We start from the raw sequence: 57,671 nt of genomic DNA, 5'->3' as shown, positions 1-57,671 counted from the left end.
TTGACACATGACGGATCGGGCGTTGCAAAAGTGGAAGGGTATCCACTCTTCATCCCAGGAGCATTACCTGGAGAAGATGTTGAAGTCCAAGTCGGAAAGACGTTGAAGAATTATGGATTCGCACGTCTGCTTGATGTGAAAAAGCCATCTCCTGATCGCATCACACCACCTTGCCACGTCTTCTGGGAATGCGGCGGTTGCCAGCTGCAGCATTTGTCATATGAAGCACAGCTCATCCAAAAGCAAAAACAAGTCCGAGACGTCATCGACCGAATCGCAAAATTGCCAGACGTTCCTGTCCATCCCGTTAAAGGAATGGAAGATCCATGGCGCTATCGCAATAAATCTCAAATCCCCTTTGCCGAGCGCGATGGGAAGGTTGTATCAGGATTTTACAAATCCAAAACACATCACATCGTTGATACCGATGTTTGTATCATTCAAAGCGCAGAAGCCGATGAACTGATGTCAACGTTGAAGCATAAAATGCACGAAATTGGACTGGATGCGTATAACGAAAAAACACATCGCGGCATGCTTCGACATTTAATTGTCCGGAAAGGGAAAGCGACTGGGGAAATCATGGTTGTCCTTGTGACCCTTAAAAAGAAATTTCCTCAAAAAGAGGCAGTCGTTGAACTGATCAAAAGCGTTGTACCAGAAGTGACGTCCATCATGCAAAACGTCAATGGCGAAAAAACGAACGTCATTTTCGGAAATGAAACGATTTGCTTGTACGGCAAGTCATTTATCATCGACACGATTGGCGACATCCAGTTTGAAATATCGGCACGTTCCTTCTACCAAGTGAACCCCGCTCAAACTGAAGTGCTCTACAAACAAGCACTTGACTATGCCCAGTTGACAGGTGGGGAAATGGTAATCGATGCATACTGCGGAATCGGTACGATTTCATTGTTCCTTGCGCAAAAGGCGAAGGAAGTGTACGGTGTAGAAATTGTGCCACAAGCAATCGAGGACGCTAAAAGAAACGCAGAATTGAACGGCATTACAAATGCCTATTTCGAATCGGGTGCTGCTGAAGACGTTATTCCGAGATGGTATGCGGAAGGGAAAAGATTTGACGTTTTAGTCGTCGACCCACCACGTAAAGGCTGTGATGAAAAATTGCTTCAAACGATCCTAAAATATAAACCAAAACGGGTTGTGTATGTATCCTGCAATCCAGGAACACTGGCACGCGACTTGCGAATCTTGGAAGATGGTGGCTATCAGACGAAAGAAGTGCAGCCAGTGGACATGTTTCCGCAGTCAAGCCACGTCGAGTGCGTGGCATTGCTGACATTAAAAGAATAAACAACAAAGATAAAAATAACTAAAACAGGAGGAGAAAAACACGTCATTTTTCTCCTCCTGTTTTTATCTTCGTTATTTATTTGGTGAAACGAGCGCATATCTTTCCCATCGTCTACTTTTCCATCGGAAGTACATAATGGTAGCGCGTACCCATTCATCTGCCGCAATGGCTAGCCATACGCCAACAAGTCCAAGATTCAATTGGAAAACTAACAAATAACCTAATGGCAAACTCATGGCGACCATCGAAAAAGCACCGATGATGACGGGGTATTTCGCATCCCCGGACGCACGTAATGAATTGATAATGACAATATTCATCGTCCGTCCCGTTTCAAGGACAATGCTTAGCAATAAGACGGTGGCACCTATTTCAATAACAGCCGGATTATCCGTAAATAGTTTTAATAAAGGATAGCGGAAAATCATGACGAGTGCGACCATACATAATGTGAACAACAATGCCCACTTCACACTCGTCCAGACGCTTTTGTATGCATCATCCTTTTTATCACCGCCGACCAGACGTCCTACAATAATGGCAGTACCCATTCCAATTGCAATTGCAAATAAATACGTAAACATGGAGATATTCACGGCATACTGCCTAGCTGCCAACGATTCCGCCCCTAAATAAGTGACGTAATACAAAAAGACAATTTGACAGCCTTGGTACATAATTTGTTCGAACGCGGATGGGATGCCAATCTGCAATATTTTCCCTATATATTCTTTTGAAAGCGTAATATAATAGCGGAATTCCACGCGGTACTCCATCACCCGATAAAGCAACCAGAAAAACACAATCATCGCAAGTAAACGGCTAACGACTGAAGAAATTGCAGCCCCTTGAACACCTAATTCAGGAAAACCGAACTTCCCAAAAATGAGCAAATAATTCCCTACGACGTGAAAAATATTCATACCCAACGAAACAAGCATCGTCTGTTTCGTAAAGCCATGCACCCGAATGATTGCTGCCAATGAATTGATAATGGCTTGCAGGAAAATAGCCCCTCCTACAATGACCAAATATCTGGTGGCGTAGTCCAATACATCTCCTTGTAAATTCATTGCAATCATAATATTTCTGGAAAACAGAACGAATAATACACTCATAATCAGTCCAACAATCAGGTTCAACGTAATCGCCAGTGCTGAAATTTTGGATGCCTCTAAGTATCTCTTCGATCCAAGATATTGGGAGACGAGAATCGCGGCTCCATTTCCGACAACTTCAAGCACGAGAATGGCAATATGAATATACTGATTAGCAGCCCCCACGCCCGACACTGCATTATCTGACAATGCGCTCAACATAAACGTATATGAAAGCAGTTACACTATAAATGTAACCACAACCTATAGGGTGGTCTCAAAAGCTAGATTGGACCGAAATTTTAAGGAAAGTAGTAAAACAATTTTGGAGGGCGATAGTATGAGAGGTTGGCTATTTTCAGGTACAAATAAACCACTAAAATTAATTGAAAAAGAAGATCCAAAAGCGATTCCTGGTCAAGTTGTGATAGACGTAAAAGCTGCTGGTCTATGCCATTCAGACGTTGCAGCATTACAAGATCCAGGTTGGATGCCACTATTCCCAAATGGTCCTGTTATTATGGGGCATGAGTTTGCTGGGGTTGTTATTGAAGTGGGTGAAGGCGTTGAAAACATTAAAGTTGGAGACCGAGTCGGGGCTAACCCAATGAATCGAGAAACGAAAGTAACTGCGGGGTACACTTATGACGGCGGTTATGCAGAAAAAGTGCGCGTTCCTGCGGATCAATGTGTAATTATTCCCGAAAGCGTAACCTTTGCAGAAGGGGCGGCTTCAACAGATGCAGGAATTACAGCTTATCGTGCGCTTTTCAGTATTGGACAAGCAAAAGAAGGTACGAAATTAGGAATTATCGGTATCGGTGGACTTGGTCAATTTGCTTTGCAAATGGCACAGATTAAAGGTTGCGAAGTGTACGCTACAGATGTTTCTCCTGAAGCTCGAAAACTTGCTGAAGAATTAGGTGCTCATAAAGTTTACGACTCAATTTTAGATATGAAAGAAGCAGAGTGTGACGTCATTGTTGACTTTGCTGGTTTTGGCCAAACAACTTCTGATGCACTGGAAGCTGTAAGACGAGAAGGAACAGTTGTAATTGTTGGTATGGGTAAATTAGAATCCAATATCAATACGTATTTAATGATTACAAAAGAAATTAAGCTATTAGGAAGTAATGGCGGATCTGTAGAAGACTTACAAGGTGTATATGATTGCTTCGCTACTGGTAAAATGAATCCAACTCTTGTTACCATTCCGTTTGAAGAAGTCGACAAAGGCTTAGAAAAACTCAAAAATCATGAAGTAAAAGGGCGCTTAGTAGCTATATTTGAATAAATTGCCACATACACACTGCACATGTTGAGGCTGTAACGTGGTTGGAATTGGTGTGAAGTTTAAAAAAGAGCGAATCCCGACTTAAACTTGGGATTCGCTTTTTCATTTTACTTCCGCTTCGTTAATGAATGTCTTGAATGACTTTTTCTAGGAATTCACCCATTCGTTTGACAGTTGGCTCTGAAAAATCAAAACTGACCCCAGTTTCTTTATATATAGCTGCGATGGATTGATTGTAGTCCACACTTGCACCTTTTTTAAAGGATTCGACAGCTAACTCTGGGTCTTTCTGATAATTCTCAAGTAATTGAAGAGCCCCTAACATCGAGATGGAGTATTCAATAGTATAGAAAGGATATTGAATAAAATGAAGGGTGCCTACCCAGCTCATTCCAATTTCCTCCTCAAACCCAGAAGTATCGACAGGGTTTAAGCCATAACGTTTTGAGATTTCAAAGAATTTTTCATCACGCTCTTTGGGGGTGTGTTTAGGATTCGTATACATCCAATGTTGGAAGAGATCCCCTGATAATGGTCCGAATAGCATTGTAAAAGCCCTTCTTAGCTCCTCACGCTGAGCGTTCTTAAATTCTTCTTCTGAGTAAAACTGATTTAGTTTATCCAATAAGAGCAATTCCATCCCATGGGAATACAGTTCAGCGATTTCCGCTCGCCATTGGTATTCTTCAAGAGGACCCTGCTCTGAAAACTGGAGATATCCATTCACCGCATGACCCATTTCATGAATTAATGCGATAAGAGAGAAGAAGGATGGGCTCATGTTTGCAAAAACAAAGTTATTTCCTGAAACAGGTAAGTCGATACAGAAACCACCTGGGCTTTTTCCTTTTCGATCTCCAAGATCGAGTAATCCATGCTCTCTCATGTAATCGAAACGGTCTGCGAAATATGGGTCGGTTTTCCCTAACATCTCACCAACGCCATCCATAAGAGTGGACACCTCGGTATATGGTGGGTTTTTCAAGAGTTTAGCGGTGTTATCCCAGGGGCGATAAGTATCGACACTTAGCTTAGACTTAAAAACATCTGCAAGTCTGTTCCAAGCAGGGATAATATGTTTTTCTACATTTTCATGAAAATCATAACAATCCTGAACACTATACTCACGATTTTTGGTCACAAATATATAATCACAATAATTTTCAAAGCCTGCATTTAATGCAATTTGATGGCGTAGTTGAACGAGCTCATCCATGATGGCATCCATATCGGGCTTAATCTGTCGATAGGCTGACCTTATTAAGAGATAAGCTTTTTTTCGCACGGCTCTGTCTAAATTATCAAGTTGGGATTCGACAAACGGTAAAGGCTTTTCCTCCCCCTCCCATTCAACTGTTAGCCCTCCCATAATTTCACTATACTTCGTAGAGAGTTCTTGTTCTTTTACCATTAATGGAATGTTTTCTTCTCTGAACAATTTAACTTTGGACTCGCGAACGCGACGCATTAAACCGTAACGGTTTTCATCTATTTGATTGAAATATGGAGAATCACAGAATTTCTCATTCAGTTTTGCCTCATATTTCATTAAAAGTGGTTGGATGACTTGCTGATCATGAAGAAACGTTGACTTGATGTCAGCATCCTCTGTGTTTCGGAAGAAATCGACTTGGTGACCTATCATCGCCTCCATAATTTTAATCATTAAATCCTTTTCATCCTTTAACCACTTTTCTAGGTCAGAAATGGATTCAATTGGAACTTCAAGTAAAATTCGAAATTGAGCCTCGACACCTTCTACATCTTGTAAATCAATTAATTCTTTATAATAATTTTGAGCTATATCTTGCGTCATGGATAAATCTCCCTCCCCTTTAGAAAATTTTTAATAACCCCAATATTAATAATATGCTTTTAATAGGTATCAAATCCAGCTTTTTCAAAAGAATTAACAAACAATTTTTTGTGGGGGAAAAAAAGGGATACATAGTCGATTATCATAGGCATATAAAGCAGTAACATTCCCCACCCCCAGTTCATAAATTGGTATAGAGTGTGTAAATGGACTTTTGACTATTGTGTTTCCCCTTTCACGTTCATAGCACATCTTGATAATATAATTGGAGGTGCAAGAATGAATGATTTCCATAACGAACTCCAGATGCTGAATCTTGGCGAGTTCAATACGAGTCAGGCAGTTAATTGGGACCAAAACAATCCTCTTTCAAATCAAACTGCGCAGCTCGGTGGCATTGGCGGTTGCTTTGGCGGAGGCTTTGGCATTGGCGGTTGCTTTGGCGGTGGCTTTTTCCGTTGCGGCTTTAGCTGCTTTGGCTGCTTTAGTTGTTTCCGCTGCTCTAATTGTTTCCGTTGCCATAATTGTTTTCGCTGTAGTAGTTGCGGCGGCCGTTGCCACGGTTAATAGTAACAAAAAACATGATTGCCAAGGTCCCTGCAGTTGTTGCAGGGACTTTTCTATATAAGGTTAAACATATGAAACAAGTTATGGTACATAGGATTGGAGTGTTAGTAATAATTTTGATTTAGAAATAGCTATTGTTAAGGAGGAATGGAATGTCGAATTTGACTCCTATGATGCGCCTGAAAGTGAAAAGGGACACATTTTTTCTCCCCGATTCAAATGGTGGTGTGTATTTTAGGAATAATAAAAGTTCTTTTCGTGTGGAAGGAACTGGGATCATTCAGTGGGTTGAAAAACTGGTACCGATGTTCAACGGTAAGTATACGTTAGGGGATTTGACAGAAGGATTGCCTGTTCCATATCGGAATCGTGTCTATGAAATTGCGGAGGTACTGTTCCGAAATGAGTATGCTCGGGATGTGAGCCAGGACCTTCCTCATCAATTGACCGATCAAGTTCTTACCAAGTATGCTTCCCAAATTGAATTTCTGGACAGTTTCGGAGATTCGAGTGCGTCCCGATTTCAAACTTATCGTCAGTCAAGCGTGTTGGCAGTTGGTGCTGGTCATTTTTTTGTTTCATTGGTTTCTTCATTACTTGAATCTGGATTGCCCAAGTTCCATATGCTCATCACGGACTCGGAGTCGACCAATAGACAGCGGTTGATGGAACTCGTGGCACATGCCCGTGAAACAGACACAGAGGTAACGGTAGAAGAGATCAGCTTGCAGAAGGAGGGGGAACGTTGTTGGCATGAAATTGTTCAACCGTTTGATTCGATTTTGTATGTGTCCCAGGAGGGCGATATAGAGGAACTCCGAGTGCTTCAAAAGGTTTGTAGGGTAGAGAAGAAGGTGTTTCTTCCTGCTATATGTCACCAGCATGTGGGCCTTGCGGGTCCGCTCGTGCATCCAGACTCTAAAATATGTTGGGAGTCTGCATGGAGGCGCATGCATCGAGCTGTACTTTCCGAAGAGCAGCAGTTCACCGCTTTCTCTGCCACTGCAGGGGCAATGTTAGCCAATGTAATCACATTTGAATTGTTTAAAGAGATTACGGGAGTGACCGAATCTGAACCGAGGAACCTATTCTATCTGCTTGATTTAGAGACGTTGGAAGGAAACTGGCATTCATTTTTGCCTCATCCGTTGGTGGATGGACGCGTGTATAGTGAATGGGTAACAGATTTGGATGTGCGTCTTGAACGAAACGAAAGCAAAGATGAACCGAATGGATTGTTACTTTACTTTAGCCAGTTGACATCGGATGTATCAGGGGTTTTTCATATTTGGGAGGAAGGAGATCTCAAGCAGCTACCTTTAGCTCAGTGCCGTGTTCAGGCGGTTGATATGTTATCAAAGGGACCTGCTGACCTTTTACCAGACATTGTTTGTGCAGACTTGACGCATGAGGAAGCGCGGAGGAAAGCGGGATTGGCTGGAATAGAATCATATGTGTCACAAGCGGTTGAGCTGCTCGTTGCGACCCTACCTTCAAGCCAGGAAAATGGGGAGAACGGGGTAGAAAAAAAGGAGTTCATTGGAGTTGGAGCGGGAGAAACGGTTGCGGAAGGTATATGCCGGGGATTACAAAAGTGTTTGGACAAAGAGCTAAGCATGCAGCTCATAAATAAAAAAATCCATGTTACTCCGTTGCAAGTGGATACGGTAGAAGATGAACATTGCCGGTTTTATTTAGAGGCACTGACCACGATGCATGGCGCACCGGCGATTGGCTTGGGGGAGGAAGTAAACGGTTTCCCTGCCATCTGGGTCGGAACGAATGACGGCTGGTATAGTGGTGTAGAATTGAATAGTACATTGGCGTTGCGAAAAGCGCTACAACAGGCGCTTATGACTTCACACCCGGTGCAATCGCAGGAAATTATTCTACTGGAAGAAAAAGCACCACTCAGCCTTGTTATCTCCGCTTATGATGAGAAGAGACAGGCCGAGATTTTGCATTCCGCTATACAAATCTTAGAACGGAATCACAAACGGCTATTAGTATTTGATTTAGCATTTGAACCATTTTTGAAAGAGGGGATCGCGGGGCTGTTTGGTGTGTCGTTACGAGAGGAGGAGGGATACCGGTGACTGCCGTCGTAATGGTTGTTGGAGAAGGATTATTGGCTGACCGTGTGTGCGGGGATTTATCCACTCAATACGAAGTAATACGCCGGTACGATTTCGAAGAGGGAGTACCAGAAACGACTGAACTGGTTATGGTCTTGCACGATACCTTGAATCCTTCCATTCAAAAAAGAGCGGAAGAGGTATTGCGGCCAACCGGCATACCTTGGCTGCGAGGCATTGTTTCATATGGAGAAGGAGTGATTGGGCCACTCGTACGTCCGGAAATACCGGGCTGCTCCCAATGTGCAGACAAGCGACGTCTCATGGCCGGACGAGACCGTAAAGAGATGTGGGAGATGGAACAGAGACGTAAGGAACTTGGTGGAGCTCCGAGTGATGCTTGGGCATCTCGTACGGGATTATTGCAAATGGCGCACCTTCTCGAATCAGAGGTACAGAGCATACTAGATGGAAATCAGGCTCGTTCGGAAGGTCGTTTATGTTTAATTAATCTGAAATCGCTAAAGAGTTCATGGCATTCGTTTCTTCCTGACCCGTTGTGTCCGGTCTGTAGTCAAATACCCGATGATTCAGCAGCCGCGGCCCGAATTACACTGCAATCTAGTCTGAAAATCAGTACCGACAGTTACCGCAGTCGTTCCATAGATGACCTGCAAAATATTTTAGGCAAGGATTACTTAGATGATCGGACTGGTTTGGTAAATAGTAAAATGTATCACCTCATGCTGCCATTTGCCGATGCAAGTGTTAATCTGCCGTTGTTTGCCGGAGACGAGGGGGTGGCAGGCCGGACTCATTCATACAAGGTTAGTGAGTCCACGGCTATTTTGGAGGGGTTGGAGCGGTACTGTGGATTGTCTCCAAGTGGAAAACGAACAGTGGTTCATGATAGCTTCCGCAACCTAAAAGACCGAGCGCTTAATCCTCTCAAGGTAGGTGTGCATTCAAAGGAACAGTATGCGCTGCCAAATTTTCCGTTCAAACCGTTCAATCCTGATCGCTCCATCGATTGGGTTTGGGGTTATTCATTTTTGGAAGAACGTCCTATTCTGATTCCAGAGTTGCTTGCTTATTACAGTTTGGGCGGAGAGGGAATTGTCTATGAAACTTCCAATGGATGTGCGTTAGGCGGTAGCTTAGAGGAGGCCATTTTCTACGGTATTATGGAAGTTGTAGAGCGTGATTCGTTCTTGATGACTTGGTACGCAGAGCTGTCACTACCACGTCTTGACCCTTGTTCAACTAATGATCAGGAATTACAGTTGATGATTGATCGTGTGCGGGCGGTTTGTGGTTATGATCTTCATTTTTATAATTCGACGATGGAGAATGGAATTCCAAGTGTTTTGGTACTAGCGAAAAACAGGAAAAAAACGGGGTTGAATATCATTGCTGCGGCCGGCGCTCATCTGGATCCAATACGAGCGGCTAAAAGCGCGATTCATGAGTTGGCTGGCATGATGCTAATACTTGACGAGAATTTGGAGACTAACCGGGAGGAATATGTGCGGATGTTGAAAGACTCTTCCTTGGTACGGAAGATGGATGATCATGGGATGTTGTATGGGTTGCCGGAAGCGCAAGAACGCCTACAGTTTTTGTTAGATGATAACCGGCCATTACGAACGTTTGATGAGGAATTCAAATGGGAGGCAGTGCATGCAGACCTCACGGATGATCTGCGGGATATTCTCCAGGTGTTTAGGGGGTTGAACCTCGATGTGATCGTAGTGGACCAAACTACACCTGAAGTAAAACAAAACGGACTGTTCTGCGTAAAAGTCCTGATTCCAGGGATGCTGCCGATGACATTCGGTCAACATCTTACCCGAGTAACAGGGCTTGAGAGGGTGCTCAGGTTGCCAATGGAACTCGGATATAAGGAAGAACTGTTAACACTTGAACAGCTCAATCCATATCCGCATCCGTTCCCATAACCAGTCGTTAGGAGGTAGGAGGATGAATCTTGAGGCATTACTGCACAATCTCCATTTTGAAATTGACAAGGTAAGCCCGCCAGACTGGGAAGTGGATTGGGAAGACGCGCCACTTCCGTATAAGCTCTACCGTGGCTTACCGGTGTTTCCACTTTCTTTAGAAGTGCCGTTGACGCTTAACAGGGTGGAAGGAACTGCAAAACCTGACCTAAGCAAACTCGGTCATTTTCTCTGGTATGTATTTGGTCTAACGCAATTTAGCGAATCCATGATGAACTTGGGTTCCAGCGATCAAGCCTTGGACCTCATGCAGTCGAAACGGCGGTTTGTCCCTTCCGGTGGGGCGCTGTATCCAAACGAATTGTATGTTTATTTGAAGATAGAGGATTTGCCTGCCGGTGTTTACCATTATGATGTGGCGCATCATCGCCTATTGTTGCTGCGCGAAGGAAATTTCGATTCATATATATCCCGTGCACTTGGTAATCGCTGTGAGGTATCCGAGTGTTTTGGTACTGTCTTTATATCAACAATGTTTTGGAAGAACTTCTTTAAATACAATAACTTCGCTTACCGTCTTCAAGGTTTGGATGCTGGTGTGTTGATTGGACAATTACTGGAAGTTGCAAAATGTTTTGGCTTCGCCCCTTGCGTATACTTTCAGTTCCTTGATCGGGCCATCAACCACCTGATTGGGCTTTCCGAACAAGAGGAGAGCGTGTATGCGGTGATTCCGCTAACAGCTGATTCAACAAATTGCTTCAATAGATGCACCAAAGGTGTGGATGAATCTGCCACTGATTTATGCCGAGAATTGACGGCAATTCAGTCTACTCATTACGTCCAATCGCGAAGGGTTTTAGAGTACCCGATTGTAACGAAGATGAATGAAGCATCCATGATGGAATCAACGAGATCGTTTCGGAAAATCAAAGAGGAGCAACTAAATTACGAAGGTCAAACGGTGGCTTTGCCATATGTGAAGCGATTATCGTATGATTTGGCATCGGTCTGCCGAAAGCGGTTTTCACCAGACAGAGATTTCATTTTGGGGAATGTTAGTCAACTCCAGCTTGCCAAGTTGCTTAAATGCGCGATGGATTCCTTCTCGTATCAAAATGATTTGGATGGAGATCAAAAAAAACAGAAGTCCCGTGTCTCACTTTACGGATGTTTGTATAATGTCGAAGGCATTCCGAATGGTGCATATCATTATGACAGCTCTGCCCATGCGTTACGCAAAGTACAACTCGGAGATCAGCGATTACGGTTACAGCACGGATTGTCCTTAGACAATGTAAATCTGTTCCAAGTACCACTTTGTCTACATGTCGTAGGGGACAAAAATCATTTCAAAACGGAATTGGGGTACCGAGGATACCGTATCCAACAAATGGAGGCGGGAATGTTGGTGCAAAGATTGCTGTTAGTCGCGTCATCTCTCGAATTCGGAGGGCACCCACTCCTCGGGTTTGATGTGAACGTAAGTGACGAGATTTACAAGCTGAGTCCACTAAAAACAAGCCTCATCCAAATCCCGACAGGTCCACACCGACACCGTTCTTGGTTAAGTGGAGGTCTGCATAGTTAAGTAAGTGGAAACGACATATGAGAAGTGCCACGTAATCATTGTCTCTACATTCTTTGGGTATTGGTACTTCTCATTGCGTTAATAAGCGATTTCGAAAAGGGAGAAATCCAATGAAGAAATCGGTAAAAGACAATCTGTATGAAACGAGAAGTAAGTTAGTACAGGTGATTACTTTATTAACTGATACTCAATTTAACAGTAAGAGTAATGAAGTCTGGAGTATCGCGCAAGTATGTCATGCTGCATTGGTACCTCTCGCATGTTAACATCTAATCTATTTTACCCGATTTGTTAACTCTTAAACTACACAGCGAAATAAGTGAAAATAAATTTGAATTGCCTATTTCCGGTTGCCAAATTCGGCACAAACGTGGAGTCCGCTGCATACTTTAGGTCAAAGGGATTCCTAACAGACAACCACCCCCGCAACGTGGGAGTCGCGGAGGCAGTCGTTATTGCAGAGTGTAGTTTCCTACTTATTCTCTTAGCCTTAGAGAATATCCAATTGGACGATTACCGCTACGAGGATTTGTAGCAATAGCTGCAAGGAAATCGCTACGTCGATATCTTCCGTTATCACCTCGACATCACGGGAGTTAACGATGATCAATTTTTGACGGTTGGTCTGCTTGATCTGTGATTTTTCAAGTAATTCAATTGTCACTCGTTCCGCCCTTACAGCATCATCAATAGAGATATTGACAACGACTGCGATGGCGACTTGGAGCGCTGCTTGCAAAGAAGCGGCAATTTGCGTATCAGTTGTTTTAACTCTGACTTTGCAAGAATCACGGATGACAATCAGTTCTTGGGAAAGCTGATCGATATCAGAAGTCACCTTTGCTTCTACAGCCGCTTCTTCTTCTTCTCTTCCACAACTACAAAGAGACATTGGGTGCTTTGCATTACTGTTCAAAGCAGACCATCTTTCTTTTTGACGAGAATTATATTTATAGCCCATTTTTCTTCCCTCCTCTCTCTATCTATTACATGTAATGAGAAGCCGTTGAGTTGGACAAATTATCTATTCGTATTGTTTTTATTATTTCGCTTCATTTGTTTTCTTTGCAGAATGGCTTCCCGTAACGGATTTGTCGCCGCCTGTCCCTCTGTTTTACCTTCCGATTCTTCAACTTTGAGAACGGTTCTGGATTCCAAAAAGTCCTCTACTTGAGCTTTTAGCTGTTCCACAGTCTGCCTCAAGTTCTCACGCTGGTCATCTGTTATACGTGCTTTTACTTTTTCGATATCGACTTTGTTTTTGGTGAATAAATCTGATACAAACAAATCCATTAACTGGCCTGATAACTCGTTCAATTGTTCACGGCTATTATTGTCTTCCACTCAAATCACCCCCTTTATCACTTACATTTATGTATACTCGTGAAAATTAGCTATCATCGGGCATCTATACGTGCAGAACAAAATTATGCAAAAAAATCCCCAAATTGCCTGGCAATTTGGGGATTGAGTATGCACATTAATATTTGGATATAGGGTAAACTCTATTTTGAAGCAAATTCAGTTTCATCCATAAAACATTCAACATGTATAATAGGGATTTTTATGATTGAAAATACTTTTATGTCTTAGAATTCAGAATTTGTAAAGAGGATTTACAAAACATTTACAAGAAACCCGATTTAAATTTACAATTCGACGCTAATATTTACATTGGGTTAACAAATCATGCTGGAGGTATAATATGAACTTCATGAGGAATGCAGCAAAAGGATTATTTATTGTCTTTCTGACGGTCGTAATGACTGGATGTGGCAATAAAGCTGATGGAGGTACTAAATCGTCAAAAGAAGGTTTACCGACAATTGCTATTTCTGGGTCGACTTCCGTAGGGCCGTTGGCAGAAAAGTTAGCGTTTAAATATGAAGAAAACAACGATGTCAAAATAGAGATTAACCAGATCGGATCATCAGCTGGAATAACAAATGCGATAAATGGTGTATCCGAAATCGGAATGTCCTCCCGTGATTTAAAACAGGAAGAGATTGACAAAGGGTTGAAAGATACAGTTATTGCTTACGACGGTATCGTTGTCGTAACGCATCCAACGAACAAAGTGAAAAATCTCACGTTGGAACAAGTAAAGAAAATATTCACAGGCGAAGTGACAAATTGGAAAGAGCTTGGCGGTGATGACTTGGAGATAGTAGTCGTTTCTCGTGAGGATGGTTCAGGTTCACGGGATGCATTCCAAGAAATCGTTGACTACTCATCAGGTGAGTTAGTGAGAAGTGCCATCATAGCAAGTGGAAACGGGAATATTAAAACGACTGTCGCGATGAATAAGCATGCGGTAGGTTTCATTTCCTTCGAATATATCGATGAGTCCATTTCAACGATTGACATTGATGGCGTACAGGCGACTGCGGAAAACGTACTAAAGCAACAATATAAACTTGCCCGTCCATTCTTGTTCGTTCATATGGACGGAGGTCTAACGGATGCGGGACAGAAATTCATTGATTTTATTTTAAGTCCGGATGGACAGGTTATTGTATCTGAAACCGGGGCTATACCAGTTAACGAATCATGAATCGAATCTACATCTGCCTTATTAAAGGTAATCTTGGAGGAATGCAGCCATGACAAGCCCACCTATTGAGAAACACAACATAGGTAACGGTAAATCAAATAAAAGAAAATACATGTTGGAAAGTTTATCATCAAAACTTTTCTTACTCTGTGCACTTTTATCAGTACTCAGTTTGTTGTTAATCGTCGGTTTTGTATTTTATAGAGGATCTCATCCGTTTCTCGCAGAGGGTTACAGCTTTTTCGAGTTTCTTTTCGGCGTAGATTGGGTGCCGGGGGAGGATAAATTTGGGATATTCCCAATGATTGTCGCATCCTTTTACGCGACAATTGGTTCCTTAATCATCGGTGTACCGATTGGATTATTTACAGCCATTTTCTTATCTGAAATCGCACCAAAACGAGTTGCGAAAATTATTTCACCAGCTGTACAATTGCTTGCTGGTATCCCGTCTGTTCTCTATGGTGTTTTCGGACTTGCGATTATCGTGCCGTTTTTGCAAAACTATTTAGGTTTAGCGAAGGGGCAAAGCTTATTGGCAGTCATTGTCGTATTAGCGATCATGATGCTTCCAACAATTGTGACGGTAGCTGAAACTTCGATTCGTGCAGTTCCCAAAACGTATCGGGAAGGTTCTTTGGCACTAGGCGCTTCTGAAATTGGCACTATTTTTAAAGTGGTTGTACCGGCGGCTAAGTCCGGTATTATGGCAGCGATTGTTTTAGGTTTAGGTAGAGCGATCGGGGAAACGATGGCAGTTATTTTGATAGCAGGAAACAGTTTGATCGTTCCTACAAGCCTGACAGACAGTGTCCGCCCGTTGACAACCAATATTGCCTTGGAAATGGGTTATGCTGCAGGGGTACATCAAGAAATGTTATTTGCAACAGGAATTGTATTGTTCTCCTTTATCTTGATTTTGAATTTCGTATTAGCAAAAATCAGCGCAAGGGGTGCGAACTAAGATGAGGACTTTTAAGGATAACTTATTGCGCGGCCTTCTATGGTTTTCAGCTTTCGTGACGGTTGGTATTCTGTTACTTATTGTAGGTTACATTTTTTATAAAGGATTCCGTCTCATCAATCTTGATTTTATCTTCGGAAGTTATTCACCTACTGGTGGCGGTGGCATTTGGCCAATGATCGTTACAACCGTGTACACAATCGTCATTTCACTCGTTATTGCAACACCTATCGGGATTTTAGCAGCTGTGTACCTCCAAGAGTACGCGAAGCAAGGCAGACTTGTCAGAACAATCCGTTTTGCGACAGAAAGCTTAACAGGGATTCCGTCCATCATCTATGGATTATTCGGTGCAGTATTCTTTGTGACGACGCTAAAGCTCGGTATGTCGATCATCTCTGCGTCATTGACGTTGACGATTATCGTATTGCCTGTCGTTATCCGAACAACAGAAGAAGCATTGAAAACAGTACCCGGGGCGTATCGAGAAGGTTCTTTGGCATTAGGAACAACGAAACTTCAGACACTCATGAAAGTCATCTTGCCAAGCTCAATGCCTGGAATCCTATCAGGAATCATTCTTTCTATGGGACGGATTATCGGTGAGTCGGCTGCGATATTTTTAACCGCTGGAACTGTGGCAGCGATGCCATCAAGCATTTTCTCTTCTGCAAGGACATTAACGGTTCACGCCTTTTTAGTTACACAGGAGGCGGGAGATATTGAGCTTGCGGCTGCAATTGGAATTGTGTTAATCGTTATCATCTTGATTTTGAACTTCTCAGCTACGTTCATATCCAAGAAGTTAAGTAAAGCAGATTATTAATGAAGCAAGAAGCGAAGGAGGAAATGTAGCGCTTATGAAGAAGCAATCAGAAGGAACAGCTAAGATCAGTGTAAAAGATTTAAGTCTTTATTATGGAGAAAAACAGGCACTGTACAGTGTATCATTAGATATTGAAGAGAAAAAAGTAACAGCATTAATCGGGCCATCCGGTTGTGGGAAGTCAACTTTTCTACGAACGCTCAACCGGATGAATGATCTAATCGATGGAGTTAAAATCAGCGGGGACATCGTCATTGATAACGAAGATATTTATAAATCGAGTGATGTCATTAAGCTTCGTACAAAAGTCGGTATGGTATTCCAAAAGCCGAATTTATTCCCGATGAGTATCTATGATAATGTTGCTTACGGACCCCGAGCCCAAGGTATTAAAAATAAAAAAGAATTGAACAAGATTGTTGAAGAAAGCCTACGTGGGGCTGCAATTTGGGATGAAGTAAAAGACCGTCTTAAATCATCTGCACTTGGTCTATCAGGTGGTCAGCAACAAAGGATTTGTATCGCCCGTGCAATTGCGATGAAGCCGGATGTAATTCTAATGGACGAGCCTACTTCAGCATTAGACCCAATTTCGACATTGAAAGTTGAAGAATTGATTGCACTATTGAAAAAAGAGTATACAATTGTAATTGTGACCCATAACATGCAGCAGGCTGCGCGGGTATCAGACAAAACAGCTTTCTTTTTAAATGGGGAAATCATTGAATATGATGTCACAAATAACGTCTTTTCAAATCCGAAAGACCAAAGAACGGAAGATTATGTAACAGGTCGGTTTGGTTAATTCGCCGAAGCTCAATATATTACATGTGGGGTGACTGTAATGATGAACGTCAGAAAAAACTTTGACAAGAACTTGCAACAGCTGCAAAACAAAATGATGGAAATGAATGCACTTACGGTATCAGCATTTGAGAAAGCGTTCACCGCTTTTAAAACACAAGATGTCGAATTAGCGTTACGAGTCATTGACGAAGACACTGCTATTGATAATCTTGACCAGGAAATCAATCAACTTGCAGTGTGGCTTATTGCGAAAGAGCAACCTTTTGCAACGGATCTACGAAGAATCATTGCGTCATTAAAAATCACATCTGATATCGAACGGATTGCCGATTTCGCAGTAAATATCGCGAAAGCGACAGCGAAAATCGGAAAAACAGAATCACTGATCAATATTACAAGTCTAGAGAAAATGAATGAGGTTTCCCTCGACATGCTTAAAAAGGCAGTTACTGCGTTCATCGATGGAAATATGGAGTTGGCTAAGGAAGTCGCCGCTTTGGATGATCAAGTCGACGATGCTTATGCAGTAACATACAAAAGCATCACTGAATATTTACGTACACATCCAGAAGAAACAACACAGCTCGTTCAATTATTATTCATCAATCGTTTCCTTGAACGAACAGCTGACCACATTACAAACATCGCAGAAAGTGCCGCTTATTTAATAAAAGGTCAGATTTATGATCTAAATCAGTAACAGTTTTCATGAGGTGAAATCCATTCGAACGTGAATGGTTTCACCTCATTTTTATTTCCTTACAAAATCATCTGTTTACGCTATATTTGTTATTTTGAGAAAAATGGATTACTTGGGGAATATAATGGAGGGGTTTGATGAAATCAGTAATGGAATCGGTCTTACTGGAAATATTGGAGAATGCATTTCAAAGGTTTGTTGTCGTTGATAAAGAATCGAACATAACTGGATGACAGATCAACCTTTGGGGCGCCATCCGTACATCGCGCTAGCGCCCTGCAGTATTTCTTCAATTGGGCGATTATCAGCACAAGATATACATAGTATAAGCCTCTTTTTTGTACAAGCAAATATGTAATTGAAAACATATAATACTTAAATAATGATAAAGGAGGTGATAAATTTGTCATGTGAAAAAAGGAAAATAAGATACTATCCCACGTTTAAAGCTTCCGACTGTACTCTTTCTTGTCCTCCTGAACCTACCGGTGCTACAGGAGAAACTGGACCTGCCGGACCTGCTGGACCTACCGGGGCTACTGGTACAACCGGCGCCACTGGAGCAACTGGAGAAACTGGACCTGCCGGACCTGCTGGACCTACCGGGGCTACTGGTACAACCGGCGCCACTGGAGCAACTGGAGAAATTGGACCTGCCGGACCTACCGGGGCTACTGGTACAACCGGCGCCACTGGAACAACTGGAGAAATTGGACCTGCTGGACCTACCGGGGCTACTGGTACAACTGGTGCCACTGGAACAACTGGAGAAACTGGATCTGCTGGACCTACCGGGGCTACTGGTACAACTGGTGCCACTGGAACAACTGGAGAAATTGGATCTACAGGAACTACCGGCGCTACTGGCGCTACTGGAGCTACGGGGACTACCGGTGATACGGGACCAACTGGAGCAGATGGATCTATTGGACCTACTGGTGCTGCTGGCGCAACCGGACCAACCGGCACTTTTGATCCTAACGCAAACATAGTCGGTGTAGGACCAAATGTAAGCTCGCAGTTTAGCGAATTAAGAGTCAGCCAAAGAACACCGTTAATTGAATTGACTTCCTCATATGGCTTATCCGATTTAAGAGACATTGTTACCGTAACTGGCGTTGGTTCAGTAGGAAGTAATAATAGCGAGTTCCAATTAACTACGATAGCAAGTGGAACAGATAGCGCCATCCTGCAAAGCTCAGAAAGAGGAAATTATGAACCAGGATATGCTGCTGAAGCAGGAATAGGTATCCGGTTGCCAGTTGCACCAACAGGAAACCAAGTGGGCAGATGGGGCATTTTTGACGCCCAAAATGGTATGCTCTTTGGTCAAGATGTACCCAATGGGATATTCGTAGCTATTAGAAGAGCAGGTGTTGATACTGTTATTCCTCAATCATCTTGGAACGTAGATCCGTTAAACGGAACAGGTCCAAGTGGGGAGAATCTTAATTTATCAAAAGGTAATATTTTTCAAATTGTATATACATGGTATGGGTATGGAGTAATTGAATTTAAAGTGGTTCTCCCTAATCCTACAACTTTAGCACAAGAAGTGATTACCGTTCATCGTTATTCCCCGACCGGGCAAACAAATCTTGCTGACCCTAATCTCCCTCTTCGTGCAGAAATTTTTAATAACGGTACGGCAGCTGCATTCAATTTATTTGTTGGAGGAAGACAATTTAGCATTCTAGGCGCATATAATCCGGTTTATCGTGTTACTTCTGACAGAAGAACTGTACTTGCTTTAGAACAGGATTTAGTACCAATTGTGTCTTTCCAAAGAAAAGCAGTCTTCCCGGCTGGTTCTGCTAGATCCAATTCAGTTAGTATAAAACTAAAAGGTGTTGATCTTGTACATTCGGCAGATATTTGCTACCAAGTCATATTAGGTGGAACCATGGATGGAGAATTTGTAAACTTTCCAACCGATAACACTAGTATCCCTCTATCGGAGACAGCCCTTACAGTTAATAACACTTTAACGACAATATCAGGAGGACAAGTGCTATTTCAAGGATTAGTAGCTGGAACTACTTCAGGAAGTGCTAGAATTACAACCTCTGACTTCTTACCCGATTTTCAATTACCGGATACTGAAACCATTACTCTAGCTGTATATAATTTATTCCCCGCTGTTAATGATGTTCATGGAATTTTTAGCCTGACCGAAGAATGGTAATGAATAATAGGAACGGGAGAGAAATAATCGTATTTTCATCTCCACTTCTTTAAATGTACAAGGTTAGTTAACTAAGGAAGAGTCCATGATATTACTGATTCCATGGACTCTTCCTCTATACATAAGAGGTGAAGTTGTAATTTAGGAACCTAAAAAACAAAGGGATGGCATTCAACTATAAATCTATGTTATCAAGTCCTTTTAAAGGAAACCCTTAAACGAAGCTTTCGTCTAAGGGTTTCCTACTACTAACAAGAGATTCAAAAATAAGATAGATTAATTTACGCAAAAAACTAATATACAAGGTTTACTATCAGAAGAAGAGCCCGTGGATTTTCCCCATGGGCTCTGCTTATTTTCGTTTAGTCTGTTTCAGTAGGATCGATTCTAAATATTTTTTATTTTGAAGGATTCTTGGATCATCTGGATTATACTGTCTTGCTTTTTCATTATGTTCGTTTGCAAGTTTGTGTTGACCTAATTGATCATAACAAACGCAAAGTTGTAAATGAGGTAGCCATGTCGCATATTTTGGATACTGCAAACCTAGATTATGACTAGGGAGCTTAATCTCAGTCGCTAGTTGATACCAAAATATCGCTGCATATAATTCTTTCTTTTTCAAGAAATAGAATCCTAGACGACAGCAAAATTCTGATCGAGGATGATCATATTGGAAAGATCGTAAAATGGACTCTAATTCTTTCTTATAATCTCCTAACGAAAAAAAACAATCCGCTAGTCTACTACAAGCTGAAATGTTATCTTCGACCCACCCTTTCTCTGTTAAGAGAAATTTTTCGTAATATTCAATTGCTCGTTCATACATTTGGTGGTCTTTTAATTCATTAGCAAAATAAAATAAATCACGAGCTGAGAACTCTACATTGTTAGCTAATTGCTTTTCATAAATAAGTAAATTTCGATTCGTATCATGATGTAAGCTTTTATGTGTGACCGCTACGTTGCTATGAAAGATCGTTCCAGCTACTTCTAAATATTCATGAACAGCCCCAATCCATTGAAAATGATTTGTTCGTTTCACTAAACGGTTCCGTTTAAGACTCGTTAATACATTTCCATGTTGATCGGTAGAAAGATTGTAGTCCATTGTCACAGAATCCGTTGTAAGATCTAAATTCATTTTTAATTCATTAAATTTTTCTTGATCCTTTGGTAAAAATACATCATCCGCATCCAACCATAAAATGAAATCTTTTGTTGCTTGTTGAAAAGCATAATTTCTAGCCTTTGCAAAATCATGCACCCATTCAAAATCATAAATACGTTGCGTGTACCTTCTTAACACCTCTTTCGTTTGATCGGTTGAGCCTGTATCCACGATGTTGATTTCATCCACAATATCTTTAACAGAATCTAAACAGCGGCCAATGGTATCTTCTTCATTTTTAACAATCATGCATAAACTGATTGTGACCATCTGCCCCCCCCTCTCTTTGTCAACCTAAATATATGTTTTAATAACTAGTCCCATAATTAATTCATCGTTTGAAAAATAAAAGTAAAACCTGGTTGAATCCTAGATTAATTTACGCATATATTCCTCTATTTTCAAAACAACTTTTTCGTACCGGAGTGACAAAGGGAAACTGTATAGACAATTCACCGATGGAGAATTTCTTCGGGCTTTTAAAGCAGGAGATGTATTATGGCGTGGCTCTTCGAACTTACGAGGAGCTTAAAAAAGATATCGAAACATACATCCATTATTACAATCACAAGCGTATCAAACAGAAATTAGCTGGCATGAGTCCGGTTCAATACCGTCTTCACACCAGCCAATCAGCTGCTTAATATAAAACTCTAACTTTCGGGGGGCACATCAAATTAACGGGGGTTTGACACTACTTCTTCAGCTAATACACCAAGTCGATCAAGAATAAATGCATAGCATTCAGCAGCTTCTTTCAAATGATTGAAGCGTCCGGACTTACCGAAATGGCCGGCGCCCATATTCGTTTTCATCACAATGACATTATCATCGGTCTTTAACAATCTAAGCCGAGCTACCCACTTCGCCGGTTCAAAGTAACCGACGCGTGGATCGTTAATGCCGGTCGTGATATACAAATGCGGGTAATCTTTCGCTTCAACATTGTCGTAAGGGCTATACGATTTCATATAGAAATAGTCTTCCGGTTTCCGAGGGTCGCCCCATTCATCCCATTCAAGTGTAGTAAGGGGAATTGTCGTATCAAGCATCGTTGTTACAACATCGACGAACGGCACTGCTGGAACGATTACTTCAAACAGCTCACCCGCCATGTTGGCTACAGCGCCTACTAACAATCCTCCCGCACTGCCTCCACGGGCTGCCATCTTACTTGGGGTTGTATAGTTATTCTCAATAAGATGTTTCGCCGCAGCGATAAAATCAGTGAATGTGTTACGCTTCTTCTGCATTTTACCGTCCTCATACCAACCACGTCCCATTTCTGATCCACCACGAACTTGTGCAGTGATAAACACGACACCTCTTTCGAGTATCGGAAGTCGATACGGGTCAAAGCGTGGATCACTGTTAGAGCCATACGATCCATACCCATAAAGAATCAACGGTGCAGGCCCATTATCGAGTGCTCCTTCGAAGTAAACAGCGGTCATTGGAACTTTCACGCCATCATCCGCTGTCGCCCATAGTTGCTCTTGGCGGAAACGAGAGCGGTCATAGTCACCGCTAACAGGTGCAACCTGCAAGCACTTCTTCTCTCCAGTTATTAGATCCAAGCTATAAGTCGTTTTTGGTGTGAGCAACGACTCGTATTGGATTAATACTTCAGTTGCTTCATAGCTTTGATTGGATAAAACCGCTACGGTGTATAGTGGCTCATCCCATTTAATCTGCTCCAATTTGCCGTCTTTAAGAACCCAAATTTGCGTCAGACCATTCTCCCTGCCTGCGACAAGAAGCGAGTCACGGAAGGGATACATAGCTTGAAGATAGCGAGCTTCGCTATGCTCAATAACAGTAGTTCGTGCGCTGAGGTCATCGAGAGAACAACGAAGCAACTTGAAGTTCAGTGCATTTTCATTCGTCAGGATCAGCAATTCATCGCCCCAATGCTCGACATCATATAAGACGCCTGGACGCCGTGCATCCAATAACTGTAACGAGGAGAGCGGTGAATCCGTATCGATCATGCGAGTCTCGTTCGTTGTTTTTGAATGCGAATGCACGAAAATGAATTTTTGACTCTGTGATTTGCTAATGAATAACGTGAACGTCGTATCGACCTCTTCGTAGACTAACTCATCCTGATCTACTTCAGTTCCTAAACGATGACGCCACAATCTGTAAGGGCGTTGGTGTTCATCCACCGTCGTGTAAAAAATGTATTCACCGGACCGGCTCCACTCCATGCTTCCGAATAAATAAACATTAGGAATCCGGTCAGGCAGCAGTTCGCCTGTTTCCAAATTCTTAATATGGATGGTGCATCGGTCTGTGCCGTCGCGATTCTCCAAATAAGCAAGAAGGGTCTGATCCGAGCTAAATCTTAATGCTGTCACACTTAAATATCCATCTTCAACAGCCAATTCGTTCAGATCGAGAACCACTTGTTCTTGTGCTTCGTTAAGTAGGTCGCGACTCGCGGCTTCCTTACGTGCATAGATAGGATATTGCTTGCTTTTATCCAAGCGAGAATAATAGAAGAATTGTCCATGCTGCACAGGAACATTTACTTCTGAATCAGGCACACGGTCAACCATGCTCTGATAAATCCTATTAGTTTCATCCTCAAGTGGCCGCATGATTTCTTCGAAATACTTGTTTTCTTCCTCCAAGTACTGGATAACTTCTGGATTGTCACGTTCATTCAACCAATAATAATCATCTTCACGCACATCACCATGTAATTCATGAGGATGGGGAATGCGTTTTGCTATAGGTGGTTTCAAGATTAAGCAACTCCTTTCGATATAATTAATAATTCGGCACAGGCCATCTGAATTCCTTCTTAATTCGACAATTTGATGTACTATTTGCATTTTCTATACTAAAATTACGATAATTGTAAAATAAGGAGCGACTAATATGACGAACATTTTACCCGAAGACCAACGTGAAGAATTGCTTAAAGTATTGGAAGCACGTTTTGAGAAAAATATGGACCGACATGTGGGGATTAGTTGGGCGAAAGTGCAAGCAAAGCTTGAAGCAAATTTAGAGAAACTCTGGGTGCTTAGTGAAATGGAAAGAACAGAAGGGGAACCGGACGTTGTAGAGTATGATGAGAAGACGGATGAATATGTTTTTTATGACTGCTCAACTGAAAGCCCAAAAGGTCGCAGAAGTGTTTGTTACGACCAAGAGGCTCTTGAGGCAAGGAAAAAGCATAAGCCGGAAAATAGCGCAATGAATATGGCCGCAGAAATGGGTATTGATCTTTTAACAGAAGAACAATACTGGAAGCTGCAGAAACTTGGAAATTTCGATTTAAAAACATCCAGTTGGGTGAAGACACCTGCAGATATAAGAAAGCTTGGCGGGGCCATTTTCTGTGACAGGCGTTATGATACTGTTTTTACATACCATAACGGCGCAGATTCTTACTATGCAGCAAGGGGCTTTCGGGGATCATTAAGAATTTGATTGGAAAATTACTTTTAAAATGTTTAATATTACCACGTGAAAGGGAAAAAAAGTCCATGAATGACTTTGTTTTCCCTTTTTTTGAATTACATAATTTTATGGTTTTATGCAAAGTGCACAAAGAATTGTTGGAATGGGCTTTTAATGAAAAAATATTATGCACAGTACATAGTCAACGCTTGTACATTTTGTTTAATAGGTATAAAGACGTTTTAAATAAAGCTATGTATAATCAGTGTTGTTAAATAAAAAACCGTTTTAGATAATCATAACAAAATGACAATCTGACATCTTTTCTTCAGTAGTAAAAATGTTAGTATTGGGCAAAATAAAAATATCTATTATTACGGTACCGAAAGGGGTAACGCAAATGTCAGCAGTAAATGATGGTGTCGATACAAAAGCCATTCAGATAGAAAACACCACGAAAATGGATGAATCATTGCATCCAAAATCCGACAAAGAAAGAACTGTTGACCCAAAACACTACGTTTTCATGTGGATGGGCGACGGGGTTAACTTAGGAAATATGACGTTAGGCGCCAGCGTAATTGTTGCGGGAATCGCAACATTAAACGTCTACCAAACAATTCTTGCAGCTTTGATTTCAATTGCAATTATTTCAACTGTTTTCGCTTTAAATGATCGTCTTGGCTATAGAGAAGGTATTCCATACGTTGTTCAGCTTAGAATGTCCTTTGGGGTAAAAGGAACAGTCATTTCCTCATTATTACGCGGAATACCTGCTATCGTCTGGTATGGTGTTCAAAGCTGGATTGGCGGAACCGCCTTAAATGAAATTGCGAAGATTCTTACAAATGGGTCTTTCGATAATATTGTTATTTGCTTCATAGCTCTTCAGATATTCCAGATTATCCTTTCGCTATTCGGCTTCCATGCGATTAAATGGGTAGAGACGGTTGCATCTGTTGTGTTCATGATAGCACTTGTGTATGTTTTCGGTCTTCTTGTCACGTCGCATATGCCTGAGATTTCCCAAAACTGGGTACAGGTTGAAGGTTCATGGGGCTTGCCGTTCTTCGGGCTTATCATGGTGTTCTTAGGTAACTATGCAGGTATCTTCGTTAGCGCTGCAGACTATTCCAGAGAGCTTAAAACTGGTGTGAGCAATAAGAAGCGTGGAGCACTATATTTCGTTCCAATCACTGTTTCATACGGTTTAGTTATTGTCATCGGAGCAATGCTCGCTGCTGCAACAGGTGTAACGAATCCAGCACAAGCACTTCCAATCATCCTTAATAATGACTATGTGTCCATATTTGTATCTGTATTTATCGTCGTTGCTGTAATTGCGACAAATATGGTGGCGAACATTATTCCGCCAGTGTATGTCATTACATTGCTGACGAAATTAAAATACAAACCTTCTGCAATTATTACAGGATTGCTTGCTTTAGGTGCATTCCCTTGGTTGCTTGTACAAGAATCGTCGGCAACTGGTCTGAATATGTTTATTCTTATCTATTCTGCATTTTTAGGACCAGTTATTTCCATACTGCTCGTCGAGTATTATATTTTGAGAAAACAAAGAGTGAAAACTGCTGATTTGTACAATGATGAAGGTCCTTATAAAGGATATAACCCAGCAGGTTTGCTTGCTATGTTTATTGGTGCAGGTGCGGCGTTTATAGAGGTAGAGCTCGCGTGGATCATTGGGGTTGTAGTCTCAGGAATATCTTATTATCTACTGTCTAAATATGCCTTTAAAGGTTCAAGCTTTAAAAAGGGAACAATTTTCGATAAGTAATGTTTCTTTTCTTTATTCAAATTAGTCTACGTCTTGCTAACTTTCATGACAGCTTTCTATAAAAATAGCGGTTTGGTTTTAGCCACTTTGAACAATCAATAGTTCAAAGTGGCTAATTTAGTATGTGTGGTCGTCTACTGTCAACAAAATAATACCTATTTTTTGGTTACATGTACTAACGACTATGGGTATGAAAGTTTGTATACTAAACGTGCAAATAGGAAGTCGTCCTTTATTTTTAGTAGTTTCCAAAAATAACTGCCAATACATCTGGATGATTGGGACACAATAGAATGCATGAGTATAGCCAATTTGAATATAGAAAAAAGAGGTTTTCCCATGGAAAATATAAATCGAGAAGAATTAAAGGACTTAGGATACAGTGAAGATATCCTACCAACTAAAGAAGAAGAGCGGAAATGGAGTATTGGTAACTTTGCAACAGTATGGATGGGCGCAGTTCATAACATTCCGAACTATATTGCGATTGGTGGACTGTTTGCATTAGGTCTCTCGGTTGGACAAGTATTCGGCGCAATCATCGTTGCTTCTATTGTTTTATCGGTAATGATGGTGTTAAACGGGCATGCGGGTTCAAAATACGGATTGCCGTTTTCCATGTTGGTTCGTCTATCTTATGGAACTAAGGGTGCGATAATTCCTGGCGTATTACGTGGGGTAATTGCAGGAATCATGTGGTTTGGATTTCAAACCTATGCAGGAAGCCAAGCCCTGTCCATTTTAATAAGTAAACTTTGGCCGACATATTTAACATTGGGTGGCGACTGGAATCTTTTAGGATTGTCATTGCCTGGGTTAATTTCATTCTTGATCTTCTGGTTATTTAACGTTGCATTAATTTACGGTGGTATGGAAGTATTAGGGAAGTTCACGAATATCCTTTCACCGCTTGTCTATATTGTTTTTGGTGGTATGGCGATTTGGGCCATTAATTTGGCTGGAGGCATTGGACCGATTCTCGCCTATACAGGCACCGGCGTTGAAGGCAATAAAGTAATCATCTTTGTGGCAGCCGTTACCGCGGTGTTAGCTGCTTGGGCTGCGCCGATGGTGAACGTGTCAGACTTCACAAGATTAGCCCGCTCAACGAAAGACCAAGCTATCGGTCAGACATTAGGCCTCGTTGTGACCTATCTTCTATTTGCGGTAGCAAGTATTTCGATTATTGTTGGATCTGAAATTGCATTCGGAACGCCGATTTGGAACGTTTTGGACGTTGTTGCTCGATTTGACGGCATGTTCGCCATTGGAATTTCAGTACTTACTCTCTGTTTAACAACATTATCTGTTAACGTCACAGGTAATATCGTTCCAGCAGGTTATCAGCTTGCTTCATTGTTCCCGAAAAAGCTTACATTCAAAACAGGTGCATTGGTAGCAGCGGTAATCGGGATACTTGTAATGCCTTGGAAGTTGATGGAGAACGCAACAAGTATCTTCCTGTTTTTGAACATCGTTGCTGGGCTGCTTGCACCAGTTGCAGGCGTCATGCTTGCACAGTATTTCGTTATCTCAAAAACGAACATCAACCTGAAGGAATTGTATTCAGGTGAAGGTAAATTCCCGCGTACCAAAAATGGTTTTAATGTGAATGCGATAGTCACTACAGTTGTTGCCGGCGTCATTTGTCTAATTGGTAACTTCGTACCGTTTTTCAAACCGCTTTACGATATCTCCTGGTTTGCAGGATTCATCTCAGCGTTCGTTCTCTATTGCATCCTTGAGATGTATAGTCAAAAAAGAGGTTAAACTTGAACGAAGTGGGGAATTTCAGAAAGAACATAGCTAAACCTTTGAACTTGTGTTGTATTTTGTCTATATAGACAAATTTTTATAAAATTACTTTCATAATTCTGAAAAGAGGTAATCACAATGACATTCGATTTGGTAATTAAAGGCGGAAACGTAGTTTTACGTGATGGAGTTTATAAAGTTGATATTGGGATCAGAGATGAAAAAATCACATGTATCGCAGAAACAATCACCGAAGACGCAAAAGAAGTAATTGACGCAACTGGTCAATACGTCATGCCAGGAATGATCGACACACATGTTCATATCAGTGAACCAGGACGTACAGAATGGGAAGGTTTCGAAACAGGCTCCAAATCATTAGCGGCAGGTGGAACAACAAGCTATGTTGAAATGCCATTGAACGCCCTACCAGCAACGACTAATAAAGCAGCGTTGGATCTTAAACTAGAAGCGGCTATTGATCAGAACTATGTAGATTACGCATTTTACGGCGGTCTTGTACCCGGAAACGTTGACAAGTTAAAAGAAATGGCTGATGGTGGCGTTCTTGCTTTCAAATGCTTCTTATCAGATATTACAAGTGATATTCCTGACGATTTTATCAACGTGGATGACTTCACATTATACAAAGGCATGCAAAAGTTAGCTGAGTTGGATCAAATTCTATGTATTCATGCAGAAAATGGAGCTGTACCTTCGGGATTGGCTAAGGAATTTGCAAGAGAAGGCAAAAATTCCGGAGTAGAATACGCAGAATCACGTCCAATCTTCACAGAAGTGGAAGCTGTACAACGTGCAATCCTTTTCGCTAAAGAGACTGGTTGTAAATTGCATCTTGTTCATATCAGTACTTCAGAGGCAATTCAGACAATCATACAAGCGAAAAGAGAAGGTGTAGATGTAACTGTTGAATCATGCCCTCACTACTTTGCTTTTACAGCTGAACAAGTGGATGAAATTGGTCCGAAGGCAAAATGCCAACCACCGATCAGAAAAGCAGAAGACCAAGCGAGATTATGGGATGAGCTTTTAGCTGGCAATATTGACTGGCTAACATCCGACCACTCCCCATGTACTGAAGACTTAAAACAAGGTACACTTTGGGAAGCTTGGGGCGGAATTAGTGGAGCACAAAACAATGTAGACCTAATGTTTGACCTATCTGTTAAACAACGTGGCCTACCAGTTCATAAATTTGTTGAATTGATCGCAACGCATCCAGCTGAGCGCTTCAATATTCCACAAAAAGGTGAACTTGCTGTATCAAAGGATGCCGATATTATCTTAGTGGATCCGAATCAGTCATACACTGTGAAAAGGGAAGACCTCTACTATAAAAACAAACATAGTGCATATGAAGGTAGAAAAATCGACTGCCGTGTAACGAAAACCATTGTACGCGGACATGTTGTATTCGATTTGGAAAAAGGTATCCAAGGAGAGCCAATCGGAAAATTGATTTCCTCGAAATAAATAAAACAAAAATCCCCAATCCGATATGGTTGGGGATTTTTATTAACTATTTTCAACTTCATCTTCTTTCAAGATTGAGCCTATGACAAGTGCTACGCGAATTCGTAAAGAGTCGGAAGGATCTCGAAGTGAGCAGTTAAGCAGCTCTTCTGTTTTCTCAATCCGATATTTCACGGTATTACGGTGAACGAATAATTTCCTCGACGTTTCCGAAAACTCACATTGGGAATCCAGGTAAACCTGAATAGTTTTCACTAAATCCTGATCGTCCTTTGTTTTTGGATAAGCCAGTGATTTTAATGTGTTTTCGTAAAGTGCTTTTAAATCTTTCCGAGGTAACGTATTCAATAATTCTTTTAAGTCCCTTGTTTTATAATGTTTGATAAAACCTTTTAAGTTCTGGTCGTATCCAGTCAATATCGCCTCTACAGCTTCATCATAAGCTGTCGGCATATCTTTAAGGGGCTGTACAGAATGGCTGACACCGAAGGATAGTGTGAATTCACCTTTGAAATTTGCTTGAACATTTTCGATGAATTTCGTAATCGTATCAACTTCCTCTTCAGTGTATCTTGGAAATTGTAAAACCATGACGAAATACTTTCCTTTTGTGAATAAAGTTGCCTCTAAATTTGCATGAATAAGTTCATCTTCAAGTTGGTCGTAAACGCTATTATGCAGTTCTCCGACCTTTTTTTCGTATAACTGCAAGGTTTCGTATATATCGCCATCTGCATCAATCGTACAAATAACACAGACATTTTCCAAATCCTTTACCAATCCATAATAGTTTGCACGGCTTATAATTTCTTCATCAGATTGAATTTTCATTTCGATTAAATCTGCAAAAAAGTTATTTTTCAATAGCCTTGAATTTTCTTCGATCGCCTGTTCTTTTATTATTGTGAAAGAAATAACATTGCCCGCTTGTTCAATTGCCATTTGAGAAGAAGGGTATGGCAATGTGAGTGAATCAAAAATGACAAGCATGCTTGGATATTGGCGCTTCGTTTGAACCGGGAAAGTGGAAATGGATTGTTGTTCATGAGATGGAATCGAAAAAGTGGTTCCTTCCCGTGCAGAGGATAAGTCCTCTTTTACCTTTTCGATAATTTCCATTTCAATTTTTTTCATTGATTCTTTTAAGAAATGATGGCTTTGAGCGATCTTTTCGCCCCTATGATTCAATAGGAGAGCTGGGCGTGCCAAGGAATGACCCAGTCGTTCCAATAGTGCGGCTAAACTATAGCCTTTAATGAGCATATTAGAAAATTCTTTTTGAATATGAAGGGCATAATACAATTGTTCAGTTTCAGCGTCGTTTAAATAATTCAAGATGTGGCGAGAGACATCACCCAAGGTGTGATTTGTCGGTAAATCAATTATTGGAAATGCCAAATCGTCAGCAAGTAATCTTACTTCCGCTGGCAATTCGTTGAAGAAACGGTTGATCTTGATCACAAGTCCAGAACAATTCAAGTCATGCATTTGTTGAATTAACTCACAGAATTTCTCTGGATCATCTTTAAACGCATAACCAGTTGTAAGAAGAAGATGGTTATTAGACAAGAAGTTGATGACATCGGGTGTATCGGAGATATTAACGAATTGTACATTTCTCGTGAGCCCGCGATGACCTGCCAACACTATACCTTCTTTCATCCCTTCTAAAATTAATAAATCATTTATTGTTTTCATTTAGATACCTCTTTATAAAAAAGTTTTTCATAATGACAGAAATGAAAGTGTTGATATCATTTTACGTTAAAAGTGAACAAAAATCAAAGCATAAATTAGTCATGTTAAACAATGACATTAATTAAGAAAAGTTGTAGACTTGAATAGTTAGTGAAAAAATGTGGGAAGTCATAAAATGGATATTATCTTAATTCTGGGGTGAAAATATTGTATTATTCAATGGGTGAAAACACCGACCATACCGGACCATTTACATTGACTGCACTAGCAGCAAGTGGTGATATACATCAAATCCTGAATGAATGCCCAAAGGGACGTGTCCACAGTGTTTTTAACAGCAGTTTTAATTTGGCCTTTGGCGAACACCTTATCCATATCGGTGCACTTCCAAATGGATTATCACCATTCGGAATTGGTCTAAGCGAGGAAATTGCCCTGTTTCTTACAAAGCTTGCACATGCAAGCGAGGAAGTTTTTTGGGATGTTAGATCGCAGTCAATCATCTTTCCAAAAGGGCTTTGGCTTTCGCTCAATCAAGTGAATTGGGCGAATCATAAGGTGCAGCCGGTTGTATACCAGTTATCATATATAAAAACAAATGCTGCATTCGTTGCCGACAGGCTACTTCAAGACGATTGGCAAACGGGTCTCGGTGATAATGAAGAAGAAAAAAAGCAAATCATTCATTATCTATTAGATTCCTCAAACTCCCATGGGGATAGTATCATTTTCGGTAAACTATCAAGTTTGATGAAACTTGTACGCAATGAGGAAGATATCGAAGCTGAAGAAGTATTCGATTACTGGATCGGCAGAGGTCTTGGGCTCACCCCGAGTGGAGATGATGTCATTACAGGAATTTGCGCAGTCCTTTCTGCTTTTGAGGGGATTGATCAAACGTTTATCGGAAAACTTAAATCCTATTTGGATGACCGTGGTCGAAAACGTACAACGGATATCGCTTTAGAGTATCTTCTATATGCAACTGACAATAAGTTTCATTCACATCTTCAAGGGATATGTTCTGTTTTGAACCAACCAATGGGATCTGAATTAATTGAGGCTCTTGATGAATTGAAGAAAATCGGACATACATCTGGCGCCGACACATTGTTAGGCGTTTTAGTAGGTATTACCTCAGTTGTTATTCACAAAAAAGAAAGGTGATTGTTATCAAAGAGTTAGCTAAATCAAGTAACTGGATTTCGGGCTTACAATGGCTCTTTTTTATTTTTACAAATATAGTTGTTATCCCGATAACTGTCGGTGCTGCTTTTGAACTTTCGCAAGAGACAATTGTTAATATGCTGCAGTTGTCATTTGTCGTAACAGGTCTTGCGTGTATCATTCAAGCCTATTTTGGACATAAACGTGCCATTATGGAAGGTCAATCCGGACTTTGGTGGGGCGTCATTTTAACACTTGTAACAACAGCTGCGGCTCAAGGTATGCCTTTGTCTATACTTGGAGGCAGTTTAACGGTTGGAATAATCATTGTTGCGATTCTGACCTTTTTGATTGGCGTAACTGGGGTTGGACCACTTATCGCTAAATTATTTACACCAGCAGTAATGGGTGTATTTATGTTTTTATTCGGATGTCAATTAATCGGTATCTTTTTAAAAGGAATGCTTGGTATCCCGTTCGGAAACCAATCCGGAGGTGCACATATCGATGTACCAGTTTCTTTACTTTCGATTGTGATTGCAACGTTGGTCATCGTGATTAGTGTGAAGGCCCCGACAAGCATCCGTCGATATGGGTTACTCATTGGAATTATCGTTGGATGGGTTATTTTCGCGCTTATCTTCAGGCCGGAAAGTGCCATCAGCGAAGCGACATCGTTTAAACTTGAATTATTCCCGTTAGGAAAGCCTGCATGGGATATGGGAATTATCATTACAACTGTCATAGCTGGTTTATTAAACGCGGCAAATACATTTGGTGCGTTAAAAGGTACGGAAAGTATGTATAAGGTGGAAACGACTAAATCCGAGTATAGAGCGTCGTTCACAATTACAGGTGTTTTCACTCTGATTGCAGGTATTTTTGGTCTTGTACCAAATTCACCTTACGTGTCATCGATTGGTTTCTTAAGTCAGACAGGAATTATAAATAGAATTCCGTTTGTTCTTGGTGGTCTTATGTTCCTTGTAATGGGACTTATCCCACCAATCGGCCACTTTTTCTCTCAACTTCCATTAAGCGTCGGTAGTGCAGCATTGTTTGTCTCCTATTTACTGCTCTTAAATTCTTCTTTTAATTTCTTTAAAAATGTTGAATTTAATACAGTCAATGTGTATCGTTCGGCAATTCCGCTGTTTGTCGGGATTGTTATTATGACGCTGCCTGCGACTTATTTCATCACGGTTCCAAGCATTATCCGTCCAGTACTAAGCAGCGGACTACTTGTGGGGATTATTCTTTCACTCCTATTGGAAAATCTTATCAAATGGGATAAATACGGTGTGGAAGATCAAGAAGAAATCGAGTTGTCCAATAAACAATAAAAAAAGATGGGGGATAATGTAAAATTTTCCTCCATCTATTTTTGTATTTTGGCTTACTTTAAATGATCGTTTAAGAAGGTAAGTACTTCATTGAAAGCATTTTGCACAACGGGAAGTTCCCAGTCATTATCGAATTGGTGCTTGCCTTCAGGAATGGTAATCAGTTTTCCTTCGATTCCATTTTCCTGTAAACTTTCTGCAAAGAGGACGGCTTGTTCGTAAGGGACATCCTCATCATTTGTTCCGTGAAGGAGCAAGGTTGGTGGGTAATCAGCATGAATGTTGAAGAGTGGGGAGTACTTTTTGAGTTTGTCTTTTTCCAAAAACGGGATAAGTCCACTTAACTCCTCAATCCAAACACCGTGCTGCCTGGCATGCATATAAATAGCGTATCGTTTTTCGATTGGGCCAACGGAAATGATGTCCTTAGACAAAAGCATTTTTGCAAGTTCTCTTGGCACGTTTGTCATGCTTGTATAGTGCGGGCTTGGCTTCACCGCCCAATCCCCAGTAATATCCCCATACCCATAAAACGAAACGATTGTTCTTGGTTTGTTTGTCAAAGTTCCGGACAGAAGGGCAAGGTATCCACCAGCAGAGCTACCGATAACGGCAATTCTTTCCGAGTCATAGTCAAACTGGTTTACGCCCTCGTTTTTGACCCAGAATAGGGCATCATCAATATCATCTTTGATATCAGGTAATTTAGATTCCGGGGCCAATCGATAATCAATGGAAAAGATATTAAAACCGGCTTTATGAAAAAACTCTATCTGCGTTTGGTTAATATCTTCCCTGGAACCCCATATTAGACCGCCACCATGAATAAAGACAATGAGCGGTCGTGATTTCTCACTAACAGCATAGAAATCACCTTTAAGTTCAAAATTCTGTCCTTGTTTATATACAATAGTTGTTTTCAACACGATGTCACTCTTCTCTTTAATGGTATTAAATAAATCATATCAGTTTCATTTAAAGACGGAAAGGAATGCGTCAAATGGAATTAAAGATCAAAGATCTACTGGCCATGGAGCCAATGAAAAATGCGGAAATAATAGCAGGACAAGCTTTCAATGACAACGTAATCCAAGGCGTCACCATAATGGAAGGCCCCGACATAGCAGATTGGATAAAAGGCGGTGAAGTAATCTTAACAAGTCTATACTCGATAAGAAACTTTACCGAAAATGAACTAAAAGAATTCATCGGGAAATTGGCAGCAAAAAGAGTAAGTGCTCTGATAATTAAAAAGTTTAACCCAGAGTTTATCGAACAATTACTTGCAATTGGCAAGAAATATAGAATGCCCATTATCGAGCTTCCAAACAGCGTTCCATTCGTCGATGTGATGTATCCCATCATGGGAGAGCTTTTCAATAATCAGGTAATAAAGCTCCAATACTATAAAGAGATTCACGATCGTTTTACAGCTCTATCGCTTGCGGGTGAAGGATTAGAAAAGATTATCTACACACTCGAAGAGTTGATTGGAAATCCTGTCGCATTATTTGATCGGAATTTTAACCCGATTATTTCAACATATCCTAATCTCGAAAAGTTCCAAATGGTAGAGAAAGTTCACTTTTACGAACAGACCTCAGGGATTAAATATCCCCATTACCGGCAAATCGTAAAATACCCTGAACAGAAAAACATAGGGCATCAAATTGTTGTTCCGATTGATACTCTTAACCATAACAAAATGTATCTCCTAATCGGGGAAAATAATAACTCTTTAGGTGAACTTGATTTAATCGCTGTGGAAAATGCAGTAACCTCCTTATCTCTTGAATTAATGAAACAATTTGCAGTAGCAGAGGTTGAAAAGAAATATAAGAACGATTTGATTGAGGAATTGATAAGTGGAAGATTCCAATCGATGGAAGCTGTCTTTGAAAAAGCGAACGTTATCGGGTGGGATCTTACCGGTGCGTTTACGACAGTCCTGTTTAAGATAAATCGTAGTGAAGATGGCGTTATTAAACAGAAAAGCGGACTCTCCGACAGAAACCATTTTGTTGTGAGCGAAGCAATCCATCATTACTTGCCGAATGGCATTATATCAACTAAAAGCAACCTATTTATCATTCTCTGGAAAGTAGAGAAAATAAGCAAGAATGATAAGTCAGTAATAAATGAAATAAAGAAAATCGCACTATCCATCCAAACGTTAATAAAACGTCAAATTAAAGATATCGATGTTCAAGTTGGGATTGGAAATGCGATTGACGATATTTCAGGAATCCGAAAAAGTTACAGAGAAGCTCACGATGCATTGGATTTAGGTGCAACATTGAATGGATTAGCCTCGATAACGACATTTTCCGAATTAGGCATTTTTAGGCTGCTGCGGAATATTGAAGATGCATCTGCCTTAAAACAGTTTATTCCCCAGTCTCTTGGGGAATTACTAGCATATCAACAGGCGAATCATGCAGACTTACTGAATACATTGAAAATATTTTTAGAATGCAATCAAAACGCTGCGCAAACAGCCAAACAGCTATTTGTCCATTATAAGACTGTTGTATACCGTTTAGAGAGGATTAAAGAAATAACAGGCATGGATTTTGACGATTCTGAAGAAATGTTATCTGTAAGGGTTGGTCTTAAAATTCATGAATTGATACAACGTAAGAACTGAGAATATAGACTTTTCGAACTAAAGTGTTTTTTATCCTTATAGGATAAAAAAAACTAAAATCTTTATCCTCTTATGCCAAAGACTATTTCGGTTGTAATGACTACAATTAATAGTGGAGCTAATAGTCCATCCGTGAACGAAGATTAATTCGTGCATACTATCTGCATGAATTACAAACAATATTGAGCGTTATCTAATAATGCATTGAAAAAACATAGCGGAAAAGGGTGGTGAAATAGATTGAACGAAACACCGAAAGATATTATACAAAAACTGGATGTTTTAGCTGAAGAAACTGATAGTAAGCTTAAATGGCTATCAGGATTCGGTAAAGATTCGGAAGGTGGAGTTACTCGTTTACTCTATACAAAAGAATGGGTGGAAGGTCAGAACGCCTTAAAGGAATGGATGGAAAGCGAAGGCCTTGAAGCTCGATTTGATGAAGTCGGAAACTTATACGGAACATTAAAAGGTAAAAATACAGAAGAAACGATCTTGACCGGTTCCCATGTTGACACAGTGAAAAACGGTGGCCGTTTTGATGGTGCATATGGTGTTGTTGCCGGAATCATCGCATTGAAATATTTGAAAAAACATTTTGGTGAACCAGTAAGAAACATCGAAGTTGTTTCGATGGCAGAAGAAGAAGGAAGTCGTTTCCCTTATTCTTTCTGGGGTTCTAAAAATATAGTAGGAATCGCAAAACGTGAAGATGTTGAAATAATTAAAGATTTCAACGGCGTTCCGTTTGTCGAAGCGATGAGAAATGCAGGCTTTGACTTCAGAGACGAATCCAAAGGATCTCGCAAAGACTTGAAAGCTTTCGTAGAAGTCCATGTGGAACAGGGAAGCGTCCTTGAAACCGAAAAAATTGACATTGGTGTAGTGAACAATATTGTCGGTCAAAGAAGATATACGATCGAATTGACAGGCGAAGCAAACCATGCCGGCACGACGCCGATGGGTTACCGTAAAGACGCAATGTTTGCAGCGAGCCATATGATTCACGAAATTATTTCTATGGCTATTGAGATTGGCGATCCACTCGTAACGACAGTCGGAAAAGTTGAAGCTGTTCCAAATATCGTTAACGTAGTTCCAGGGAAGGCAATCTTTACAATCGACGTCCGCCATACGGATAAAGATGCGATTTTGTCCTTTACGGAAAAAATGACAGCAAGAATGCAGGAAATCTCAAAAGATCATGGTGTTGAGATGAACATCGATCTTTGGATGGACGAAGATCCAGTTCCAATGGATCAAAGAGTAGTTAATCTTATCGAGAAGCAATGTAAGGAAAATGGCTTTAATTATAAAGTGATGCATAGCGGAGCAGGACATGACTCACAGATTTATGCTCCTGTTGTCCCAACAGCAATGTTGTTTGTTCCAAGCTTGAAAGGAATCAGTCATAATCCAGCTGAATTTACTGAGCCTGCTGATTTGGCTGAGGGCGTCAAAGCGCTTATCGGTGCACTTTACGAATTAGGCTATAAAGAATAAGGAATTGTAGGTTAGGCGCAAGCCGAATCATTATATAGAGACGAAGGAGAATGTGAAGATGGGTTATCCAAAAGACTTATTATCAAGCAGATCTATTATTAAGCCAGGGCAATACGCTCTAATCGCTCCAGAAGGATTAGTGAATAATGTCATCCCTGGATTTGAAAATTGCCGAATCTCTATTTTGGGTTCACCGAAACTTGGCGCAAGCTTTGTAGACTATATGGTCACAATGCATGAAGGTGGCAAAAACAGCGAAGGTTACTGTGGAGAAGAAGACGTGCAATGCTTCGTTTACGTTATTAGTGGGAAAATTAAAGCAAAAGCGGACGATCAAGAATTCATTCTTGAAGAAAGCGGCTATTTATACTGCCCTCCTGGTGTGAAAATGTATTTGGAAAACATGGAGTCTGGCGATTCACGTCTATTCCTTTACAAACAAAAACACAATCCTCTTGCAAACGGCCGTAAGCCATGGGTCGTATCAGGTCATGCTAACGAAATCGAATATATGGACTATGATGACATGCATAACGTTCACCTGAAAGATCTATTGCCAATGGATCTTGAATTCGACATGAACTTCCATATTCTTTCATTTGATCCAGCAGCAAGCCACCCATTCGTTGAAACACATTACCAAGGCCATGGCGCATACTTATTATCTGGTGAAGGTATGTACAACCTTGACAATGAGTGGATCCCAGTTAAAAAAGGCGATTACATTTTTATGGCGCCATATGTGCATCAAGCAGCGTATGCGGTTGGTAGAGAACCGTTGACATATGTTTACTCCAAAGACTGCAATCGTGATGCATCACTATAATTTACAGACTAAAGAGGTGTCATGATGAGAGTTAGTAGAGATGAACTAAAAGATCTAATCAAAACAAAACTTCATAAGGCTGGTTTGAAAGAAGAGCATGCTGATGTAGCGGCAGACGTTCTAACGTTTGCGGACGAAAGAGGCATTCATTCCCACGGAGCAATTCGTGTGGAATACTACGCAGAGAGAATCGCTAAGGGCGGTATGAATGTTAACCCGGATTTTAAATTCGAAAAAACAGGCCCAGCAACTGGCGTATTTCATGGCGATGGTGGTAACGGCCATACAGCGGCTAAATTAGCTATGGACGAAGCCATCAAAATGGCAAAAGAAAGCGGAGTTGCCATCATTGGTGTTAAAGATATCTCTCATAGCGGAGCAATCTCTTATTTCACAAACCAAGCGGCAAGTGCAGATCTAATCGGATTCTCAGTTTGTCAATCGGATCCAATGGTTGTTCCTTTCGGAGGCGCAGAGCCTTACTACGGAACAAACCCAATCGCCTTTGCTGCACCAAGCAGTGATGGAAGAATGATTACATTGGATATGGCAACAACTGTACAAGCCTGGGGTAAAATTCTTCATGCACGTTCTAAGAATGAGTCAATCCCTAATACATGGGCAGTTGACGGCAATGGAGAACCAACGACAGATCCATTAAAAGTGAACGCGTTATTGCCAATTTCAGGTCCAAAAGGTTACGGATTGGCGATGATGGTAGACGTTCTTTCAGGAATCCTTCTTGGACTTCCATTTGGTAATAAAGTTTCCTCAATGTATGAAGATTTATCGGCATACCGGAAACTTGGTCAATTGCATATTGTCATTAATCCAGCATTCTTTACAGGTTTAACTAGTTTCAAAAATGACATCACACAATCGATGGAAGACTTGAATCAAATCAAACCTGCACCGGGCTTCTCAAAAGTTCTTTACCCAGGACAAAACAATGATGTTGTCATTGAGAACTATAAAGAGAACGGCATTGAAATTGTCGATGACATTTACGAGTATTTAAAATCTGATGTCATCCATAATAATCAATACGACCATAAAAATCCATTCGCTGAATAATATTCACTATTTGAGTAGATAACGGCTGAAAAACTTAATAGGGGTGTGTGGAGTGAGAGTTAGTAGTGAGCAATTGAATGAGTTAATTACAACAAAGTTGCATAAGGCAGGCTTGACAGAGGACCATGCTCGTGGAGTTGCAGACGTGCTTGTTCATGCGGATGCAAGAGGAGTCCACTCCCATGGAGCAATGAGAGTTGAGTATTATGCAGAGCGAATTGCTAAAGGTGGATTGAACGCAAATCCAAACTTCACATTTGAAAAGACAGGTCCTGCAACAGCTGTTTTTGATGGCGATAACGGTGTAGGTCATGTCGTTGCAAAGTTAGCAATGGACGAAGCGATACAAATGGCAAAAGAAAATGGAGTAGCGGTAGTCGGTGTAAAAAGAATCGGTCACAGTGGTGCACTTTCTTATTTCGTCCAACAAGCTGCAAATGAAAACTTAGTTGGTATTTCACTATGCCAATCTGACCCGATGGTCGTTCCTTTTGGTGGATCTGAGCCATATTACGGAACAAACCCGATTGCATTTGCGGCGCCAGGCAAAAACGGCCAACATATCACTTTCGATATGGCAACAACTGTTCAAGCTTGGGGTAAAGTTCTTCATGCTCGTTCAAAAAATGAATCCATTCCTGACACGTGGGCTGTTGATATCGAAGGAGAGCCTACAACCGACCCATTCAAAGTTAGTGCTTTAGTTCCGATTGCTGGACCGAAGGGTTATGGACTTATGATGATGGTAGACGTCTTATCTGGAATTCTGTTGGGACTTCCATTTGGAAACAAAGTTTCTTCAATGTACCATGATCTTACTGAGTACCGGAATCTTGGACAGCTACACATCGTTATTAATCCCGAATACTTTGGCGGATTAAGCACATTCCAAGAAGGCATTGCTACAACAATGCAGGACCTAAATAATATTAAACCTGCTCCAGGTTTCGATCACGTATCTTATCCTGGTCAAAGAAGTGCTGAACGTGAAAAGCAATACGCAGAAAACGGAATCGAAATCGTGGATGACATTTATGAATACCTAATTTCAGACGTTGTCCATAACAATGCATATGATCATAAAAGCCCTTTTGCAAAGTAAGGTTGAAATATAAAGGGTGGTCATGCCAAATGGCCACCCCTTTCCTGTGTCGATTTTTAAAAAACTAAAGAAAAAATAAACAAAGAGGTGCGTGAAAACATGTTATATACAATCGTCAAACAGAACTCCTACCAGGATTCAGTTAACCTAATGCTTCTCACAAACAAAATTTCAACAATGGACGGCATCATCAAAGTTCAAATCATGATGGGAACACCTGCCAACAAGGATATCCTCAAGGCTGCAGGCCTTTTCACTGAAGAACTTGAAAGTGCTGCGTCCAACGATATGTGTATCGTTGTCGATACAGAACAAGAAGAGAAAATCCAAGAAGTACTCGACGAAGTGGATAACTATCTAAGCAACCAAGCAATTAGCGCTGGTAAAGAAGCTTTCGAAACAGTTAACTCATGGGATAAAGCTGTAAATGCACTACCTGATGCAAATATTGCTATCATCTCAACACCTGGCCAATATGCTGCTGAAGAAGCGGAAAAAGCACTTGACCGCGATATGCACGTCATGATTTTCAGTGACAACGTAACGACAGAAGATGAGCGCCGCATTAAAGAAAAAGCTCATGAAAAAGGTCTTCTTGTAATGGGTCCTGATGCAGGTACAGTAATCGTTTCCGGTGTTCCTTTAGCATTCGCAAACGTAGTGAAAACAGGAAAAATCGGTGTTATCGGAGCTTCTGGAACAGGTATCCAAGAAGTAACGACTGAAATCGACCGTTTAGGCGCAGGCGTTAGCCATGCAATTGGTACTGGTGGACGCGACCTTTCTGACAAGATCGGTGCAATCACAATGTTGGATGGCCTTAAAGCATTGGCGCAACATAATCAAACAGAAGTGATCACACTTGTTTCTAAGCCCCCTGCAAAAGAAGTTCGTGATGAAGTTGTACAATTGCTACACAGCATTTCTAAACCGGTTGTTGCGATTTTCCTTGGAGAAGAGCCACATAACCATGAAGGAAATGTGTACTATGCAAACACGCTTGAAGAAACAGCAGCAATTGCTGTCGATCTTGTAAAAGGCAATCCAATTAAACCAAATTACAACACGCTACATTCAGATGTGCCTGAAGTTGACTTGAAGTTAGAACAAAAAACGATCAAAGGTCTATATTCAGGCGGTACGCTTGGGTATGAAGCAGCTACGTTGATCAGCAGAGGCTTGAACCTTGGAGAAACTGACCATGGCCAAGCTGGTTACCTTCTAAATGCGGACGGTTTTGAAGTAATTGACCTTGGTGATGATATTTACACACAAGGAAAACCACATCCAATGATTGATCCAGATACAAGAATCCAATTCTTCCAAAAAGCTGCTCAAGACGAATCAACAGCAGTCATCCTATTTGACCTTGTTCTTGGCTATGGCGCACACGAAGATATGGCTGGCGCATTGCTTCCAGGCATCGAAAAAATCCAACAAGAAACAAAAGCAAATGGCAAAAACATTTACTTCGTTGCAACTGTTTGCGGTACGGATCAAGACCCACAAGGCATCGATGAGCAAAAGGCGAAACTAAAAGAAGCTGGAGTTATCATTCGTGATAGCAACAACCAAGCTACTCTTACTGCTTTAGCAATGCTTGGCATTCAAGTTGAAGAAGGAATAAAAGAAGTAACTCCAATGAAAGAAGCAGCTACAAATGCTGACTTTACTGTTTCAGAAGCAATCCAGAAACTATTGTCTGAAAAACCTAACGTTGTTAACGTTGGTTTGAAGAGCTTCACTAATTCGGTTACTGCAAACGGCGGCAGAGTTGTTCAATATGACTGGCGTCCAGTTGCTGGCGGAAACCCAAGACTACGCAAAATCTTAAGCCTTCTTAAATAATAAACAAAAGCGGAAGCGCCTGTTTAGGAGCGACAGGCATAAGACGACTTGGCGAAGAGGCGTCTTTTGCCTCACAGCCAAATCGGCTTATGACCCGAACTCATAGGCGCTGCAGCTAAATGGCTGAAGCTTTAAATAGGTAATCTTTATAGAAATATTGATTTTTCAGGAGGAAACCACAATGTACGGACAATTTAAAACAATTGATGAAGCAAACCGAGCGGTTATCGATAAAATTGTATCAAGCGCACCATTTTTAAATGATGTAGTGCCAGCGAAATCAGTTATTGAAGAATTAAACGGGAAAGTATTACTTCATGCTGGACCGCCTATCAAATGGGAAAACATGACAAGCCCAATGCAAGGATCATGTATTGGTGCTACATTATTTGAAGGCTGGGCAACGAATGCTGATGATGCACGTACTATGCTTGAAAACGGCGAAATCGAATTTATTCCATGTCACCACGTAAACGCAGTAGGTCCGATGGGCGGAATCACATCCGGAAGCATGCCTGTTCTCGTTGCGGAAAATCGTGACGGCGGAAACCGTGCATACTGCACAATGAATGAAGGAATTGGTGCAGTACTTCGTTTCGGTGCTTACTCAGAGGAAGTAATTAACCGTCTAAACTGGTTCAGAGATGTTCTTGGACCAACACTATCTAAAGCTCTTAACATTAAAGGTGACGGCCTAAACGTCAACGTTATGATGGCGAAAGCAATTACAATGGGTGACGAATTCCACCAACGTAATATTGCGGGATCACTTATCTTCTTAAAAGAAATCGTTCCATACATCCTACAAACAGATGTAGATGAAAAAGACAAGCAAGACGTTATCCAATTCCTTGCTGACACAGATCAGTACTTCTTGAACATTGCTATGGCTTCCACAAAAGCAGTAATGGATTCGGCAAGACAAATCCAACATGGTACTGTTGTAACAGCAATGTGCCGTAACGGATATGAGTTCGGAATCCGTATCGCTGGTATGGGTGACCAATGGTTCACAGCACCGGTTAATACACCACAAGGTCTATTCTTCACAGGATACGATCAAGACATGGCTTGTAAAGACATGGGTGACAGTGCAATCACTGAAACATTTGGTGTTGGTGGATTTGCAATGATCGCTGCTCCTGGCGTAACACGCTTCGTAGGTGCTGGCGGTATGGATGATGCAGTTACGACAAGTAACGATATGATGGATATTTGTATCGATCACAACCCGAACTTCTCCATACCAACTTGGGATTTCAAAGGTTCTGCCCTTGGAATCGACGCTCGAAAAGTTGTTGAAACTGGAATCGAACCGATTATTAACACAGGTATCGCTCACAGAGAAGCTGGCGTTGGACAAATCGGTGCGGGTACTGTTCGTGCTCCATTGGCTGCATTTGAAAAAGCAATCGATGCATATGCAGTGAAACTTGGTTTAATCGAAGCAGAATAATGAAATTGATTTGGAGAGGAAATGGATTTTTTTTCTTGTTCCTCTCCACTTTTCTGTTATATACTTTGTTGAAATGATTTTTAAGGGTAAAGGAGAGATATTGATGAGTAAAAAAATCGTTTTAGCTATCGGCGGAAACGCGATTATTAAAGAAGGTCAAAAAGGTACGCTTGAAGAGCAAATCCAAAACATTGGTGAAAGTAGCGGTCCAGTTCTTGACTTAATCGAACAAGGCAATACAGTTGTCATCACTCACGGAAATGGCCCGCAAGTTGGGAATACGTTAATTAAAAACCAAATGGCGGAATCTGTTGTTCCAGCTTATCCTTTAGATGTATTGGATGCTGAAACACAAGGTAACCTTGGTTATTTGATCCAGCAAGAATTCAAGAACAAAATGGTTGAACGTGGCATTAACAGACCGATTGCAACAATTGTTACGCAATCCGTTGTTTCTAAAGAGGATCCAGCATTCGCGACTCCGACGAAACCAATTGGTCCATTCTACACACAAGAAGAATTAGACAAAATTCTTGAGACAGAGAAAATTTCATACATTGAAGATAGCGGTAGAGGGTACAGACGCGTTGTCGCATCTCCAAAACCGGTTAGAATCGTTGAGAAAGAAGCTATTGAAGCACTTCTTGACAAGGAAATTACTGTTATTACAGCTGGCGGCGGCGGAATCCCTGTCACTGAAGAAAACGGTATTCTAAAAGGTACAGATGCTGTTATCGATAAAGACTTCGCAAGTGCATTACTTGCAGCGGAAGTAAAAGCAGATTACCTATTCATCTTAACGGGTGTTGAACAAGTGGCGATCCACTTCGGAACTCCACAACAACAAAACTTGCTTGAAATGACAGTTGAAGAAGCACTTCGTTATATGGAAGAAGGCCACTTCCCGAAAGGAAGCATGGGTCCAAAAATCGAAGCAGCGATTATGTTCTTAGAAAAAGGCGGCAAAAACGTCGTCATTACTTCAATCGACAAGCTAAAAGATGCTCTTGAAGGAAAAACGGGTACACGAGTAACACTATAATCATAAAATGAGACAGCCCAGAAAGTCAGTGAAATCACTGATTTTCTGGGCTGTTTTTTGATTTAAATGGCAGGATTGAAGGATTTATTGAAAAGTATACGATTAGACCAGTAGGATTGTCCATCTCAGATTGTAAAGGCTACATATCTTGGTACAGAGAGCGCTCTCAAAAATAAAAAGAAAGAGGTTACAATATGGGGTTACTTATACCAAAAATTGCTGCGACGAAAACAGCTAATTCTGTCGTTTTAAACGAAGTAATCGTCTACGATTGGTCAATTGTTAAAACAGCTACACCAGAAAATATTACGTTTAACTTCTTTGCATCTGATACAATACCCGTTCATTACCGAATTACTGCAGATAGATTTGTACAAAGTGAAACAAGAACGTATACAGTATCCGGCTCTGTCTGTGTTTCGAATTATGGAAATGCAACGACTACTGGTTTGGAAATTTTGGATGAAATTCAGTTCCGAGCCGCGCCTGACCTCGATTTCACGACAATTGCTGGACCATTCCCATTAACAGGTTTGCATGAATTAGCCCCTGGGGAAATTGCTTGTTTCCCATATGAAATATCATTTTCAGATCATGGTCCTGGGGAGTACCGTAATGTCGCAGTCGTAAGCATTGATGAAAGAGAGTTTCCACTTGTCGTGACTGCGCCTATTAATGTCACAACTCCAACATGTACAAACTTAACAGAAATTGATGAAAGAGCCACGATCGAATCTGATCAAATCATTGAACAACCGGGTGGATTCCTACCAGGATTCTTCGATGTTTCTGGGCCAATTGGGATTTCCTTCCCGATTTTACTGGATCCAACGGACACGCCACAGGTGTTTAACTATACAAGAAATATTTTCAAAGGAATACTCACATTTGTAGAAGGAGATGTCGTAAACCGAGTAACATTGGTTGAAGACGATTCCGGAGAAATTCGTCAGACGACAGCTACGGTCCATCTAAATACTATCTTCTTTGGACTAACCGAAGCGTTACCTGTCAACATTGCTGGAAGAGCAATTAATACAGTTGAAGAATTAGTGGAGTTCAGTAAAAATGCAACTGAAGAACAACGTCAGAACCTCATGGATATAGTAAACCGAAAGGCATAATCTAGGACAACGCGCGCGGTTGATATAGATTGCAAAAACGGGTCCTCATAAAGGACTCGTTTTTGTATGTTTTTGGTAAAATGAGTATAACTCCACATCCTTAATCCAAACTTCTGCATTTTCTCCATTTCGATCTGCCTTCCATAGATCTCCATGGCCCTCCACCAAATCACTTTGTCTTAGCCAAGTGATTTTATCAATGGAAGTTAAAAACTGTGGTTGATAATCCCCTTTATTCTTATGAGGATTTGTCAGTTTGATTTGACGTTCATCAGTCAAAGAAACTAAATATAAAACTGGTTTTGGTCGTTTTTTTGGGTCATTGGACCACTCTGTTTCCTGAACCCTTGAGACAATAAGTGAATTGTCATCAACCCATGTGAAGCCCATTTCCGCATAATTTTCAGGTGTAAGATTAACGGTTGAATCCATGGGAATCTCTGTTACTTTCATATCCTTATTTTTAAATCCAAAGACAATCCGTCCTCCGCCTGCGATATAGCCAAGAAGATTCTTGGTATATGCCCATTTGGGAGTAAACTCCAAAATTACCTCATCTATCACTTCAAAATCTTTCCCGTCTGAAGAAATCAATGCAAGCATGTCACTGTCCATAGACCAGGATGCAGTAGGAGAAATAACAAATGAAATCCATTTTCCATCTGGGGAATAAGTAAGTTTTTCCGCCCCGATAGAAATGACACTCACATCACCTTTTCGTACTTCTTTCGGGACCACAAACAATTTCTTTCCATGGTCCATTAAATCAGGAATGTTCCTATAGCCATTTTCAATTGAGATCGTATAAAGGATCGTATGGGTCCATCCATCAGGACGAAGAGATGCACCGGAAGAAGCGATAAAACCTTTTCCATCAGGCTGCCATGTGTAATCATCCACCCCTAATGCAATATTATAGAAGTTTTTCAAATCGGAAATATTCAAAACACCCCCCGCATTGAAGGCGACAATATTCTCAATAGGCGACCATTGAGGATTATTACCGTTGTAGAAAATTTTTTGATGCTTTTTAGTTACGACATCATATACCCATAATTCATTTGACGTTTTATCGGGATCATCAGGGGAATCAGTCACAAGTTTTTGATAAAGCAACATTTTACTGTCATGCGACCATTCCGGTGGAGAAGGATAGATTGCCTTCTCCTCAGTTATTTTTTCTTCCTCGCCGTTTGTTTTAACAAAAAGAAAGCCATCGCGCGTAAAAGCTACTTTTACCTGATCAGTGTCTGTATTTGCATGGGAAATAGGTGGTATCAGAAGAAATAAAACAACCAGTAATTGAAATAACTTCACAATTATCAACACCTTTCGTTTAATAGGTTCTCCGTTAACTAACAAAGTAAGCGTGTGAAAAACTGGCAAGTATCACAAATAGCGTGCTCCTTTTAGAGACTCGCTTGTTTAAATGAATTTAGTAATTAATTTTGGTTTGTTTTTATTTTTTAACAAAATATACATCAGTAATCAAATTGAAATGTGTCCGTTATATAACTGAATGATGAACGTTTAGTGACAGTATTTCACGTTTTCAGGTGAAGTTTTTGTGAAGTGTAGTTCATCTAATTGTTTTTAGTTTTTCATTCTATTAAAATAAAGAACAAGATGTTGAAGTCACACATTACTTCGGTTGTTTAACAGCTTATAGATTAAAAGGAAGGGGTTTCTTCATGATAAAGAAATGGACTTTTTTAAGTTTAGTTATTGGCCTTCTCGCAGTGTTGGCGGGTTGTGAACCACTAATGGTTTTGGATCCTAAAGGGCCGCAAGCTGAAACGACTGCCAATGTCATTTGGATTTCAATTGCGACGATGGCAATCGTAGTGATTGCTGTTTTCGGACTGATGGCGTATGTCGTATTTAAGTACCGCGCTTCAAAACAAAGTGAGGATTATGAACCACCACATATTGAAGGGAATCCGATTGTTGAAACATTCATCGTTGCAATTCCAGTAATTATAATCATTTTCCTTTCAATTGTTACGGTCAAATCCACATATGAAGTTGAGGCGACTCCAAAAGGATATGAGGATCAAGAACCGCTGATTGTCTACGCTTCATCCTCTGACTGGAAGTGGCATTTCAGTTACCCTGAAGAAGATATTGAAACAGTGAACTACTTATATATCCCGACAGATCGTGCATTGGAGTTCAGACTTTACTCTTACGGTCCAATTACAAGCTTCTGGATTCCACAATTAGGCGGACAAAAGTATGCGATGTCAGACATGATCACTACTTTGCACCTCGCAGCGGAAGTTCCAGGTGAGTACATGGGAAGAAACGCAAACTTCAGCGGGAAAGGCTTCGCCGAAAACATCTTCCACGTAGAAGCCATGCCTCCTAAGGAATTTGATAAATGGGTTGAAGATGTAAAAGCGAATGCTGAACCCCTTACTGAAGAAAAGTTCGATGAATTGTTAGAACCAGGTCACCTCGGTCAATTAACATTCAGCGGAACTCATTTAGGGTTCCTACCACCACCCGAAGGTCATCACGGTTCAAACGAACACGATTCAGAACACGCACATGAAGAGGAAGACACAGACCATTCAGGTCATTAATAGCTCTAATCTTTTTTTAGATTTTCGAAAGGAGTACAACAAGAATGGATTACTTTGATCGATTTGCCATACCTCATCCAAGCCCCGCAATCTACGCATCAATGGTTGCCATCGGTCTAACGATGATTGCAATAGTTATAGGTTTAACCTATTTCAAAAAATGGGGATATTTATGGGGTGAATGGCTAACAACGGTTGACCATAAACGAATCGGTATCATGTACCTCATCGCCGCATTGCTCATGCTATTCCGCGGAGGGGTCGACGCATTAATGATGCGTGCACAAACTGCCGTTCCCGATAATACTCTGTTAGATGCACAACATTACAATGAAGTATTTACAACACACGGAGTTGTCATGATCATCTTCATGGCAATGCCATTCATATACGCATTAATGAACTTTGTCGTACCACTCCAAATCGGGGCACGCGATGTAGCATTCCCACGTTTAAACGCACTTAGTTTCTGGTTGTTCTTCATGGGAGCAATGCTATTCAACATCTCATTTGTCATTGGAGGTTCTCCTGACGCCGGTTGGACATCATATTTCCCACTTGCAGGGAATGATTTCAGTCAATCGGTCGGTACAAACTACTACATGCTGTCGATTCAAATTGCAGGTATTGGTACATTAATATCTGGTATTAACTTTATCGTTACAATTTTCAAAATGAGAGTACCTAGTATGAAATTGATGAAAATGCCAATGTTCACATGGACTGCTTTAATCACAAATGCAATCGTAGTTTTCGCATTCCCAGTACTAACCATTGCTCTTCTACTTGGAACGATGGACCGGCTATTCGGCACACATATCTTCACTATGACGAATGGCGGAATGGACATGCTCTGGGCGAACTTATTCTGGGTTTGGGGGCATCCGGAAGTATATATTCTTATATTGCCGGCATTCGGTATATATAGTGAAATCATTTCTACATTCTCACGCCGAAATCTTTACGGATACAAATCGATGGTCGCTTCAATCGTGGTCATTTCATTTATGTCCTTCTTAGTTTGGATGCACCATTTCTTCACGATGGGGCAAGGACCACTTTCCAATAGTATTTTCTCCATCACGACAATGGCGATTGCGATTCCAACCGGGATTAAGATCTTCAACTGGCTGTTGACGATGAGGAAAGGGAAGATTAAGTTTACGGTACCAATGCTGTATTCAGTAGGGTTCATCCCGATCTTCACAATCGGTGGGGTGACAGGGGTCATGCTTGGTATGGCGAGTGCCGATTACCAATACCATAATACGATGTTCTTGGTCGCGCATTTCCACTACACAATCATTCCAGGTGTCGTCTTCGCGATGCTTGCGGGTCTAACGTATTGGTGGCCGAAAATGTTTGGTTTCATGTTAAATGAACGTATCGGAAAATGGGCATTCTGGTTTGTCGCAATTGGCTTTAACGTCACATTCTTCCCGATGTTCTTCACGGGGTTAGATGGACAAGCACGACGTATGTACACATATTCCGAAGCAACTGGTTTTGGTCCGTTGAATATGCTTTCCTTTGCTGGGGCAATCGGACTTGCAATTGGATTTGCATTGATCGTATACAACGTTTATTATAGCGTGCGCCATTCTTCAAGGGACATTGGATCGGATCCATGGGATGCTCGTACACTTGAATGGGCAACGCAAACTCCAGTCCAATCATATAACTTTGCACGGACTCCACAAGTCGATTCAATCGAAGCGCTTTGGGATCATAAGAGAAACGGGAAGCCGATATTCCAAGGTGAAATCGAAAAGATTCATATGCCGAATAATAGCGGTATGCCGTTTATCATGAGCTGTATTTTCTTCGTCTGGGGCTTCTCGTTCGTATTTAGCATGTGGATCCCAGCGATTATTACAACGATAGCAATATTCGCATGCATGGCACATCGTTCATTTGAAAAAGACGACGGACATTATATTTCTGTTGAGGATATTAAAGCTACGGAAAAAGATTGGGAGGTGTTGACTGATGAAAATAGATAACTCGGTTCCTCTTGAATATGCAACTGAACAAAATAAGATGAATATATTTGGTTTCTGGGTTTTCATCGGTGCGGAAGTAATGCTTTTTGCAACCCTCTTCGCGACTTACTTCACATTAGAAAACCGTATTGGAAATGGACCAGCAGGAGCTGAGATATTTGAGCTCACTCCTGTTCTCATTGAAACGTTTGTGCTCTTAACAAGTAGTTTCACGATTGGTCTTGGTATACATGCAATGAGAATCGGACGAAAGAATGCCATGTTGACTTTCTTTTCGATTACATTGCTGCTTGGTCTTGCGTTCCTTGGCGTTGAGATTTATGAGTTCATGCACTATGCACATATTGGTGCGGGTCTTCAGGTTAGTGCCTTTACTGGCATTTTATTAACAACATTGGGAACGCACGGGGCTCACGTAACGGTTGGTCTTTTCTGGGGACTATTCATCATTATGCAAGTGAAGAAAAAGGGCATAACGCCTCAAACGGCCAATAAGTCGTTTATCTTTTCGCTTTACTGGCACTTCTTAGATGTTGTTTGGATTTTCATTTTCAGCTTCATCTATTTGAAAGGAATGATGTAAGATGATTGAGTTATTCCCACGTAAACAAGTGATGGGCTTCGTCTTTTCATTGGTTCTGACGGCAGCTGCGTTGACTGTCTATTTCTTGGATGTGTCATTTAATGTCGGGATTACGATTCTTTTAGCTACTGCTTTTGTGCAAGCGGCCGTTCAGTTGGTCGGATTTATGCATGTAGGGGAGTCAGAGGATAAGACGATAATTTATATGAACATCTACTATGGCATCGCTATAGCGTTGTTCACGATTTTTGGTACGTTGTTGATCTTGGTATGGGATATGTGATACCCAAAAGCGGAGGACGCTTGCGACCACTGCTCGTAACGCTACGTTTTTACTCGCAAAAGGCCGTTCTTCGTGACGGCTTTAGCTGCGACAGGCGCTGGAGGGTTTGAAAAAAAGGCGCTCTTTGCCTTTTCTTTCAGAACCGAAGCGACCCGAGCAGATAGCGTCCGGAGCTGGATGATAATATATAAAAAAGGGAGCGCCCGCTTTGGGTGCTCCCTTTTTGGCTTTTTATTGCATAAGTTGTCTTTTTACTTTTTCTTGCATTTCTTCTGTTGCGACGAAAAAAATGCCCATTAGGAAAATGAATATGGCTCCCATTACTGTACCAATTCCTACGCCTGTGATGGCGCTGTAATCGCTTACGAAAAATCCGTATAAGAATATGGCGATTCCGATGGTAAGGATGGTTAACCCGACTACTTTTACTGCATTCAACATTTTTAATCTGGAATCCATTACCAACACCCCTTTTCTTTATTATTTACCTTGTTCACAAAGTTGTCAAATATTTTTTTGGGCCCTTCCGTTTTTAGGCCTTTAGATGCTCTTTTCGGTTTTGGTATATGAATATGTAATTGCTTCATCTAAAATTGAATGTATATTGACAAAATTCTTTCACGGGGGTATGGAAATGGTTGATAGTAAAGAATACATTGTAAAGAATGGAATGATTATCGATGTGGAAAATGGGGATTCTTTCATCGGTGCAATTGAAGTAAAGGAAAATAAGATTTCGAAAATTTATCGTTCGACTGAAATGGTACCGGATCACCTTCCAACTGTCGATGCTGAAGGGAAATTCATCATTCCAGGGTTGATTGACATGCATTGTCATATCCAGGAAAATTTTGCTCCGCATTTTTTGGCGTCCGGCATCACGACGGTCCGAAATACAGCTGGAAATGTGATATTTCTTCAAAGCTTGATCGAAGCTCCGTTAGATGCGCCGACACCAAGAGTCTATGCAGCAGATCGGATGATTGACGGAGAGCCAGGGCTTTGGGGGCCGACGAGCTTCGGAAACTTGGTGACCGAAGATCCGGAAGAGGCGAGAAAAGAAGTGAGAAGACAGGCTGAGGTGGGAGCGAAATTTATAAAACTTTATGGATGGGCGAATAAAGAAGTGATGAAAGCAACGGTTGACGAGGCGAAAAAGTTCAATTTGGAAGTGAGTTGCGACATTATTCATTCCAAAGAGTTAAATGCCTTGGATGTAGCTAAATTTGGTGTCACTTGGTTTGAGCATGCATCCGGGTTTGCTCAGGCGCTTTATCCGGGATGGTATCCATCGGCAGACCAAACGGAGTGGAGTCATATTAATTGGGATGAACCGGACGAAAATAAGATAAAAGAGCTTTGTGAACAGATGATTCAATACAATGTCAAACTTTGCCCAACGATTGTCCTTTCAGACCAAGCGGAGAGGTATCCTGAAGTTTGGTATCCAAAGAACAAAATAACAAACTCTCTGGAAGAAGGGAATATACTGATTGACCATTGGAAGGCGATGGAGAGCAACATTGAAGGAGTGAAAGAACAAGTCGGTAAATTGACGAAGTTCACCAAAATCATTGCGAAAACATATTACGATTTAGGTGGTACGGTTGTAGCTGGAACAGATACGCCTGCGCTCCTTTATACGTTTCCTGGAATGGCGCTTCATAGGGAATTGGAGATTTTCAATGAAATAGGATTTACGGAATTGGAATCCTTGCAAGCCGCAACAATTCATGCAGCCCAGTCCATCAATCTTGAGAATATCGGTGTGATAAAAGAAGGCTATATTGCCGATCTTGTTATTTTAAGCGAAAATCCGCTAAAAGCTATTCGACATACTACAGACATCCATCGCATCATCAAAGGCGGTAAACTGTATAGTCAGGATGAAATCCTTGCGCATATACCAAGCGAAGAGGATATGAATAATAAGATAAGTGAATTCCAGGAAAAATGGGATGCTTACATGGGACAGCAAGTAAATTAAATACTAAAAGTAGGAGGTCAATCGTATATGATTGGCCTCCTACTTTTGATCAACTAAGTATTTTTTTCAGCACTTCTTGCAATTATTACATTTAGATTTATCCGCACCACATTTTTTGCATTTCGCCATTCAATCACTCCTTTGCATGGTATATTCAACTTTATTCTACAGTCGGCGGGGTTATGCACCGCTATAACTTGGCCTATTAAATAATCTCTTTCACGCGACGGGTAAAGCCATTAACTGTCATTGGGGACAAGTATAGTTCCCGAATGCAAGGGAATCTTAAGGCCAACATATCAAAGGTGGAGGACTTGCTATGACGAAAAAAGCTTGGCTACTTCTTGTCTTCATTTTCATAGTGGCGTTAAGTTTTGCGACGCCAAACAAAGCTGCTTTTCTTAACTCAAAGATGGAGAAGGATGAATTATATAAAGAGATACAGTCAAAAAGTGAGCAGCATGAAGTAAAACCAATTGATGCGAAAATTGATAGAGTATGGAAGGCTATCCCGGGATACAATGGACTACGAGTTGATGTTGAAGCGAGTTATAAAAAGATGAAGAAGGCGGGCGAATATGATGAATCAATGCTCGTTTTTGAGGAAATACCACCTGCCGTTCATTTGGACGATTTGGAGCCTCAACCAATCTTCAGAGGGAATCCCGAAAAACCAATGGTTTCACTACTCATTAATGTAGCTTGGGGCAATGAATTTATCCCACCCATCCTCAAAATTTTAGATGAACATGAAGTGAAAGCAACATTTTTCTTTGATGGAAGTTGGACGAAAGCGAATCCAGATCTGGCTATAATGATTTATAAAAAAGGCCATGAAATAGGAAACCATGCGTACAGTCATCCGGATCTTCAGAAACGTTCGAAGGCCGAGACAATGGAAGAAATCACAAAAACAAATGATGTCATTTTTGAAACCTTGAACGTTCAAGCGAAATGGTTTGGACCTCCAAGTGGGAGCTTCAATCAGCAAACTGTAGATGTAGCGCATGAGCTGAAGATGAAAACGATACTATGGACGGTTGATACGGTTGATTGGAGAAAACCTGAGCCTACTGAAATGGTCAATCGAGTTGTCTCCAAGGTGGAAAACGGCGCGATGATTCTTATGCATCCAACTGATCCTGTAGCCAAAGGCTTGGATAGGATGATTAGGGAAATAAATTCTAAAGGACTACGTATTGGAACAGTAAATGATCTTATGAGTGAAAAAAGGATAGAATGATGCTACACACAAAGCCCACATTCGATGTAGGGCTTTTTCTTTTTATGAATCCCATGCCAAATAGGCGATGCACCCATTCCTTAAGTCGTACATAAAATAGAAGAGCAACATTTATAGGATAGAAAGGGTGTAAAATTGGCGCAAGAATCTATGAATCAGTCCGATGGCTTGAACCGACATAAAAAGAAACCAAATTTCCTTTTCATCATTGTTGATGAAGAGCGTTTCCCGCTTGTCTATGAGAATGAAGAACTGAGCCAATGGAGGAAAACGCATTTGAAAACACAAGAACTTCTTCGTGATAATGGAATGTGTTTTTCCAATCATTATATTGGGAGTACAGCTTGTGCCCCCAGTAGGGCGACCTTGTTTACAGGACAGTATCCGTCCCTACATGGCGTAACCCAAACGCCGGGTGCTGCAAAGGGGTCGTTTGATGCTGATATGTTTTGGCTTGACCCAAATACTGTTCCGACCCTTGGTGATTACTTCCGAACTGCAGGCTATCGCACCTTTTGGAAAGGAAAATGGCATATATCTGAAGAAGACATCTTGATACCGGGTACACATGATTCATTGCCAAGCTATGGCACGAATACAGGTGTACCGAATCCGAAGAATTCACGGATATATGAGCGAGCAGATCGTCTTGAATCATTTGGGTTTTCAGGATGGATAGGTCCCGAACCTCATGGAAGTGATCCAAGGAATTCCGGCTCCTCCGCAGGGATGGGTGTAAGTGGCCGGGATGTAATCTATGCTAAAGAAGTCGTGTCGCTATTAAGTGATTTAGAAAAGGGGTATACAGAGGAGAGTAAGCCATGGCTTATCGTCTCGTCTTTCGTAAATCCCCATGATATCGTTTTACTTGGATTATTCACCCGTTTCCTACCGACCTTCAACTTTAAAATAGATCCTTCCGTACCAATAATTCCTCCCGCTCCAACTGCGGATGAAAGTCTTCAAACAAAACCGTCAGCTCAGAAAAGTTATCGGGATACGTACCAATTGGCTTTGCAACCGACATTCGATACAGATTTTCTTAGACAGTTCTATTTTTCACTCCAAAAAGAAGTTGACGATGAAATGTTCAAAGTGTTCGATGCGCTCCGTAAATCCATTTTTTATGAAGATACGATTGTTGTCTTTACATCAGATCACGGGGATTTGTTAGGCTCGCATGGGGGACTGTTTCAGAAATGGCATAATGCATATGAGGAATCTTTACATGTCCCATTGATCATCCATAATCCGAAACTCTTTTCAGGTAGAGAACAAACAGATATGTTAACATGTCATGTTGATATTATTCCTACATTATTAGGGCTAGCAGATATTCCGATTGACTATGTTCAGGATAGACTTAAGCGGGATCATACGGAGGTGCATCCACTAGTAGGGCGCGATTTAACACCGGTTTTAGAGGGGAAGAGAAAGTTTTCGCGTTCGAATGAACCGCTCTATTTCATGACAGATGATGAGTTTTCAAGAGGGTTGAATCAAGTAACATTAACAGGAAAGCCTTACGAATCTGTTACTCAACCAAATCACTTAGAGACCGTGATCACTACATTGAAAACGGGAAAAAATCATAGCGATGAAAAATGGAAACTATCCCGTTACTATGACAATCCTCAATTTTGGAGCGATCCCAATGTAGAGGATCAAGTTACGGTAACGAAAGGGACTTTCCCAATTTCGGATACTAGCGAGGCTGTACTTTCCATCACCACAACCAAAACGGAACCCGTGCCAGTACAATATGAAATGTACAATGTTACTACAGATCCATATGAGGAAAAAAACCTTGCAAATCCAAAGTACGCATCACCGGAAACAAAGTTTATCCAACATACATTATTAAAACTTCTTGAAAAACAAGCCAAGCAGAAGAGACTTACCCCGACAAGTGGGAATGGGCAGCGGGAGTGTTGAAAAAAAAGCCTTGCACGCTTGAATTATTGTGCAAGGCTCTTTCATTTTTTTCCGTAATCTGATTTTTTATCAACAGTCCGTAAAAAGTCTTTCGTCGTGTTGACCACATATTGGATTTCACTCAAATCCCTTTCCAAAAGCAAGGTTCGATGGATATCGATTAGTAACTTTTTGTCCGTAATATCCTCGATATCCGAGAGATTTTGGAAGTTAAATAATTCAACCGGTGTGATTTCCAAAGCATCCATGATTTTTTCAACTGTACCCAATGTAGCATTGCCTTTCCCATTTTCAATCTCCGATATCCTTGCCCTGGCGATTCCCGCTTTCTCCGCCAGCCATTCTTGCTTAATCCCCTTTACTTCCCTAACCATACGCAAATGGATTCCGACAAGCCGTATGAAGTTTGATGAAGTTGTCAAGCTAATCACCTCTAACTATGAGGTTAGTGTAATTTATGGGAATTTATTATCCTTTTATAAATTACAAAGATTTATATTTGTACTATATAACGTACATGTGCAATGAAAATGGAGATGGAGTTCTGTACGTTTTTGCATATGTGAAATCAACTAACTTTTAAATAACCGACAGCAGTAAAATGAAACTGTGTCGAAAACTCAATAAAAATGTTAAACTTATAGAGTTGAAATATTTAAAGGAAGTGTATCAAATGATAGGAAGAAATGACCCATGCCCTTGCGGAAGCGGTAAAAAATATAAGAAATGTTGCCAATCAAAAAAAGCAGTCTCAGTTGAAACGGTTCAAAAGGAAGAACTGGAGCGCGTACTGCAATCATTTTATGAAGAATATCCGGAACGGAAAGATATACCTGAT

At 41.0% G+C, this 57,671-nt stretch carries 46 protein-coding genes and 3 pseudogenes (2 of these 49 cut by a window edge); 37 read left to right on the top strand and 12 right to left on the bottom strand.

The features are described 5' to 3' along the window. Positions 1 to 1,317, top strand: partial view of a 23S rRNA (uracil(1939)-C(5))-methyltransferase RlmD gene (gene rlmD / locus ACFPZG_RS13570; protein WP_283734009.1) — the 3' portion only. It extends 51 nt beyond the left edge of the window; only the last 1,317 of its 1,368 coding nucleotides appear in the window; its start codon lies off the left edge, out of view; its stop codon occupies positions 1,315 to 1,317. Positions 1,318 to 1,389: 72 nt separating this feature from the next. Here the strand turns inward: rlmD and ACFPZG_RS13565 are convergent. Continuing rightward, positions 1,390 to 2,643: pseudogene (locus ACFPZG_RS13565) on the bottom strand (MATE family efflux transporter); the annotation flags it as partial. 112 nt (positions 2,644 to 2,755) lie between these two features. On the opposite strand from ACFPZG_RS13565, the gene ACFPZG_RS13560 reads away from it, so the two are divergent. After that, the gene (locus ACFPZG_RS13560; RefSeq protein WP_283734010.1) at positions 2,756 to 3,709 is read left to right on the top strand and encodes a zinc-binding dehydrogenase; all 954 of its coding nucleotides are present in this window, start codon (positions 2,756 to 2,758) and stop codon (positions 3,707 to 3,709) included. Between the two features lie 121 nt (positions 3,710 to 3,830). Here the strand turns inward: ACFPZG_RS13560 and ACFPZG_RS13555 are convergent, their stop codons facing one another. After that, positions 3,831 to 5,525: a M3 family oligoendopeptidase gene (locus ACFPZG_RS13555; protein WP_317940994.1), complete on the bottom strand. Its 1,695-nt coding sequence runs from the start codon at positions 5,523 to 5,525 to the stop codon at positions 3,831 to 3,833. Positions 5,526 to 5,804: 279 nt separating this feature from the next. Here ACFPZG_RS13555 and ACFPZG_RS13550 point away from each other — a divergent pair, with 279 nt between their 5' ends. From ACFPZG_RS13550 to ACFPZG_RS13530, 5 genes and pseudogenes are all read left to right on the top strand, one after another. After that, on the top strand, positions 5,805 to 6,092 hold the full coding sequence (locus ACFPZG_RS13550; RefSeq protein WP_317940993.1) for a heterocycloanthracin/sonorensin family bacteriocin: 288 nt from the start codon (positions 5,805 to 5,807) through the stop codon (positions 6,090 to 6,092). 152 nt (positions 6,093 to 6,244) lie between these two features. Beyond that, positions 6,245 to 8,188, top strand: coding sequence for a putative thiazole-containing bacteriocin maturation protein (locus ACFPZG_RS13545; RefSeq protein ID WP_317940992.1), 1,944 nt, complete (start codon positions 6,245 to 6,247; stop codon positions 8,186 to 8,188). Positions 8,189 to 8,199: 11 nt separating this feature from the next. Beyond that, positions 8,200 to 10,125, top strand: coding sequence for a TOMM precursor leader peptide-binding protein (locus tag ACFPZG_RS13540; protein ID WP_381427639.1), 1,926 nt, complete (start codon positions 8,200 to 8,202; stop codon positions 10,123 to 10,125). Between the two features lie 22 nt (positions 10,126 to 10,147). Beyond that, entirely contained in the window at positions 10,148 to 11,716 is a 1,569-nt protein-coding gene (locus tag ACFPZG_RS13535; protein WP_317940990.1) for a SagB family peptide dehydrogenase, read from the top strand. A 110-nt stretch (positions 11,717 to 11,826) separates the two neighbouring features. Continuing rightward, a pseudogene (locus ACFPZG_RS13530) lies at positions 11,827 to 11,955 on the top strand (DinB family protein); the annotation flags it as partial. 251 nt (positions 11,956 to 12,206) lie between these two features. Here the strand turns inward: ACFPZG_RS13530 and ACFPZG_RS13525 are convergent. Then, entirely contained in the window at positions 12,207 to 12,677 is a 471-nt protein-coding gene (locus ACFPZG_RS13525; protein ID WP_283734013.1) for a spore coat protein, read from the bottom strand. Between the two features lie 59 nt (positions 12,678 to 12,736). Then, positions 12,737 to 13,060, bottom strand: coding sequence for a hypothetical protein (locus tag ACFPZG_RS13520; protein ID WP_283734014.1), 324 nt, complete (start codon positions 13,058 to 13,060; stop codon positions 12,737 to 12,739). A gap of 361 nt (positions 13,061 to 13,421) precedes the next feature. Between ACFPZG_RS13520 and ACFPZG_RS13515 the strand changes: the two genes are divergently transcribed. The 5 genes from ACFPZG_RS13515 to phoU are packed head-to-tail and all read left to right on the top strand — an operon-like array spanning position 13,422 to position 17,567. Continuing rightward, the gene (locus tag ACFPZG_RS13515) at positions 13,422 to 14,270 is read left to right on the top strand and encodes a phosphate ABC transporter substrate-binding protein (protein ID WP_317940989.1); all 849 of its coding nucleotides are present in this window, start codon (positions 13,422 to 13,424) and stop codon (positions 14,268 to 14,270) included. A 49-nt stretch (positions 14,271 to 14,319) separates the two neighbouring features. Then, the gene (pstC, locus tag ACFPZG_RS13510; RefSeq protein ID WP_317940988.1) at positions 14,320 to 15,234 is read left to right on the top strand and encodes a phosphate ABC transporter permease subunit PstC; all 915 of its coding nucleotides are present in this window, start codon (positions 14,320 to 14,322) and stop codon (positions 15,232 to 15,234) included. 1 nt (position 15,235) lies between these two features. After that, positions 15,236 to 16,060, top strand: coding sequence for a phosphate ABC transporter permease PstA (gene pstA / locus ACFPZG_RS13505; RefSeq protein WP_283734018.1), 825 nt, complete (start codon positions 15,236 to 15,238; stop codon positions 16,058 to 16,060). A 34-nt stretch (positions 16,061 to 16,094) separates the two neighbouring features. Further along, entirely contained in the window at positions 16,095 to 16,865 is a 771-nt protein-coding gene (gene pstB / locus ACFPZG_RS13500) for a phosphate ABC transporter ATP-binding protein PstB (RefSeq protein ID WP_317940987.1), read from the top strand. 39 nt (positions 16,866 to 16,904) lie between these two features. Continuing rightward, positions 16,905 to 17,567, top strand: coding sequence for a phosphate signaling complex protein PhoU (phoU, locus tag ACFPZG_RS13495; RefSeq protein WP_283734019.1), 663 nt, complete (start codon positions 16,905 to 16,907; stop codon positions 17,565 to 17,567). Between the two features lie 432 nt (positions 17,568 to 17,999). On the opposite strand, the gene ACFPZG_RS13490 is transcribed toward phoU, so the two are convergent. Next, complete coding sequence (locus ACFPZG_RS13490) at positions 18,000 to 18,668, bottom strand: hypothetical protein (RefSeq protein ID WP_381427608.1); 669 nt, start codon at positions 18,666 to 18,668, stop codon at positions 18,000 to 18,002. Here ACFPZG_RS13490 and ACFPZG_RS13485 point away from each other — a divergent pair. Then, entirely contained in the window at positions 18,631 to 19,752 is a 1,122-nt protein-coding gene (locus ACFPZG_RS13485) for a hypothetical protein (protein WP_381427606.1), read from the top strand. The genes ACFPZG_RS13490 and ACFPZG_RS13485 overlap by 38 nt on opposite strands. A gap of 352 nt (positions 19,753 to 20,104) precedes the next feature. Here the strand turns inward: ACFPZG_RS13485 and ACFPZG_RS13480 are convergent, their stop codons facing one another. Then, positions 20,105 to 21,193 carry a tetratricopeptide repeat-containing glycosyltransferase family 2 protein gene (locus tag ACFPZG_RS13480; protein WP_283734022.1) on the bottom strand — a complete coding sequence of 363 codons (1,089 nt, stop codon included), beginning with the start codon at positions 21,191 to 21,193 and terminating at the stop codon, positions 20,105 to 20,107. Between the two features lie 161 nt (positions 21,194 to 21,354). Between ACFPZG_RS13480 and ACFPZG_RS13475 the strand changes: the two are divergent. Further along, a pseudogene (locus ACFPZG_RS13475) lies at positions 21,355 to 21,567 on the top strand (IS3 family transposase); the annotation flags it as partial. 33 nt (positions 21,568 to 21,600) lie between these two features. Here the strand turns inward: ACFPZG_RS13475 and ACFPZG_RS13470 are convergent. Continuing rightward, the gene (locus ACFPZG_RS13470) at positions 21,601 to 23,673 is read right to left on the bottom strand and encodes a S9 family peptidase (protein WP_283734023.1); all 2,073 of its coding nucleotides are present in this window, start codon (positions 23,671 to 23,673) and stop codon (positions 21,601 to 21,603) included. A 136-nt stretch (positions 23,674 to 23,809) separates the two neighbouring features. On the opposite strand from ACFPZG_RS13470, the gene ACFPZG_RS13465 reads away from it, so the two are divergent. From ACFPZG_RS13465 to allB, 4 genes are all read left to right on the top strand, one after another. After that, the gene (locus ACFPZG_RS13465; protein ID WP_317940984.1) at positions 23,810 to 24,367 is read left to right on the top strand and encodes a DUF4256 domain-containing protein; all 558 of its coding nucleotides are present in this window, start codon (positions 23,810 to 23,812) and stop codon (positions 24,365 to 24,367) included. Positions 24,368 to 24,737: 370 nt separating this feature from the next. Then, on the top strand, positions 24,738 to 26,135 hold the full coding sequence (locus ACFPZG_RS13460) for an NCS1 family transporter (RefSeq protein ID WP_283734024.1): 1,398 nt from the start codon (positions 24,738 to 24,740) through the stop codon (positions 26,133 to 26,135). A 339-nt stretch (positions 26,136 to 26,474) separates the two neighbouring features. Then, complete coding sequence (gene allW, locus ACFPZG_RS13455) at positions 26,475 to 27,905, top strand: allantoin permease (protein WP_283734025.1); 1,431 nt, start codon at positions 26,475 to 26,477, stop codon at positions 27,903 to 27,905. A gap of 123 nt (positions 27,906 to 28,028) precedes the next feature. Further along, entirely contained in the window at positions 28,029 to 29,384 is a 1,356-nt protein-coding gene (gene allB / locus ACFPZG_RS13450; RefSeq protein ID WP_317940982.1) for an allantoinase AllB, read from the top strand. A gap of 42 nt (positions 29,385 to 29,426) precedes the next feature. Here the strand turns inward: allB and ACFPZG_RS13445 are convergent, their stop codons facing one another. Continuing rightward, positions 29,427 to 31,082 carry a PucR family transcriptional regulator gene (locus ACFPZG_RS13445; RefSeq protein WP_317940981.1) on the bottom strand — a complete coding sequence of 552 codons (1,656 nt, stop codon included), beginning with the start codon at positions 31,080 to 31,082 and terminating at the stop codon, positions 29,427 to 29,429. A gap of 207 nt (positions 31,083 to 31,289) precedes the next feature. On the opposite strand from ACFPZG_RS13445, the gene ACFPZG_RS13440 reads away from it, so the two are divergent. Beyond that, entirely contained in the window at positions 31,290 to 32,249 is a 960-nt protein-coding gene (locus ACFPZG_RS13440; RefSeq protein WP_283734028.1) for a DUF2877 domain-containing protein, read from the top strand. Next, positions 32,246 to 33,592 carry a uracil/xanthine transporter gene (locus ACFPZG_RS13435; protein WP_317940979.1) on the top strand — a complete coding sequence of 449 codons (1,347 nt, stop codon included), beginning with the start codon at positions 32,246 to 32,248 and terminating at the stop codon, positions 33,590 to 33,592. The genes ACFPZG_RS13440 and ACFPZG_RS13435 overlap by 4 nt, the downstream gene beginning before the upstream one ends. 53 nt (positions 33,593 to 33,645) lie before the next feature. Here the strand turns inward: ACFPZG_RS13435 and ACFPZG_RS13430 are convergent, their stop codons facing one another. Next, positions 33,646 to 34,515, bottom strand: a complete 870-nt coding sequence (locus ACFPZG_RS13430; protein WP_283734029.1) for an alpha/beta hydrolase — start codon at positions 34,513 to 34,515, stop codon at positions 33,646 to 33,648. Between the two features lie 77 nt (positions 34,516 to 34,592). Here ACFPZG_RS13430 and ACFPZG_RS13425 point away from each other — a divergent pair, with 77 nt between their 5' ends. From ACFPZG_RS13425 to ACFPZG_RS13385, 9 genes are all read left to right on the top strand, one after another. Beyond that, on the top strand, positions 34,593 to 36,239 hold the full coding sequence (locus ACFPZG_RS13425) for a PucR family transcriptional regulator (protein WP_317940978.1): 1,647 nt from the start codon (positions 34,593 to 34,595) through the stop codon (positions 36,237 to 36,239). A gap of 273 nt (positions 36,240 to 36,512) precedes the next feature. After that, on the top strand, positions 36,513 to 37,742 hold the full coding sequence (gene allC, locus ACFPZG_RS13420; protein WP_283734581.1) for an allantoate deiminase: 1,230 nt from the start codon (positions 36,513 to 36,515) through the stop codon (positions 37,740 to 37,742). A gap of 58 nt (positions 37,743 to 37,800) precedes the next feature. After that, the gene (gene allE, locus ACFPZG_RS13415; RefSeq protein WP_283734031.1) at positions 37,801 to 38,568 is read left to right on the top strand and encodes a (S)-ureidoglycine aminohydrolase; all 768 of its coding nucleotides are present in this window, start codon (positions 37,801 to 37,803) and stop codon (positions 38,566 to 38,568) included. 24 nt (positions 38,569 to 38,592) lie between these two features. Then, positions 38,593 to 39,642 (top strand): ureidoglycolate dehydrogenase, encoded by a 1,050-nt coding sequence (gene allD, locus ACFPZG_RS13410; RefSeq protein ID WP_283734582.1) that lies wholly within the window; start codon positions 38,593 to 38,595, stop codon positions 39,640 to 39,642. A 52-nt stretch (positions 39,643 to 39,694) separates the two neighbouring features. Further along, positions 39,695 to 40,744 (top strand): ureidoglycolate dehydrogenase, encoded by a 1,050-nt coding sequence (gene allD / locus ACFPZG_RS13405; protein WP_283734032.1) that lies wholly within the window; start codon positions 39,695 to 39,697, stop codon positions 40,742 to 40,744. 99 nt (positions 40,745 to 40,843) lie between these two features. Next, entirely contained in the window at positions 40,844 to 42,592 is a 1,749-nt protein-coding gene (gene fdrA, locus ACFPZG_RS13400; RefSeq protein ID WP_317940976.1) for an acyl-CoA synthetase FdrA, read from the top strand. 181 nt (positions 42,593 to 42,773) lie between these two features. Next, positions 42,774 to 44,048: a YlbE family protein gene (locus tag ACFPZG_RS13395; protein WP_317940975.1), complete on the top strand. Its 1,275-nt coding sequence runs from the start codon at positions 42,774 to 42,776 to the stop codon at positions 44,046 to 44,048. Positions 44,049 to 44,151: 103 nt separating this feature from the next. Next, positions 44,152 to 45,090 (top strand): carbamate kinase, encoded by a 939-nt coding sequence (gene arcC / locus ACFPZG_RS13390; protein WP_317940974.1) that lies wholly within the window; start codon positions 44,152 to 44,154, stop codon positions 45,088 to 45,090. 194 nt (positions 45,091 to 45,284) lie between these two features. Further along, positions 45,285 to 46,214: a hypothetical protein gene (locus ACFPZG_RS13385; protein WP_283734035.1), complete on the top strand. Its 930-nt coding sequence runs from the start codon at positions 45,285 to 45,287 to the stop codon at positions 46,212 to 46,214. A 45-nt stretch (positions 46,215 to 46,259) separates the two neighbouring features. Here ACFPZG_RS13385 and ACFPZG_RS13380 read toward each other — a convergent pair whose 3' ends face one another. Continuing rightward, a complete protein-coding gene (locus ACFPZG_RS13380) occupies positions 46,260 to 47,531 on the bottom strand; it encodes a TolB domain-containing protein (RefSeq protein ID WP_283734036.1) in 1,272 nt (423 codons plus the stop codon). Between the two features lie 374 nt (positions 47,532 to 47,905). Here ACFPZG_RS13380 and qoxA point away from each other — a divergent pair, with 374 nt between their 5' ends. The 4 genes from qoxA to qoxD are packed head-to-tail and all read left to right on the top strand — an operon-like array spanning position 47,906 to position 51,668. Next, entirely contained in the window at positions 47,906 to 48,799 is an 894-nt protein-coding gene (gene qoxA / locus ACFPZG_RS13375; RefSeq protein ID WP_283734037.1) for a cytochrome aa3 quinol oxidase subunit II, read from the top strand. A 44-nt stretch (positions 48,800 to 48,843) separates the two neighbouring features. Continuing rightward, a complete protein-coding gene (gene qoxB / locus ACFPZG_RS13370) occupies positions 48,844 to 50,802 on the top strand; it encodes a cytochrome aa3 quinol oxidase subunit I (protein WP_317940973.1) in 1,959 nt (652 codons plus the stop codon). After that, positions 50,789 to 51,385 carry a cytochrome aa3 quinol oxidase subunit III gene (gene qoxC / locus ACFPZG_RS13365; protein WP_283734038.1) on the top strand — a complete coding sequence of 199 codons (597 nt, stop codon included), beginning with the start codon at positions 50,789 to 50,791 and terminating at the stop codon, positions 51,383 to 51,385. Before qoxB ends, qoxC begins: the two co-directional genes overlap by 14 nt. A gap of 1 nt (position 51,386) precedes the next feature. Continuing rightward, on the top strand, positions 51,387 to 51,668 hold the full coding sequence (gene qoxD, locus ACFPZG_RS13360) for a cytochrome aa3 quinol oxidase subunit IV (protein ID WP_283734039.1): 282 nt from the start codon (positions 51,387 to 51,389) through the stop codon (positions 51,666 to 51,668). A 231-nt stretch (positions 51,669 to 51,899) separates the two neighbouring features. Here the strand turns inward: qoxD and ACFPZG_RS13355 are convergent, their stop codons facing one another. Next, on the bottom strand, positions 51,900 to 52,127 hold the full coding sequence (locus tag ACFPZG_RS13355) for a hypothetical protein (protein ID WP_283734040.1): 228 nt from the start codon (positions 52,125 to 52,127) through the stop codon (positions 51,900 to 51,902). Between the two features lie 175 nt (positions 52,128 to 52,302). On the opposite strand from ACFPZG_RS13355, the gene ACFPZG_RS13350 reads away from it, so the two are divergent. The 3 genes from ACFPZG_RS13350 (at position 52,303) to ACFPZG_RS13340 (ending at position 56,833) form a co-directional block, all read left to right on the top strand. Then, positions 52,303 to 53,655: an amidohydrolase family protein gene (locus tag ACFPZG_RS13350; RefSeq protein WP_317940971.1), complete on the top strand. Its 1,353-nt coding sequence runs from the start codon at positions 52,303 to 52,305 to the stop codon at positions 53,653 to 53,655. 319 nt (positions 53,656 to 53,974) lie between these two features. Continuing rightward, positions 53,975 to 54,898 (top strand): polysaccharide deacetylase family protein, encoded by a 924-nt coding sequence (locus tag ACFPZG_RS13345; protein WP_317940970.1) that lies wholly within the window; start codon positions 53,975 to 53,977, stop codon positions 54,896 to 54,898. Between the two features lie 135 nt (positions 54,899 to 55,033). Continuing rightward, entirely contained in the window at positions 55,034 to 56,833 is a 1,800-nt protein-coding gene (locus tag ACFPZG_RS13340) for a sulfatase-like hydrolase/transferase (RefSeq protein ID WP_317940968.1), read from the top strand. A gap of 41 nt (positions 56,834 to 56,874) precedes the next feature. Here ACFPZG_RS13340 and ACFPZG_RS13335 read toward each other — a convergent pair whose 3' ends face one another. Further along, the gene (locus ACFPZG_RS13335) at positions 56,875 to 57,255 is read right to left on the bottom strand and encodes a helix-turn-helix domain-containing protein (RefSeq protein ID WP_283734043.1); all 381 of its coding nucleotides are present in this window, start codon (positions 57,253 to 57,255) and stop codon (positions 56,875 to 56,877) included. Between the two features lie 251 nt (positions 57,256 to 57,506). Here ACFPZG_RS13335 and ACFPZG_RS13330 point away from each other — a divergent pair, with 251 nt between their 5' ends. Further along, positions 57,507 to 57,671 carry the start of a YecA family protein gene (locus tag ACFPZG_RS13330; RefSeq protein WP_317940967.1) on the top strand. 825 nt of this gene lie beyond the right edge of the window, so only the first 165 of its 990 coding nucleotides appear in the window; the start codon lies at positions 57,507 to 57,509; its stop codon lies off the right edge, out of view.

It is taken from the genome of Sporosarcina thermotolerans (genome assembly GCF_042658975.1).
Taxonomy (GTDB): domain Bacteria; phylum Bacillota; class Bacilli; order Bacillales_A; family Planococcaceae; genus Sporosarcina; species Sporosarcina thermotolerans.
This window is presented reverse-complemented; position numbering and strand designations above follow the sequence as displayed.

Excerpts from the sequence above, each read along its gene's own strand:
- ACFPZG_RS13560 (WP_283734010.1), top strand. The coding sequence starts at position 2,756 with ATGAGAGGTTGGCTATTTTCAGGTACAAATAAACCACTAAAATTAATT.
- ACFPZG_RS13555 (WP_317940994.1), bottom strand. The coding sequence starts at position 5,525 with ATGACGCAAGATATAGCTCAAAATTATTATAAAGAATTAATTGATTTA.
- ACFPZG_RS13550 (WP_317940993.1), top strand. The coding sequence starts at position 5,805 with ATGAATGATTTCCATAACGAACTCCAGATGCTGAATCTTGGCGAGTTC.
- ACFPZG_RS13545 (WP_317940992.1), top strand. The coding sequence starts at position 6,245 with ATGTCGAATTTGACTCCTATGATGCGCCTGAAAGTGAAAAGGGACACA.
- ACFPZG_RS13540 (WP_381427639.1), top strand. The coding sequence starts at position 8,200 with ATGGTTGTTGGAGAAGGATTATTGGCTGACCGTGTGTGCGGGGATTTA.
- ACFPZG_RS13535 (WP_317940990.1), top strand. The coding sequence starts at position 10,148 with ATGAATCTTGAGGCATTACTGCACAATCTCCATTTTGAAATTGACAAG.
- ACFPZG_RS13525 (WP_283734013.1), bottom strand. The coding sequence starts at position 12,677 with ATGGGCTATAAATATAATTCTCGTCAAAAAGAAAGATGGTCTGCTTTG.
- ACFPZG_RS13515 (WP_317940989.1), top strand. The coding sequence starts at position 13,422 with ATGAACTTCATGAGGAATGCAGCAAAAGGATTATTTATTGTCTTTCTG.
- pstC (WP_317940988.1), top strand. The coding sequence starts at position 14,320 with ATGACAAGCCCACCTATTGAGAAACACAACATAGGTAACGGTAAATCA.
- pstA (WP_283734018.1), top strand. The coding sequence starts at position 15,236 with ATGAGGACTTTTAAGGATAACTTATTGCGCGGCCTTCTATGGTTTTCA.
- pstB (WP_317940987.1), top strand. The coding sequence starts at position 16,095 with ATGAAGAAGCAATCAGAAGGAACAGCTAAGATCAGTGTAAAAGATTTA.
- phoU (WP_283734019.1), top strand. The coding sequence starts at position 16,905 with ATGATGAACGTCAGAAAAAACTTTGACAAGAACTTGCAACAGCTGCAA.
- ACFPZG_RS13490 (WP_381427608.1), bottom strand. The coding sequence starts at position 18,668 with ATGTCTCTTAAATCGGATAAGCCATATGAGGAAGTCAATTCAATTAAC.
- ACFPZG_RS13480 (WP_283734022.1), bottom strand. The coding sequence starts at position 21,193 with ATGGTCACAATCAGTTTATGCATGATTGTTAAAAATGAAGAAGATACC.
- ACFPZG_RS13465 (WP_317940984.1), top strand. The coding sequence starts at position 23,810 with ATGACGAACATTTTACCCGAAGACCAACGTGAAGAATTGCTTAAAGTA.
- ACFPZG_RS13460 (WP_283734024.1), top strand. The coding sequence starts at position 24,738 with ATGTCAGCAGTAAATGATGGTGTCGATACAAAAGCCATTCAGATAGAA.
- allW (WP_283734025.1), top strand. The coding sequence starts at position 26,475 with ATGGAAAATATAAATCGAGAAGAATTAAAGGACTTAGGATACAGTGAA.
- allB (WP_317940982.1), top strand. The coding sequence starts at position 28,029 with ATGACATTCGATTTGGTAATTAAAGGCGGAAACGTAGTTTTACGTGAT.
- ACFPZG_RS13445 (WP_317940981.1), bottom strand. The coding sequence starts at position 31,082 with ATGAAAACAATAAATGATTTATTAATTTTAGAAGGGATGAAAGAAGGT.
- ACFPZG_RS13425 (WP_317940978.1), top strand. The coding sequence starts at position 34,593 with ATGGAATTAAAGATCAAAGATCTACTGGCCATGGAGCCAATGAAAAAT.
- allE (WP_283734031.1), top strand. The coding sequence starts at position 37,801 with ATGGGTTATCCAAAAGACTTATTATCAAGCAGATCTATTATTAAGCCA.
- allD (WP_283734582.1), top strand. The coding sequence starts at position 38,593 with ATGAGAGTTAGTAGAGATGAACTAAAAGATCTAATCAAAACAAAACTT.
- fdrA (WP_317940976.1), top strand. The coding sequence starts at position 40,844 with ATGTTATATACAATCGTCAAACAGAACTCCTACCAGGATTCAGTTAAC.
- ACFPZG_RS13395 (WP_317940975.1), top strand. The coding sequence starts at position 42,774 with ATGTACGGACAATTTAAAACAATTGATGAAGCAAACCGAGCGGTTATC.
- arcC (WP_317940974.1), top strand. The coding sequence starts at position 44,152 with ATGAGTAAAAAAATCGTTTTAGCTATCGGCGGAAACGCGATTATTAAA.
- ACFPZG_RS13385 (WP_283734035.1), top strand. The coding sequence starts at position 45,285 with ATGGGGTTACTTATACCAAAAATTGCTGCGACGAAAACAGCTAATTCT.
- qoxA (WP_283734037.1), top strand. The coding sequence starts at position 47,906 with ATGATAAAGAAATGGACTTTTTTAAGTTTAGTTATTGGCCTTCTCGCA.
- qoxB (WP_317940973.1), top strand. The coding sequence starts at position 48,844 with ATGGATTACTTTGATCGATTTGCCATACCTCATCCAAGCCCCGCAATC.
- qoxC (WP_283734038.1), top strand. The coding sequence starts at position 50,789 with ATGAAAATAGATAACTCGGTTCCTCTTGAATATGCAACTGAACAAAAT.
- qoxD (WP_283734039.1), top strand. The coding sequence starts at position 51,387 with ATGATTGAGTTATTCCCACGTAAACAAGTGATGGGCTTCGTCTTTTCA.
- ACFPZG_RS13355 (WP_283734040.1), bottom strand. The coding sequence starts at position 52,127 with ATGGATTCCAGATTAAAAATGTTGAATGCAGTAAAAGTAGTCGGGTTA.
- ACFPZG_RS13350 (WP_317940971.1), top strand. The coding sequence starts at position 52,303 with ATGGTTGATAGTAAAGAATACATTGTAAAGAATGGAATGATTATCGAT.
- ACFPZG_RS13345 (WP_317940970.1), top strand. The coding sequence starts at position 53,975 with ATGACGAAAAAAGCTTGGCTACTTCTTGTCTTCATTTTCATAGTGGCG.